Consider the following 56001-nt stretch of genomic DNA (forward strand, 5'->3'; position numbering starts at 1 on the left):
AGGTCGGCTTCGGCTTCGGCTTCGGCTTCGGCTTCGGCTTCGGCTTCGGCTTCGGCTTCGGCTTCGGCTTCGGCTTCGGCTTCGAGGGTATCCGACATCGCGGTATCGCCGGCGTCGATATCGAGCTGCAGATCGTCGTCGTGATCGCCCGTGCTCAGCTCCTCGCTCGCAGCATCCGCATCGGCCACCGACTCGCTGGCATGTTCCTGCGACATGACCGACACGCCGTCTGAATCGTCAGCGGCGACGCTGGGCAGGTCGCCCTGCCGATAGGCACGGATCGTCCGCACCAGCTCCTCGGCGGCGCTCATGGGCGTGCCTGATTGCAGCTGCTCGAGCTGCAGCGCCAGCTGATCGTGACTGCGTTGAAGCAATGCGGCCAGATCCGGCGCATAGGCATAGCGGCCGTCCGACAAGCCTTCGTAGAGCGATTCCAGTTCGTGCGCCAGATCACCGACCGGACGCACTCCGGCCATACGGGCGCCGCCCTTGAGCGTGTGCAGGTCACGCAGTAGCGCCGACAACGCCAACTGGTTGGCTGGCTCGCTCAGCCAGCGCTCCAGCGCCTCGCCGGCACTCTCCAGCAGGTCAACCGCCTCGTCGAGGAAGATGTCCACCATCTCCTGGTCGAAACTGTCTTCGGCGGCGACGGCCTCGTCACATTCGTTCGCGATCTCGGGGTATCCGTCAACTATCGGCTGTACGGCTGGGAGTAACGTCTCCTCGGGTGCGACTAGCGTATCGATGGCCTGCGCCGCCAGCGCTGCGAGCCGCTCGACCAGCTCCGGCTGTGCGGTCACCTGCAGCGCGGCAGCGACCTGGTCCATCATGCCGACCAGCGCCTCGTGTCCCTCCTCGACGGTATCGAAGAAATGCGCATCGACCGCCAGGCGGCCTTCCTGCACCACGCCGTACAGCTTGAGCAGCGCCTGGCAGAGCGCGTCGACCTGCGGCAGGTCGGCCATCCGCGCACTGTGGCCCAGGCTGCTCAACTCCTGCAGCAGTGCCGATAGCTCCTGGCGCTCGGTGGGATGCTCGCGCCAGCGCTGCAGCAGATCCGCGGCATCGAGCAGGATATTCATCCCCTCGGACAGGAACGCAGCGATCAGGCTCGGATCGCGCGCTTCCCCCTTGGCACTCTCGCGCCGTACGCCAGCCTCGGTGAGGCGGGCCTGATGCAGCGCCTGCACGCGCGCAAGAAACTCCGGCGCACCGTCGATCGCTGCAAGCGGCCGCTCCTGCAGATTGTCCAGGCCCTGGCGCAGCAGCTGCTCGGCATCGTGCAGCAGCTGAGCGTCGGCGAGCTCGATCTGGATCAGGTTGTTCTTAAACTCCTTGACCAACTTTTCCAGCGGTGTGGCGATCTCCGCCATCGGCAGGATACCCGCCATGTGCGCGCTGCCCTTGAGCGTGTGCAGTGCGCGCTGCAGCGCGTCGGTCACCGGTTGTGGAAGGCGCTGGGCGCAGTCGGCGAGATAGTCGACCAGCGTGGTCAGGTGAGCCTCGGCCTCGTTGCGAAAGATCTCGAGCAACTGCGGATCCAACCCGTCCGCGGCCGGCTCATGTTCGCCAGCCACGTCTACGCTCGGTTCCGACTGCTCTACCGCAGCGACGGGCGCCAGGTTAGGGAGCGGCTCGCCCTTGGCCAGGGCATGCGCGCGGGCAGCCAGCTGATCGACATCGCTGCGCTGGCGCTGCGCATGAGCGGCGAACTCTTCGACCAGCGCCGGCAACAAGTCAACGACATCAACAGCCACCTGCTTGACCGCTTCGGTCGTCTCGATGCTGCGATCCAGCACGCGATTGAGCAGGTTCTCGATGGACCAGGCCAGCTCGCCAACGACCAGCGCGCGCACCATGCGCCCGCTGCCTTTGAGCGTATGGAAGGCGCGTCGCACTTCACCGAGCGCAGTCTTGTCGTCGGGCTCGGCCAGCCACGCGGGCAGCTGCTCGCGGATCGTCTCCAGAACCTCTGCCGCCTCTTCGATGAAGACCTCGGCCAATTCGTCGTCGACCGGCTCCTCCCCGTCCGGCGGCGGGAGCAGGCTCGGCGGTACATCCTGGGCCGGCGGATTGATCGCCAGTACCGGGGCGGCCATGATCTGCTCCAGATCCGGTGCCGGTTCCGGGGTTTCGAGATTCTCGTTCAAAGGCGGCAGAGTGATCTCAGGCAGCCCGAGATCGGCGATCTCGACCTCGCTCCAACTGGTGGCCGGGGCACCCTCATCCAGAATCTCGAACTCCAGCGTCGGCAATTCCGACGCCGAGTCATCGAGCTCAGCATCGAGGGAAAGGTATTCCACCGCGACGACGCCGTCGTTCGCTGGCAAGGCCGCCGCTGGCGGTTCGTCCTCCCCGAGCGTTACGTCGCCAGCCCCTTGCTCCTCAAAATATTCTCGCTGGTGCGACGCCACCTCCGCCGGCTCAGGATCGGCCTCGGGCAACAGGAACTCGATTTCGTCCAGCGGATCGCCGGACAGGTCCGGTTCCGGTTGCGATTGCTCTTTTTCAGATACAGATGGGTTAGTAGAAGCCAGCGGATAGCCCAGATGCTGCAGACTTTCCTCTGCGACATCGAGAATCAGGTCGCCCTGACTACCGCAATCCTCACTGAGCCGCTCCAGGTAATATTCAACGCTGGTGATCGCATCGGCCAGCGTATCCAGACTCTGCCAATCCGGCACCGCGCGCAGCGCCAGCAGCTGCTCTTGGATATAGCGATTGCAGGCATCGAGCAGCGCGGCGGCGCGCTGCAGCGGGATCATCGCCAGCCCGCCGCGCGCCTGGGTCAACAACTCCGGAACGCGGGCCAGATGATCATGATTCCACTGCGATGCGATGAATTCGATGATCGCATCCTTGGCCTGTTCAAGCGCCGTGCGCGCCTCTTTGATCACCAGTTGGTGGATCTGCGCAACATCGGTCGTGGGCAGATGACGTGCCTCGTCCTGCTCCTCGGTGGTTGTTCCCACCATGCCGGCCAGGGTCGCCTCAACGTAAAGCAACGCGCCAGCGATATCCATCAGCGTGGCATCGTCAGGCTGGCGCAGACCCGAGGTCAGCGCCTGGATCAGCCCGGTCTGGTCGACGATGATCTTGCGCGGCTGGGCAAAGCCCAGCACCGCGAGGGTGTCGGCAATCTGCTTCAACGGGGCATGCAGACTGGCCAGATCGTCCAGTGCGCGGCGGTCGCTACGCACGAATAGATCGAGACTGTCCTTAACCCGCACCAGCTCCTCGCACAATGCCGCAACCACCGAGCGCATGGCGCCCCGATCGGGACCGGAGAGCTGTGCGCGCTCCTGATCGACGATCGTCATGTCGGGCAGCGCATCGTCGAGCCGATAGAGCTCTCTCAGGGCGCGCAGGCGCGGCGTATCGGCCGGAGCCTTGGCTACGTAGAACAACAAATTCTTAATCAGCTCATCGGGAGCCGGCTGGTTCAGCCCGTCGACACCCTGCTCGACCAGCCGCTTGAACTCCTTGTCCACCTGGCGCAACAGCGTGCGCACCGACGCTCCGTTGCTGACCGCACCGCTGGCTAGCCCTTCGATCATGCCCGAAGTGATCTGCCAGAGGGCGCCGAGCGGCGCGTCCTTGCACAGCGACTCCAATCGCGCGAAGACCCGGGCCATGTAGCCGAGGTTGGTGGGCAGGTCCTGATTGCGAATCACCCCAACCAGGGCGACCTGCAGCATCTGCCGCATCTTGCGCAGCAGCACCGGCAGCTCCTCGGTCCGCAGGCGCTCAACGGATTCGCTCGGCAGTATCGGCGTACGCTCAGACAGATCGGGTGCGAACAGGCTGGTTTCCGACAGCAGCTTTTCACCCCGCGCAGCCCGTAGGTCGTTGAGCAGCGGCAACACCACCATCGGCAGATCGCGACGGGCGCTCTGGATGCGATCGAGGTAAACCGGCATCTGCAGAATGGCCTGCATCAGGACCTCGAGCGCCTCGGCGCGATTGGCGACCCGCTCCTCCAGCAGCGCGCGCGCGAGCTGTTCCATTTCCTCGGCCAGCAAGGCCGCGCCGAAGAACTCGACCATCTGCAAGGTGCCATGCACCTGATGCACATAGGTCATGCAGAAGCGCATCCGCGTCGAATCTTGCGGAGCCTCTACGTAGGCTTCCAAGGCTTGACGTGCCTGCTTGAGGGTTTCGGCGATCTCGCCTTTCACCCATTCCAGGGCGACATAATCGTGCCGATCACCCATAGCGACTCCGCTCATAAACTCTTCCGGGTAAAGGCCAGAACCTGATCATCGGCCACCGGCACCAGGTCCGGATGCTGCCAACCCACCACCTCGCCGACACCGACCACCAGCAATCCTCCCGGCGCGAGTCGCTCGGCCAGACGGTTCAGGATTTCGCGGCGGCGCCAGCGACGAAAATAGATCAGCAGGTTCTGACAGAAAATGACGTCCAGTCCTGCAAGCGGCGCGCTGGCCAGCTCCAGAACATTTAGCTTGGCGAAGCAGACCCGCGCCACCAACTCAGGCGCGACCTGGGCACGGTTGTGCGGCATGCTGACGAAATAACGCTCACGCAAGGGCGCTGCTACCTGTTCCAGACGACGCTCGTCGTAAATAGCATTGCGCCCCTTCTCCAGAGCACTGAGGCTGATATCGGTGCCGGTTACACCGAAACGATCGACAGCGGCGCAATCGCGCAGGACTTCGGAGGCGCTGATGGCCAACGAGTAAGTCTCCTCGCCGCTGGCACAACCGACGCTCCAGAGGCTCCAGGGCCGCTCGATGCCTTCGTGGCGCAAACGCTGCGCCAGATAGCGTTCAAGCAGCGTGAACGACTCGGGATGCCGAAAGAACCGAGTTTCCTGCACCGTCAGCCGGTCCATGAGCAGCGACCATTCCACCGCACCACGCGGGCCGGCCGTGACCTGGCGGTAGTAACTCGAATAGTCGGCGGCGCCGATTTCGCGCATGCGCGCACTGAGATTGGTCTGCAGAAAGACGCGACGCCCCTCGGAAACCACCATGCCCGAACGCTCTTCGAGCAGGGCCTGCCAGACATGGAATTCCGCTGCCGACATCTCGGCAATCGGCTCCAAAGCCCAGTCCAGTCTTGACTGCATGCTGCCCTGCCCCTCGCTCATGATCATGAGCGGCGGCCGCCAGCGGCCGCCGCTGCGGTCGAATCACGCCCGATCCTGAGCGTCCGGCAGAGTGAAGCCGGAAACCGACTGGCGCATCTCGTTGGCCATCTTGGCAAGGTTACCAATGCTTCTGGCAGTGGCGCTGGTACCGGACGAGGTCTGCGAGGTGATCTCCTGAATCACGTTCATGGTGTTGGAGATGTGACCGGCAGAGGAGGCCTGCTGGCGCGCTGCGTTGGAAATGTTCTGGATAAGCGCCGCAAGGGTCTTGGACACTTTCTCGATCTCCTCCAGCGCCACACCGGCATCCTGCGCAAGGCGTGCACCGCGTACCACTTCCGACGTGGTCTGCTCCATCGAGATTACGGCCTCGTTGGTATCGGTCTGAATGGTCTTGACCAGCGCCTCGATCTGCTTGGTCGCAGCGGACGAGCGTTCCGCCAGGCGTTGAACCTCATCCGCAACCACCGCGAAGCCGCGACCCGCGTCGCCGGCCATCGATGCCTGGATCGCGGCGTTCAACGCAAGGATGTTGGTCTGGTCGGCGATGTCGTTGATCAGGCTGACGATGTCACCGATCTCCTGCGAGGACTCGCCCAAGCGCTTGATCCGCTTGGAAGTGTCCTGGATCTGCTCGCGGATGTTATCCATGCCGGTGATGGTGTTGTGCACCACTTCGTTACCCTTGTTGGCAATCGCAACCGAGCGCTCTGCTACCGCGGACGATTCAGCGGCGTTGGCGGATACCTGGTCAATGGAAACGGCCATCTCGTTGATTGCCGCCGAAGCCCCGGCGATCTCCTGTGCCTGATGTTCGGACGCCTCGGCCAGGTGCATGGCGGTCGCCTGGGTTTCCTGGGCCGCGCCGGAAACCTGTACCGCAGTCTGGTTGATGGTTTCCACCAGTTCGCGCAGCTGGTCGATGGAGTAGTTGATGGAGTCAGCAATCGCGCCGGTGAAGTCCTCGGTTACAGTCGCCGCCACGGTGAGGTCACCGTCGGCGAGGTCGCCGATTTCATCGAGCAGGCGCAGAATCGCGGCCTGGTTGCGCTCGTTTTTCTCGGCCGTTTCGCTCAAGCGACGACGCGCTTCCTGCACCATCACGAGACCGATCAGGATGATCGACGCCAGCGCCAAGGCGCCCAGCACGTAGCCGGCGATGGTATTGAGATAGCGGGCATCGGCACGATTCTGCAGGCCCTCGCCAAGCGCGGACGTCTTATCGAGCAGCGTCTGCGACACCTCGAAAATGCTGGTGGCCGACTCGCGTACCTGGAACAGTTCGGGCGAGGTTTCCAGAATCTCGTCCACCGAACCCGAGACAAACTGGAACAGTTCGGCGATCTCGGCCAGGCGATCAAGCGCCTCGGCATCCGTCGCGCGACTGATCCCCATTGCCACGTTGCCTTCGATCATCGCATTTAGAACGCGGCCGAAGAGGCTGGCATCACGGCCGAACATGTCTGCAGCCTGCACCGAATCCTGGTCGCCGGAAAGCACCTTGTTCACCGAGCCGAGAATACGTTCCGCCAGCAGAGACTGGCGCTGCGCGACCGAAACCTGGGCGGCGGGTGCCCCGCTTTCCAACAGGATGTCCACGACCTCTTCGTATTCAACCTGCAGCTGTGGGATGGTTTCAGCCAGAGTGGTCGCCACCTGATGCAGCGACAGCACCGTCTGCTCGCTGGCCAGAATGGCGTCAGTGTTGCGACGCAGCGTGTTCCAATCCTGCTGCACCGCATCGATCTCGACCTGCAGGCTCTGCGGTACGGCGGGCAGGCCGATGCTTTCGTCACCCTTGGACAAATAACCCCAGCGCCGGTCGAAGTCGTTGCGGGCCGCCTTCAACGAGGCGAAGGCTTCCTTCGTACCGGCCGCTGCTTCCACCGCGTTCTTTGCGATGTGCTGTGACAGTACGCGCAGTTCGCCAGCGTGCGCGATGTACTCGTTATCATGGTCGGCCTGCCGATTGACGTACGCGAAATTCGCGAACAACAGTACGATCGAAACGATCAGAACAACGAACAGCCCAGTGATGAGCGTATTGCTACGCAGGCCGCTCAACAAAGCAATCGCTTTCATTTTTTTCATTATCCGGCCCCCGCCTGGACCCCCGTGCGCTTCCATCAAAAACCAAAAGGCCGGCACCTTGCCGGCCCACCAACATCAGAAAGCAACATCCATGAAAGTCGGATGCGCCGCCAGCGCATGCGGGCTGAAGACCAGCCAAGGCTGTTCCCGCTGAAATACGCCGTGAATAAAAGGCTGAATTGCCGCCTCTACCGGTGGTACTTGCTCCGAGAACGCCTCCACGGGAAAGTGCTGCATGCCGAAGACCTCGTCGACCGTCAGCCCTGCGAAGACGTCCTGATGATCAACGACGAGTAGCCGACGCTGTTTGCGTAAAGGCGATAGCTCGTAGCCCAAGTAGCCGCACAGATCCATTACCGGCAACAATCGGCCGCGCACGTTGGCAACCCCTTTAACCCAGCTTTTGACGCCAGGCAGCAAGGTATAGCGCGGTTCATGCAGGATCTCGCCGACCTCCCCCATCGGCGCGACGAACAACCGCCCCCCCATACGAAAACCGATCCCGCCCCAGGTCTGCACTACCTCTTGCTGAGAGGGCAGCCCTGCTGCCAGCTGACGGCAACGACCATCGATCTCCAGCAATCGCTGAAATGGTGTCTGCTTATCCGACATTACCGACCACTCCCCTGCTCTGTCAGGTCGTTGAAACCACCTGCAATCGGGATGATCCGGTGTCAGCCAGCCAGCACGGCGTTCAAGGTCTGCAACAGCGTCGCCTCGTCCACTGGCTTGGTCAGGTAATCCTTGGCCCCCTGGCGCTTGCCCCAGACCTTATCGGTTTCCTGATCCTTGGTGGTGACGATGATCACCGGAATGTGACTGGTTTCCGAATCTTTGGTCAGCTGCCGCGTCGCCTGGAAACCGTTAAGTCCCGGCATGACGATATCCATCAGTACCGCGTCCGGCTTTTCCTGCCGAGCCAGCGCCACGCCGTCAGCACCATTCTCGGCCTTGAGCACGACATGTCCGTGCTTCTCCAGCATGGCAGCCAGCTTGTACATTTCGGTCGGCGAGTCATCAACAATCAGAACGCGAGCCATGTTTTCTCCATTAGAAGGCTTCAACAGCACACAACACGGAATCAGGATGCCTGCTCGACGGGTACGAAATCAGGAACGTGAGCCTTGATGGCGCCGAGCAGCTCTTCCTTGCTGAAAGGTTTGGTGAGGTATTGATCGGAGCCGACGATGCGCCCTTTCGCCTTGTCGAACAAGCCATCCTTGGAGGACAGCATGATCACCGGCGTCGATTTGAACGAGCTGTTGTTCTTGATCAAGGCGCAGGTCTGATAACCATCGAGTCGAGGCATCATGATATCGACAAAGATGATACGCGGATGGGTATCGGCGATCTTGGCGAGCGCATCGAAGCCATCCACCGCCGTGATGACGTCACAACCTACTTTCTTCAGCAGGGTTTCAGCGGTGCGACGAATCGTTTTCGAATCATCGATCACCATGACCTTCAAGCCCTCGGAGTGCTGTTCCATTTCGCCCTACCATCGCCTCGATGAGTCGTAATTTTTCGTTAAGCCAGAGTGCCGCAAGGCCCTGAAACCGATAGGCCCCGCCCATCGCGCGACCTTTGTAGCACACTCATTCTGCACAGGCTATCGACGGGAAAATCACTCGGATTTTCCTTGACCCAGCGCACAACCGTCGCCAATCTGCGTCGGCACTTCACGCCTCGGCGGCCACGCCCACCACCTGCGGAGAACCGATATGACCGTTCGCGTCGGGATCATCATGGACCCTATCGCGCAGATCTCCTTCAAGAAGGACAGCTCGCTGGCCATGCTGTTGGCCGCCCAGGCTCGCGGCTGGGAGTTGCACTACATGGAGCAGCGCGACCTCTACCAACAGGGCAGCCAGGCCCGCGCGCGAATGCGCCCGCTAACGGTCTTCAATGACCCGACGCACTGGTTCGAAACCGGAGAGGAGCGCGACACCGCACTGGCCGAACTGAATGTGATCCTCATGCGCAAGGATCCGCCATTCAACAGCGAATACGTCTACGCCACCTACCTGCTGGAACTGGCCGAACAGGCTGGCACCCTGGTAGTCAATCGCCCCCAGAGCCTGCGCGACTGCAACGAGAAATTCTTCGCCACGCAGTTTCCGCAATGCACTCCGCCAACGCTGGTCAGTCGCCGGTCGGACATTCTGCGCGAGTTCGCCCGCGAGCAGCGTGACATCATTCTCAAACCCCTAGATGAAATGGGCGGCGCCTCGATATTCCGCCACCGCGAAGGCGACCCGAACCTCTCGGTGATCCTAGAGGTGCTAACCGAGCACGGCAGTCGCCAGATCATGGCGCAGCGCTATATTCCAGCCATCAAGGATGGCGACAAGCGCATTCTGATGATCGACGGGGAGCCGGTGCCGTATTGTCTGGCACGCATCCCGGCCGCTGGCGAGACGCGCGGCAACCTCGCCGCTGGCGGCCGCGGCGTCGCCCAACCGCTATCGGAGCGCGACCGCGAGATCGCCGCCATCGTCGGCCCGGAGCTGCGCAAGCGCGGCCTGCTGTTCGTCGGACTGGATGTCATCGGCGACTACCTCACGGAAATCAACATCACCAGCCCGACCTGCATCCGCGAGATCGACAGCGCCTTCGACACGCGTATCGCCGAGCGCCTGATGGAGGCCATCGCCGCCAAGCTGCAAGCTTGAACCAGCTAACACCTTTGAGCTTGAAGCTTGCGGCTTGAAGCTCAAAGCCGGCAGACTGCGCGGCACTTTCGAGCCGACCGAAACGCGATGAACGCAGCAATCCGCCAGCCATCCTCAGTATCACCCCGCGTCCGCCCGGCCGATCGACTAGGTTTCACCCTGTTTCTCGCCGCCGTATTGCACGTCGCCTTGATCCTCGGCCTGGGCTTTTCGATTGCCGAGCCCCAGCAGATCAGCAAGACCCTGGAAATCACGCTGTCCACCTTCAAGAGCAAGGAAAAGCCCAAGGAGGCGGACTTCCTGGCCCAGGATAACCAGCAGGGCAGCGGTACGCTCGAGCACAAGGCATCGCCCAAGACCAACGTGCAGGCACCGTTTCAGGACACCGAGGTACGCAAGGTTTCCCCACCACCCAGCCGCCCGCAGGCAACCCGCCAGGAAGCGCCGAAGGCAGCGATTGCCACACGCAGCCCGCAACCCGACAAGACTCCGACCAAGCAACAGCGTCAACCGCAGCCCAAACCGCAAGCGGCGCCCGCATTCGACAGCTCCCAGCTGAGCGCCGAGATTGCCAGCCTAGAAGCCGAGCTGGCACAGGACGTCGAGCGCTACGCCAAGCGACCGCGCGTCAATCGGCAGAACAGCGCGGCAACGATGCGTGACATCAGCGCTTGGTATCGCGACGAATGGCGCAAGAAGGTCGAGCGCATCGGCAACCTCAACTATCCGGACGAGGCCCGCCGCCAGCGCATCTACGGCAGCCTGCGGATGCTGGTAACCATCAACCGAGACGGCACGGTGCAGGAATTGCGCGTGCTTGAATCATCCGGCCAGCCCGTACTGGACGAGGCCGCACTCCGCATCGTTCGCCTGGCAGCCCCCTTCGCGCCGTTCACCGGCGAGCTGGGGCAGAAGTTCGACCAGGTCGAGATCATCCGCACCTGGCGCTTCGAGCGTGGCGACCGACTGTCCAGTCGCTGAGCCGGCACGACGGACGGTCTCAACGCGAGCATGCCAGTAGCCTGCCGCCCCGGCAGGCCTTAAGCTAGCCGGCATGAAAAGCACCGCGCCCAGCTACCTCAAGCATCATTTCTTGATTGCCATGCCACACATGGCCGACCCGAATTTCGCCCAGGCGCTGATCTACCTGATCGAGCATGGCCCTCAGGGCGCGATGGGACTGGTAATCAACCGCCCCAGCGGCCTCAATCTGGCCGATGTGCTCGAGCAGCTGCGTCCCGAAGAACCTATCGCGCCAGCTTGCCATGAGCTCACCGTTTACAGCGGCGGCCCGGTCCAGAGCGACCGTGGCTTCGTCCTGCATCCGTCAGAGGAGCAGTTCCAGGCGACCCTGGCGCTCGGCGAGCTGGGCATGTCCACCTCGCAGGACGTGCTGTTCGCCATCGCCGATGGCCACGGGCCGCAGCAACATTTCATCGCCCTCGGCTACGCCGGTTGGGACGCCGGCCAGCTGGAGGCCGAACTGGCCGACAACGCCTGGTTGAGCTGTCCGGCGGATCCCCGAATCCTGTTCGAATTGCCAGCCGAACAGCGACTGCAGGCCGCCGCCGCCAGTCTTGGCATCGACCTGCGACTGTTGAGTAGCCAGGTGGGCCACGCATGAGCGCACCGCGTCTGCTGCTCGGCTTCGACTTCGGCACCAAGCAGATCGGCGTGGCAGTAGGCCAGGCCATCACCGGACAGGCACGTGAGCTCTGCGTGCTGAAGGCGCAGAACGGCACACCTGACTGGAGCCGGATCGAGGCACTGCTGCGCGAATGGCAACCCGACGCACTGGTGGTGGGCCTGCCGTTGAACATGGACGGCAGCCCGAGCGAGATGAGCGCCCGCGCGGAAAAATTCGCCCGGCGCCTGGCGGGGCGTTTCAACCTGCCGGTGCACACCCACGACGAACGCCTGACCACCTTCGAGGCCAAGGGCGAACGCCTGCGCCAGGGCCAGCACGGCGGCTATCGCGAACGCCCGGTCGATGCGCTGGCGGCCGCACTTTTACTGGAGGGCTGGCTGAGCGAACACGCCACGGCCTGACCCGCACGAGCGAGGAGAATCCATGACCCTGCCCAATCCCGAGCAGCTGCTACCCGAGATGGCGGCTGCCCTGCGCCAGCACTTGCACAGCCGCGCCATCGTCGCACCGCGCTTCATCGGTATACGCACCGGCGGTATCTGGGTCGCCCAGGCGCTGCTCGATGAAGGCAGCTGGGACGAGCCGCTGGGCATCCTCGACGTATCCTTCTACCGTGACGACTTCACCCAGAGCGGCTTGCACCCGCAGGTGCGGCCGTCGGAGCTGCCGTTCGAGATCGAAGGACAGCACCTGGTGCTGATCGATGACGTGCTGATGACCGGTCGCACCATACGCGCGGCGCTCAACGAGCTGTTCGACTATGGCCGCCCGGCCAGCGTGACGCTGGTCTGCCTGCTCGATCTGAACGCTCGCGAGCTGCCGATCTGCCCGGACGTGGTCGGCGCCACGTTGTCGCTGACACCCCAGCAGCGCATAAAATTGCTCGGCCCCGCACCGCTCGCCCTCGAGCTGCAGACCCTCGATTCCGCCAACTGAGACCTCGCGATGACGCAACCCGACGTTAAGCGCCCGCTGCAGCTGAACGACAACGGCCAGCTGCGCCACTTCCTCTCGCTGGACGGCCTGTCCTGCGAGCTGCTCACCGAAATCCTCGACACCGCCGACTCCTTCCTCGAGGTAGGCGCGCGGGCAGTGAAGAAGGTCCCGCTGCTGCGCGGACGGACGGTGTGCAATGTGTTCTTCGAGAACTCCACACGCACCCGCACCACCTTCGAGCTGGCCGCCCAGCGGCTGTCGGCAGACGTCATCACGCTCAACGTATCGACCTCGTCAACCAGCAAGGGCGAGACGCTGACTGACACCCTGCGCAATCTCGAGGCAATGGCCGCCGATATGTTCGTGGTACGCCATGCCGATTCCGGCGCGGCGCATTTTATTGCCGAGCACGTCTGCCCCAACGTGGCGGTGATCAACGGCGGTGACGGCCGCCATGCGCACCCGACCCAGGGCATGCTCGACATGCTGACCATTCGCCGGCACAAGGGCGGCTTCGAAAACCTCTCAGTGGCGATCGTCGGCGACATCCTGCACTCGCGGGTAGCGCGCTCGAACATGCTGGCGCTGAAGACCCTGGGCTGCCCGGACATCCGCGTGATCGGTCCGAAGACCTTGCTGCCCAGCGGGCTCGAGCAGTACGGCGTGCGCGTGTTCCATGACATGGACGAAGGCATCCGCGATGTCGACGTGGTGATCATGCTGCGCCTGCAGCGCGAACGCATGCAGGGTGGCCTGCTGCCCAGCGAGGGCGAGTTCTACAAGCTCTATGGTCTGACCGCGCAGCGCCTGCGCCTCACCAAGCCGGACGCCATCGTCATGCATCCGGGGCCGATCAACCGCGGGGTGGAAATCGAATCGGCGGTGGCCGACGGTCCGCAATCGGTGATTCTCAACCAGGTCACCTACGGCATCGCCATTCGCATGGCGGTGCTGTCGATGGCCATGAGCGGGCAGGCGACACAGCGTCAGCTCGAGTCCGAATCCGTCTCCGAGGAGCAGAACTGATGCTTACCCACATCCTCGGCGCGCGCGTGATCGACCCAGTCAGCAGGCGGGACGAAGTCGCCGACATCTATATCGAAGCCGGCAAAATCATCGCAATCGGCGCCCAGCCCGCCGGCTTCGTCGCGCAGCAGAGCATCGACGCCAACGGCCTGATCGCAGCTCCAGGGCTGGTCGATCTGTCCGTGGCCCTGCGCGAACCCGGCTACAGCCGCAAGGGCAGCATTGCCAGCGAAACCCTCGCCGCGGCGGCGGGTGGCACCACCACGCTGTGCTGCCCACCGCTGACCAAGCCGGTGCTGGATACCGCGGCGGTCACCGAGCTGATCCTCGATCGCGCCCGCGAATCCGGCCACACCAAGGTCTATCCGATCGGCGCGCTGACCCGCAATCTCGCCGGCGAGCAGTTGTCCGAGCTGGTCGCTCTGCGCGAAGCCGGCTGCGTCGCGTTCGGCAACGGCCTCGCCGATTTCGCCAGCAACCGCAACCTGCGGCGCGCGCTGGAATACGCCGCGACCTTCGACCTGACCATCGTTCTGCACTCGCAGGACCGCGACCTGGCCGAGGGCGGTCTCGCCCACGAGGGCCCGGCGGCCAGCTTTCTCGGCCTGTCGGGGATTCCGGAGAGCGCCGAGACCGTGGCCCTGGCGCGCAACCTGCTGCTGGTGGAGCAGGCCGGCGTCCGCGCGCATTTCAGCCAGCTGACCAGTGCGCGCGGCGCGCAGATGATCGCTGACGCCCAGGCACGCGGCCTGCGGGTGACCGCTGACGTGGCGTTGTATCAGCTGATTCTCACCGACGAGGCGCTGCACGGTTTCTCCAGCCTGTATCACGTGCAGCCGCCGCTGCGCAGCCGTGCCGATCGCGACGGTCTGCGCGAGGCGCTGAAGGCGGGTGTCATCTCGGCGATTGCCAGCCATCACCAGCCGCATGAAGTCGATGCCAAGCTGGCACCGTTCGGCGAGACCGAGCCGGGCATCAGCAGCGCAGAAATTCTCCTGCCGCTGGCCATGACCCTGGTGGAAGACGGTCTGCTCGATCTGCCGACGCTGCTGGCGCGCCTGTCCAGCGGCCCGGCGGCCGCCCTGCGCCTGCCGGCGGGCCGTCTCGCCGTCGGCCAGGCAGCGGATCTGGTGCTGTTCGACCCACGCAGCTCGACGCTGGTCGGCGAAACCTGGCTTTCCAAGGGGCGCAATTGCCCGTTCATGGGCCACTGCCTGCCGAGCGCTGTGCGCTACACCATCGTCGACGGACACATCAGTTTCCAGGGCTGAAAGCACAGCGCGACCGGTGCGGAAACCCGCACCGGTCGCGCGCTCACCGCAGACCGACGTCAGCAGCCACCGCTGCGTTCACCTCAGCGTTGCTGCGCGTTGCGCAGGGAAATCTGGTCGTTCAGCGTCCAGAAGTCATAGAGCACGCCGAGGAAGAACAGCCCGCCGGTGCACAGGTAGATGATCCCGCTGATCCATTTGCCCTGATACATGCGATGTACGCCGAACACGCCGAGGAAAGTCAGCAGGATCCAGGCGACGTTGTAGTCGATGGAACCGGACTGGAAGCGCAGGTCGGCTTCGCGGTCCATCGACGGGATCAGGAACAGGTCGATGATCCAGCCGATGAAGAACAGGCCGAGCGTGAAGAACCAGATGGTCCCGGTGACTGGCCGACCGTAGTAGAAACGGTGCGACCCTAGAAAACCGAATATCCATAGAAGATATCCGATCACCTTGCTGTGTGTGTCCTGCTGCACGTTTGCCCCCTTGGCTGCGATGGATCAGCGTCTCGACTGTATCGCCGCGCGCGCATCCGGCACAACCGGACCTGCTGCTCCGTTCGCGGCGCGGCGCGGGACGGCAGCGCTAGCGGAAGCTACGCCCCGGATCGTCGTCGCTGACTTCCAGGCTCAGGCCCTGCGACACACTGGTCAGATGCTCGCCGTCGGTTTCCGAACCCAGCTTGATCAGCAGACGCAGGTCGTTGGCCGAGTCGGCATGAGCCAGCGCGTCTTCGTAGGTGATCTCGCCCTGGACGTAGAGGTTGTACAGCGCCTGGTCGAAGGTCTGCATGCCCAGTTCGGTGGAGCGCTTCATCAGATTCTTCAGCTCGTGCACCTCACCCTTGCGGATCAGGTCGGCGGCCAGCGGAGTATTGATCAGCACCTCGATGACCGCACGGCGACCCTTGCCATCCGGCGTCGGCACCAGCTGCTGGGCGACGATGGCCTTGAGGTTCAGCGACAGATCCATCCACACCTGCTGCTGCCGGTCGGCGGGGAAGAAGTTGATGATGCGGTCCAGCGCCTGGTTGGCGTTGTTGGCGTGCAGGGTGGCCAGGCACAGGTGGCCGGTCTCGGCGAAGGCCACGGCGTAGTCCATCGTCTCGCGGGTCCGCACCTCGCCGATGAGGATCACGTCCGGCGCCTGGCGCAGGGTGTTCTTCAGCGCCACATCGAACGATTCGGTGTCGATGCCGACCTCGCGCTGAGTGACGATGCAGCTCTGATGCTGGTGGATGAACTCGATCGGGTCCTCGATGGAAATGATGTGACCGCTCGAGTTCTTGTTGCGGTAGCCGATCATCGCCGCCAGCGAGGTGGACTTGCCGGTACCCGTGGCGCCGACGAACAGCACCAGACCGCGCTTGGTCATCGCCAGCTTCTTCAGCACATCGGGCAGCTTTAGGTCTTCGATGGTCGGGATGTTGGTTTCGATGCGACGCAGCACCATGCCGGCCAGGTTGCGCTGGTAGAAGGCACTGACGCGGAAACGCCCGATACCGCGGGCGCTGATGGCGAAGTTGCACTCGTGGTTTTCGGTGAACTCGCGACGCTGCTGTTCGTTCATCACGCCGTGCACCGTTTCGCGGGTCATCTCCGGCGACATCGGCGTTTTGCTCACCGGCATGATCTTGCCGTTGATCTTCATCGACGGCGGTACACCGGCCGTGATGAACAGATCGGAGCCGCCTTTTTCCACCATCAGGCGCAACAGTTTCTCGAATTCCATCGTCGTACTCGCAAGCGTGGCGCCGCTGTATCCAGGCGGGCGCGACGGGTGATTGTCAGAAGTTTTCCGGCTGCTTGGCCTTTTCCTTGGCGCTGTCGCGGCTGATCAGCCCCTTGGCGAGCAGGCCCTTGAGGCACGCATCGAGGGTCTGCATGCCCAGCGCGCCACCGGTCTGGATCGACGAGTACATCTGCGCGACCTTGTCCTCGCGGATCAGGTTACGGATCGCCGGGGTGCCGATCATGATCTCGTGCGCCGCCACCCGTCCGCCGCCGACCTTCTTCAGCAGGGTCTGGGAAACCACCGCCTGCAGCGACTCGGACAGCATGGAGCGCACCATCGACTTTTCCTCGGCTGGGAACACGTCGACCACGCGGTCGATGGTCTTGGCGGCCGAGGTGGTGTGCAGCGTGCCGAATACCAGGTGACCGGTTTCCGCGGCGGTCAGCGCCAGGCGGATGGTTTCCAGGTCGCGCATCTCGCCGACCAGGATGATGTCCGGGTCTTCACGCAGCGCCGAACGCAGCGCTTCGGCGAAGCCCAGCGTGTCGCGGTGCACTTCGCGCTGGTTGACCAGGCACTTCTTCGATTCGTGAACGAATTCGATCGGGTCCTCGATGGTGAGGATGTGGTGGTACTTGGTGTTGTTCAGGTAATCAAGCATCGCCGCCAGGGTGGTCGACTTGCCCGAGCCGGTCGGACCGGTGACCAGCACCAGACCGCGCGGTACGTCGGTGATCTTGCGGAAGACCTCGCCCATGCCCAGGTCTTCCATCGTCAGCACCTTGGAGGGAATGGTCCGGAACACCGCACCGGCGCCGCGGTTCTGGTTGAACGCGTTGACCCGGAAGCGCGCGACGCCGGGCACCTCGAAGGAGAAGTCGGTCTCGAGGAATTCTTCGTAATCCTTGCGCTGCTTGTCGTTCATGATGTCGTAGATAAGCGCGTGCACCTGCTTGTGGTCCATCGCCGGCAGGTTGATCCGCCGCACGTCGCCGTCGACGCGGATCATCGGCGGCAGGCCGGAGGAAAGGTGCAGGTCGGACGCGCCCTGCTTGGCGCTGAAGGCCAGCAGTTCTGTGATATCCATGGGACTCCCCAATTACAGGCAAGCGGGTAGAATGCCGCGCAGACCCTCAGGCGGCGGGCGCAGGTAATGTCCACGATAGCGAACAATATTGCAAAGGTCGCAGCGCGCATCCGTGAGGCGGCGCAAGCTGCGGGGCGCGAGCCTTCCACGGTCGGTCTGCTGGCCGTCAGCAAGACCCAGCCGGCCGGCGCCGTGCGCGAAGCATTCGCCGCTGGCCTGGGCGATTTTGGCGAGAACTATCTGCAGGAAGCGCTGGAAAAGCAGGCGCTGCTCGCCGACCTTCCGCTGAATTGGCACTTCATCGGCCCCATCCAGTCGAACAAGACCAAGGCGATCGCCGAGCATTTCGACTGGGTGCATTCGGTGGATCGACTGAAGATCGCCCAGCGCCTGTCCGACCAGCGTCCCGCGCATCTACCGCCGCTGAACGTGTGCCTGCAGGTCAATGTCAGCGACGAGCAGAGCAAATCCGGCTGCAGCGAAAGCGAGGCGCGGGAACTGGTCGCCGCGATCTCCGCGCTGCCGCGCCTGCGCCTGCGCGGACTGATGTGCATTCCCGCGCCGAGCGACGATGCCGCCGTGCAGCGCGCCGCCTTCGCCCGCCTGCGCCATCTGCGCGACGAACTGGATCTCTGCATGGACACGCTGTCGATGGGCATGAGCCAGGATCTCGAAGCGGCCATCGCCGAAGGCGCCACCTGGGTGCGCATCGGTACTGCCCTGTTCGGCGCCCGTGACTACGGCCGCCCTCAATAAAGGAATTGCTATGACTTCTCCCCGCATCGCTTTCATCGGCGCCGGCAACATGGCGGCCAGCCTGATCGGCGGTCTGCGCGCCCAGGGTGTCGCCGCCGACGCCATCCGCGCCAGCGATCCTGGTGCCGAGCAGCGCGCGCGAATCAGCGCAGAGCACGGCATCCAGACCTTCGCCGACAACCGCGACGCGCTGACGAATGCCGATGTGGTGGTGCTGGCGGTCAAACCGCAGGTGATGCAGGCCGTCTGCCGCGACCTGTCAGCGCAGCTTGCACCGACCACGCTGATCGTTTCCATCGCTGCCGGCATCACCTGCGACAGCCTGCAGCGCTGGCTCGGCCCGCAGCCGCGGGCCATCGTGCGCTGCATGCCGAACACCCCGGCGCTGCTGCGCCAGGGCGTCAGCGGCCTGTTCGCCAATGCACAGGTCAGCACTATGCAGAAGCACCAGGCCGAACAGCTGCTTTCGGCGGTCGGCGTGGCCCTGTGGCTGGACGAAGAACAGCTGATCGACGCGGTCACTGCCGTGTCCGGCAGCGGCCCGGCCTACTTCTTCCTGCTCATCGAGGCGATGACCGCGGCCGGCGAACAACTCGGGCTGCCACGCGCAACCGCCGCGCAACTGACGCTGCAGACGGCCCTGGGCGCGGCGCGCATGGCCTGCGAAAGCGACGTCGACGCCGCCGAGCTGCGGCGCCGCGTCACCTCGCCGAACGGAACCACCGAAGCGGCGATCAAAGCCTTCCAGGCTGGCGGCTTCGAGCAACTGGTGCAGCAGGCGCTGAACGCCGCCGCGCACCGCTCGGCCGAGCTGGCCGAACAACTGGGCCAATAAGGAGCATTCATGTCCCAACTTTCGCAAGCCCTGATCCTGATCATCCAGACGCTCGGCAGCCTCTACCTGCTGATCGTCCTGCTGCGCTTCATCCTGCAGCTGGTGCGCGCTGACTTCTACAACCCGCTCAGCCAGTTCATCGTCAAGGCCACCCACCCGCTGCTGCGGCCGATGCGCCGGGTGATTCCGAGCATGGGCACGCTGGACCTGTCGTCGCTGCTGCTCGCGCTGATCGTGCAAATCGTGCTGATGGCGCTGATCCTGCTGGTCGCCTACGGCACCACCGGCAACCCGATTCTGCTGCTGATATGGGCACTGATCGGCATCACCGGGCTGTTTCTCAACATCTTCTTCTGGGCACTGATCATCAGCGTGATCCTCTCCTGGGTCGCGCCGGGCAGCCACAACCCGGGCGCGCAGCTGGTCAGCCAGCTGTGCGAGCCAGTGCTGGCTCCGTTCCGTCGCCTGCTGCCGAATCTCGGCGGGCTCGACATCTCGCCGATCTTCGCCTTCCTGGCGATCAAGCTGCTGGACATGCTGGTGGTCAACAACCTGGCGACCATGACGCACATGCCCAACATTCTGCGCATGCTGATCTGAGCCTGACGACCGTCCGGGGGCTTCACAGGCCCACCGGGCGGCCAACCGGCGGTCGCGGATTGACCGTCTGTCAGCGAATCGGATAAATCGCCGTACCACTTCCCCAGGGACCCGGGATGAGCATGGAACGACTCGATCGACAGGTGGACGCCTACGTCACCTGGAAACGCGACCTGATCCGCGAGATCACCCGCTATCGCAGCTGGCTGCTGCACAACCGCCTCGGCAGCGAGGCGGTCGATGCCCGTCTCGAGCGTGCGCTGCGCATCCTGCGCACCGATCAGATCACCCTGGCGTTCGTCGGCGAGTATTCACGCGGCAAGACCGAGCTGATCAACAGCTTGCTGTTTTCCAGCTACGGCCAACGCATCCTGCCGTCACGCGCGGGGCGCACCACCATGTGCCCGACCGAGCTGTTCTTCGACCCGCGGGCCGAGCGCTGCTACATCCGCCTGCTGCCCATCGAATCACGCCTGGAAGACACCAGCATCGCGCAGTTCAAGCGCACGCCGCGGCACTGGCTGAACATCCCGCTGTACCCGCACGATCCGCAAAGCATGGTCGAGGCCTTCACCCAGGTCGCCCGGACCAAGGCCGTGTCGGTCGAGCAGGCGATCGAACTGGGATTCCAGGCCGAGACGCTGGAGCGCGCCGACGGCACCGAGCAGGTGCTGGTGCCGGCCTGGCGCCATGCGCTGGTCAGCTTCGATCATCCGCTGCTGCGCCAGGGCCTGCGCATTCTCGATACCCCGGGCCTGAACGCGCTGGGCAGCGAACCGGAGCTGACCCTGTCGATGCTGCCCAACGCCCAAGCCGTCCTGTTCATGCTGTCCGCCGATGCCGGCGTCACTGCCAGCGACATGGACATCTGGCGACGGCACGTCTGCCAGCTCGACAGCGATACCCGCGGCAACCTGTTCGCCGTGCTGAACAAGATCGACGTGCTGTGGGACGACCCTGCCGGCGACGAGTTCGTCCGCGAAGCGATTGACCAGATGCGCGCCAGCACCGCCCAGCAACTGGGCATCGACAGTGACCAGGTGCTGCCGTTGTCGGCCAAGCAGGCCCTGCTGGGTAAGGTGCGCGGCGATCAGGCGCTGCTCGAGCGCAGCCAGCTCGAAGCGCTGGAGCAGCTGCTTGCCGCGCGCATCCTGGCGCAGAAGGAGCGACTGCTCGAAGAGCAGGTAGTGCGCCAGGTGCTCGCCCTGTTGCACAACAGCCAGCAGGTGCTGCAGCTACGCCGCGAGAAGGTCAACGAGCAGCGCGCGCTGCTGGAGAACCACCAGGAAGGCAACGGGCAGATGTTGCTGGAGCTGACCGCGCGCACCCGTCACGACCACAACCGCCATCACAAACGCCTGCTCGAACTGCGTACCAATCAGCACCTGCTGCAGCGTCAGGGCGAGCTGCTCGGCGCGGCCATTCGCGCCGAGCGCCTGGAGGAGCACCTGGCCCGTCTGCGTCGCGGCCTCACCGGCAGCCTGACGACGCTGGGTATCAACCTGGCCATCCTGCATTTCTTCCGCTGCGTCGAGCAGGACCTGCACGCGCTGGAACTCGAAGCCGCACGCGCCAACAAGGTGGTCGTTGCCATCTACCAGCGGCACAACGAGGAAAACCCGCTGCAGGGCCTCGATGCGCCGCTGTTCGAGCTCCAGCCGTTCCAGCACGAACTGCGCAGCCTGCAGGGCAAGGCCGACCAGTTCCGCCTGCAGCTCAAGACCCTGCTCACCGAACAGAGCGCGCTCACCCGGCGCTTCTTCGCCACGCTGGTGCAGGAGGTGATCGGCCTGCACCAGCGCCTGCGGCAGGAGGCCAAGAGCTGGGCTGGCGACGCGCTGACGCCCTTGCTGCAGCATGCGCTGGAGAACAAGCAACAGCTGGAGATCCACATGCTGCGCCTCAAGACACTGGCGCAGACCAGCCAGCAGGACAGCCAGCGCGGCCAGCTGCTGACCCGCTACAGCGGCGAGCTGGACCAGCAGCTGGCGCAGGCGGCAGAAATGCTGCGCGTGCTGCGCCTGCCCGCGCCGCGGCGGCGCCAGGCCAAGGTGGTCAACCTGACGGATGCGGCTCGGTGCTGATCGGCCGCAGCGATTGCAGATGAATTGCGGCGCGCTTCCCTTTAGACTTTGCCGCCTTCTTTTCGCAAGAGCCAGGGTCGATGCCCACTGCCATTCCAGCCGATTCCGTTGGCCTGGTGAGTCCGAAGGTCGCGCATTTCGCCGAACCGCTGGCACTCGCCTGTGGCCGCACGCTGGCTGACTACCAGCTGATCTACGAAACCTACGGCCAACTGAACGCCGCGCGCAGCAATGCCGTGCTGATCTGCCATGCGCTGTCCGGCCATCACCATGCCGCCGGCTACCACAGCCCGGACGATCGCAAGCCGGGCTGGTGGGATAGCTGCATCGGGCCAGGCAAGGCGATCGACACGGAGCGCTTCTTCGTCGTCAGCCTGAACAACCTCGGCGGCTGCAACGGCTCGACCGGCCCGAGCAGCCTCAATCCGGCGACCGGCAAGGTCTATGGTGCCGACTTCCCGGTGGTCACCGTGGAGGACTGGGTGCACAGCCAGGCACGTCTGGCCGACCAGCTCGGCATCGCACAATGGGCCGCCGTGGTGGGTGGCAGCCTGGGCGGCATGCAGGCGCTGCAATGGACCATCAGCTACCCCGAGCGCGTGCGCCACTGCCTGGCGATCGCCTCGGCGCCCAAGCTGTCGGCACAGAACATCGCCTTCAACGAAGTCGCGCGCCAGGCGATTCTCTCCGACCCGGAATTTCACGGCGGGCACTTCCAGGATCTGGGCGTGATTCCCAAGCGCGGCCTGATGCTGGCGCGCATGGTCGGCCACATCACCTACCTGTCCAACGATGCGATGGGCACCAAGTTCGGTCGCGGCCTGCGCAGCGAGAAGCTCAACTACGACTTCAACAGCGTGGAATTCCAGGTCGAGAGTTACCTGCGTTACCAGGGCGAGGAATTCTCCAGCCGCTTCGACGCCAACACCTACCTACTGATGACCAAGGCGCTGGACTACTTCGACCCGGCCGCCGCGCACGATGACGACCTGGCCAAGACCTTCGCCGATGCCAAGGCCGATTTCTGCGTGATGTCCTTTACCACCGACTGGCGCTTCTCGCCGGAGCGCTCGCGGGAAATCGTCGACGCGCTGCTCGCCGCACGCAAGAACGTCTGCTACCTGGAGATCGACGCGCCGCAAGGCCACGATGCTTTCCTGATCCCCAATCCCCGCTACCTGCAGGCCTTTCGCGGTTACATGAACCGCATCGCCGTATAAGGAACCTCCATGCGCGCCGACCTGGACATCATCCAAGACTGGATTCCGACCGGCAGCCGGGTGCTCGACCTCGGCTGCGGCAACGGCGAGCTGCTGGCCTGGCTGCGCGACCACAAGCAGGTCAGCGGCTACGGCCTGGAGATCGACCCCGACAACATCGCCGCCTGCATCGAAAAGGGCGTCAACGTCATCGAGCAGGACCTGGACAAGGGTCTGGGCAACTTCGCCAGCGACAGCTTCGACATGGTGGTGATGACCCAGGCGCTGCAGGCCGTGCACTACCCCGACCTGCTGATGAAGGAAATGCTGCGCGTCGGTCGCCAGTGCATCATCACCTTCCCCAACTTCGGCCACTGGCGCTGTCGCTGGTACCTGGCGAGCAAGGGCCGCATGCCGGTTTCCGAGTTCCTCCCCTACACTTGGTACAACACGCCGAACATTCACTTCTGCACCTTCGAGGACTTCGAACGGCTCTGCCATGAACGTGGCGCGCGGGTGCTGGAGCGACTGGCGGTGGATCGCGATCACCGACACGGCTGGGGCAGTCGCCTGTGGCCCAACCTGCTGGGCGAGATCGGCATCTACCGCGTTACCGGACCGGCCCGATGACCGGCTGCACTGCTGGAGGAGAGACCATGAAACGTGCCCTGATCTGCCTGCTGGTCGCGCTGTTCGCGCTGCCGGCGTTCGCCGAGCGCAAGCACAGCGCCGGCGAGTACGACATTCACTACATCGCCTTCAATTCCGGCTTCCTGCAGCCGGACGTCGCCGCCGCGGCCGGCCTGGTGCGCAGCAAAACGCAGGGCGTGGTCAACGTCTCCGTGCTCAAGCAGGGCAAGGCGGTGCCGGCGCAGGTCAGCGGCACGGTGAAGAACCTGCTCGGGCAGGACCGGCCGCTGACCTTCAAGCAGCTCAAGGAAGGCGATGCGGCGCTGTACTACCTGGCGCAGTTCCCCATCGACTCCCAGGAAACCCTGCGCTTCAGCCTGACGGTCAAGCCGCAGGATGGCGAGCCGGTGACCTTCGACTTCAACCAGGAAATCTTCCCCGACGAATGATGCCTTTCAAAGAACTGGTGCTTGCCAGCCACAACGCCGGCAAGCTCAAGGAACTCCAGGCCATGCTCGGCGATAGCGTGCGCGTCCGCTCGATCGCCGAGTTCAGCACCATCGAGCCGGAAGAGACCGGCCTGTCGTTCATCGAGAACGCCATTCTCAAGGCGCGTAACGCCGCGCGGCTATCCGGACTGCCGGCACTGGCCGACGACTCCGGTCTGGCGGTCGATGCGCTTGGCGGCGCGCCGGGCATCTATTCGGCGCGCTATGCCGACGGCCAGGGCGACGCGGCGAACAACGCCAAGCTGCTGCACGTTCTGCAGGGCGTGCCGGACGCCGAGCGCGACGCCCAGTTCGTCTGCGCACTGGCGCTGGTGCGGCACGCCGATGACCCGCTGCCGATCATCTGCGAAGGCCTGTGGCACGGGCGCATCCTGCACGCCCCGCGCGGTGAGCACGGTTTCGGCTACGACCCACTGTTCTGGGTGCCCGAATGCGACTGCTCCAGCGCCGAGCTGCCGGCAGCCGAGAAGAACCAGCTCAGCCACCGCGCGCGGGCCATGTCACTGCTCAAGCAGCGCCTGGGCATCGCGTGATCATTGCCTCGGACACGGCAGCCAGCGCGGTATCCGGGCAACACCAAACGGCGCCGCTCGACCCGCTGCCGCCACTGGCGGCGTATGTGCACATCCCCTGGTGCGTGCGCAAATGCCCGTACTGCGACTTCAACTCCCACGCCGCCGGCGCCGAGTTGCCAGAAGCCGCCTATGCCGACGCGCTGCTGGCCGACCTGGACGAGGATCTCGAACAGGTACAGCAGCGCCGGCTGACCTCGATCTTCTTCGGCGGCGGCACGCCGAGCCTGTTCAGCGCGTCGGCGCTGGGGCACATCCTCGACGGGCTGGAGCGGCAGGTGGGCTTCGCCGATGACATCGAGATCACCCTGGAAGCCAACCCGGGCACCTTCGAGCAGGCCAAGTTCCACGACTATCGCCAGCTCGGCATCAATCGCCTGTCGATCGGCGTGCAGAGTTTCCAGGCCGACAAGCTCAAGGCACTGGGCCGCATCCACGATGGCGACGAGGCCGTCCGCGCCGCCGACATGGCGCGCGCCGCCGGCTTCGACAACTTCAATCTGGACCTGATGCACGGCCTGCCGCAGCAGAGTCTGGACGACGCGCTGGCAGACCTGCGCACCGCCATCGCCCAGCAGCCGACGCACCTGTCCTGGTACCAGCTGACCGTCGAGCCGAACACCGAGTTCTGGAGCCGACCGCCGTTGCTGCCGGACGACGACATCCTCTGGGACATTCAGGAAGCCGGACAGGCACTGCTCGCCGAACACGGCTACCGCCAGTACGAGACCTCTGCCTATGCCCAGCCCGGTCGGCAGGCGCGACACAACCTGAACTACTGGACCTTCGGCGACTTTCTCGGCATCGGCGCCGGCGCCCACGCCAAGCTCACCCAGACCGACGGGCGCATCCTGCGCAGCTGGAAGACCCGCACACCAAAGGACTACCTCGACCCGGGTAAACCCTTTCGTGCCGGCGAAAAGCAGCTGCAGACGGACGAGCTGCCCTTCGAATTCCTGATGAATGTGCTGCGCCTCACCGACGGCGTGCCGGCACTGCTGTTCACTCAGCGCACCGGCCTGTCGCTCGACCTGCTCGCCGCCGGGCGTCGCGAGGCCGAGGCGCGCGGCCTGCTGGTCGCCGATCCGCAGCGGCTGGTGGCGACGCCCAAGGGCCAGCTGTTTCTCAACGACCTGCTCCAACTCTTCCTGCCCTAAGGAACCCGCATGGATTTGCTACTCGACCTGATCGCCAGCCTGTCGCGCTGGAGCCGCAGTCACCTGTCGGATATCTCGCTGGCGATCATGGCCACACTGTTCGTGCTGTTCGGCCCGGCGCTCAATGCCTGGGTACAGAAGAACATCGGCGGACTCAACTTCGTGCTGCGCACCCTGCTGTTCGTGATCTTCTGCGCCATCGTCTACGGCTTGGGGATCATCTACCTGAGCCCCTGGCTGGCGAAGGGGCTGGCGCAGTTCAACAACTACACGCTGGCACCGGTGCTGCTGGTGGTGCTGTTCATCGTCGGAGTGATCGCCGATCGCAACTGAGCACGCATCGCCACACATGAAAACGCCGCCCGAGGGCGGCGTTCTTGTGTGGCGTTCGACTCAGTTCGCGCCGCGGCGTAGCGCCTGTGGCGAGAAGTCGTGGGGGCTCAGGCGCACGCCGAAGTCGTACATCGGTTCGCCGTTGTCCAGCCCATCGACGAAGTAATTGCCGTCCTTGAGGTGATACAGCGTCTCCAGGGTGCTGTTGAACATCGGCACCTCGTAGTAACTGATCGGATGGCTTTCCTGCAGGCCGATCAGCTGGCCGCCGTCATCGAACAGATCCACGGCGAGAATCTGCCAGCTGTCCTCGTCGAGGTAGAAGCGCCGCTTGGCGTAAGGATGGGTGAAGCCGGTACGCAGGGTCGCCTCGACCACCCACACGCGATGCAGCTCGTAACGCAGCAGCTCGGGGTTGAGCGTGCGCGGCAGGACGATGTCGTCGTAAGGAATGCCCTGCTGGTGCACCGCATAGCTGTTGTAGGGCATCAGCATTTCGCGCTTGCCCAGCAGCTGCCAGTCGTAGCGATCCGGCGCGCCGTTGAACGAGTCGACCACGTCGGCGGTGGCCAGGCCGCTGGTGTCCGGTTGCACCGAATCGTAGGCCAGCGACGGCAGGCGCCGCACTCGGCGGTCACCCGGGCTGTAGCGCCAGGCCTTGCGCGTAGTCAGCACCTGATCCATCGGGTCCTGTACCACCAGCGAGGTGCCGGCCAGCTTGGCCGGTGCGGTCACCCGGTATTTGTAGTACAGCAGGGTGTTGTTCAGATCACCCTGCTCCATACCCTCGCGGTTGTAGACGTAATACACGTGACGATCGCGCTTGATGTAGTTGGCACGGCCGCCGATCACCACCGCCTGGTGGTTGATCATGTGGGTCTGATCGCCCTTGTAGTGCAGCACGTGGTTCCAGATCGCCTCCATGCCGTTCTGCGGCAGCGGGAAGGGAATGCCGGCCGCCGCGCCCTGGATGCCATTACCGTTGGCAATCAGCTCGGCGGATTGGGCATTGGCCCGGGTAGCCTCGTAGATACGCTGCGGCGCTGCAGCGCTGCGACGGGTCGGGAAGACGCGCAGATGGAAGTCGGGATAGCGCTCGAGCAGCGCCGCCAGACCCTCGGGTAGCCGCGCGGCATGCTCGGCGAGGTTGTTCTTGTCGACGCGATAGAGCGGCGCATCATCGGCGAACGGATCGGGATGGTGCATGCCCGGCTGGTAGCTCGCCGGCGGGGTGACACCGCCGGTCCACGCCGGGATGGTGCCGTCCGCGTTGCCGGCCCGCTCGGCGCCGAGCGGCGTGAGGTCCTGTCCCAGGCGCGCCGCCTGGCTCGCATCCACCGCGGCGAGTACCGGCCAACTGGCACAGGCCGTCAGCAGCACTGCAATCTTCACGTACATCGTCTACTTCCCCCTTGTGGCGGACGACGACGGCCGTGCATGTGCAGGCTCGCGGCCATCCGCTGGCATTGTTGTTCGGTTCGGGCAGGCGAGCCGTCCTGGCGTTGTGCATCCTGCGGCCGCTTGGCTGCGGCTCTTGTGCGGCGGTGCGTGCCGACTCAGTCGACGCGCTGGAACTTCAGGTCCCAGACGCCGTGACCGAGGCGCTCGCCGCGGCGCTCGAACTTGGTCACCGGACGCTCCGCGGGCCGCGGCACGTAAGCGCCGTCGGTTGCGAGATTGCGGTAGCCCGGCGCTGCGCTCAGCACCTCGAGCATGTGCTCGGCATACGGCTGCCAGTCGGTCGCCATGTGCAGCACGCCACCGACCTTGAGCTTCTGCCGGATCAGCTCGGCAAAAGCCGGTTGCACGATACGGCGTTTATGGTGACGGCTTTTGTGCCAAGGATCGGGGAAAAACAGCAGAACCCGATCGAGGCTGGCGTCGGCGACGCATTCACGCAGGACCTCGAGCGCGTCGCAACTGTAGACGCGAACATTCTGCAGGTTTTGTGACAGAAGTCCGCTGAGCAGCGCCCCCACCCCCGGCTTGTGCACTTCAACGCCGATGAAGTCCTGCTCGGGCGCGGCGGCGGCCATTTCCAGCGTCGAATGGCCCATGCCGAAGCCGATCTCGAAGGTACGCGGCGCCTGGCGGCCGAACACCTGGTCGAAGTCGCGCAGGCCGTCGCTCAGCTCCAGGCCGAACTTCGGCCAGCCCAGTTCGATGCCGCGCTGCTGGCCGAGGGTGGTGCGGCCGGCGCGCATCACGAAGCTCTTGATGGTGCGCCGATGTTCGAGCGGCTGCTCGGGCGTGGAGGTCGGTTCAGTCATGGGATACCTGCGAAAACAAAAAAGCCGGCCCCGACTCGACATCGGGACCGGCCACGAGAGGAATCAGCGGATCAGTCCTTCCAGAGGCGACGAAGCGCTGGCGTAAAGCTTCTTCGGCATGCGTCCGGCGAGATAGGCCAGACGCCCAGCCTCGATGGCGTATTTCATCGCCTCGGCCATCAGCACCGGGTGCTGCGCATGGGCGATGGCGCTGTTCATCAGCACCGCCTCGCAACCCAACTCCATGGCGATGGTGGCGTCGGACGCGGTACCCACGCCGGCATCCACCAGCACCGGTACGGTAGCCTCCTCGAGGATGATGCGCAGGTTGTACGGGTTGCAGATGCCCAGGCCGGTGCCGATCAGGCCGGCCAGCGGCATCACCGCGATGCAGCCCATCTCCGCCAGCTGGCGGGCGATGATCGGGTCGTCGCTGGTGTAGACCATCACGTCGAAGCCGTCCTTGACCAGGACTTCGGCGGCCTTGAGGGTTTCGATCACGTTGGGGAACAGGGTTTTCTGGTCGGCCAGCACTTCCAGCTTGACCAGTTTGTGGCCGTCGAGCAGCTCACGCGCCAGGCGACAGGTGCGCACCGCATCCTCGGCGGTGTAGCAGCCGGCTGTATTCGGCAGGATGGTGTAGCGCTCGGGGCTGATCACGTCGAGCAGGTTCGGCTCGCCGGGGTTCTGGCCGATGTTGGTACGGCGCACGGCGACGGTGACGATCTCCGCGCCGGAGGCCTCGATGGCGTCGCGCGTCTCGTCGAGGTCCTTGTATTTGCCGGTGCCTACCAGCAGCCGTGATTGATAGGTGCGGCCAGCCAGGATGAAGGGCTTGTCGTTCGGAACTGCGCGCATGGGTAATCCTCGTTCGGAGGTTGAACAGCACAACGGCCGCCGTCACGGCAGCGGACGCTTCGAATCTAGGTGGCTGGGAGCGCTAGCCGCCGCCGATGGCGTGCACCACCTCGACGTGATCGCCCTCGCTGAGCGCCGTCGCGGCATGCGCGCTGCGTGGCACGATGTCGCGATTGAGCTCGACTGCCAGGCGCCGCCCGCTCAGTTCCAGGCGCACGAGCAGATCGGCGACCGTCTGGCCGGCGGGCAGCTGGTAGGGTTCGCCATTCAACTGAATCAGCATGGGGTTCGCCGCCATTGCGAAAGGGGGTCGGCATTCTAGCCCGAACCACCCGGCACACCAAAGCGCCGGCGGCGGCCGTTCATCCCGCTCGACGAGGCAGGCGCCAGCCGGCCAGCCCCAGGCACAGCCAGCCGGCGAGGAAGGCGGTACCGCCCAGCGGCGTGACGATACCGAGCTTGCCGATGCCGGTCAGAGTCAGCAGGTAGAGGCTGCCGCTGAACAGCACGACACCGATGGCGAACAACGCCCCGGCCGCACGCAGCAGCCGGCCCGGCGCGTGCAGGCTCAGCAACGCGACACCGAACAATGCCAGGGCATGGATCAGCTGGTACAGCACGGCAGTCTGGAAGATGGCCAGGTACTCGGCGCTCAGGCTGGCTTTCAGGCCATGCGCGGCGAAGGCGCCGAGCGCAACGCCGGTGAGGCCGAAGCCGGCGGCGAGCGGCAGGTATGCACGAATCATCGGGTCGTCCGGGTGGTGGCTGCGTAACGGCCGCTATAATGCCGGCTCTTTTTGCCTGCGACCACGCCACATGCTCCGCTTCCTGCTGCGCCGCTTGATCAAGTTGCTGCTCTGGACCGCCGCCCTGTCGGCCGCGCTGGTCCTGCTGCTGCGCTGGGTGCCGCCGCCGTTCACCGCGCTGATGGTCGAGCGCAAGATCGAATCCTGGATCGACGGCAAGCCCATCGACCTGCAGCGAGAATGGCGACCGTGGCAGGAGCTGCCGGACGATCTGAAGATGGCGGTGATCGCCGCCGAGGACCAGAAGTTCGCCGAGCACTGGGGGTTCGATGTCGCCGCGATCCGCGCGGCCTTCAGCCACAACGCCAGCGGCGGTTCGCTGCGCGGCGCCTCCACGCTGAGCCAGCAGGTGGCCAAGAACCTGTTCCTGTGGTCCGGTCGCAGCTGGCTGCGCAAGGGCGTCGAAGCCTGGTTTACAGCACTGATCGAACTGCTGTGGCCGAAGCAGCGCATCCTTGAGGTCTACCTCAACAGCGTCGAATGGGGCACGGGCATCTTCGGAGCGCAAGCGGCCGCACGGCAGCACTTCGGTGTGGGTGCGCCGTACCTGTCGACCCGCCAGGCCTGCCTGCTCGCCGCGGTGCTGCCCAACCCGCGCGAGTGGAGCGCCGGCCGCCCCAGCGCCTACGTGAGCAATCGAGCGAACTGGATCCGCCGGCAGATGCGTCAGTTGGGCGGCAGCCATTATCTGCAGCGCCTGGAAGTCGAGCGCTGAGCGACCGCCGGCACTGCGATCGGCGTGACACCCGCGGCTCGACCGACGTCTAGCAGTACGGCGATCATCGTCGACCGCACCGCAACCCCTGGCACCACAGCGCACTGTGGCTTTCTTCGAGCAGTACCTCTACGGATCCGAAGCAGGACATGAATACGCCTCTCCTCCGGCTGTGCCTGGGTTACTTCCTGCTGGCCATGACTTGGGTGCTGATCAGCGATCCGCTGCTGCTGGCCCTCACCGATGGCCGCCAGGCCGGCTGGCATAGCCTCAAGGGCGGGCTGTTCGTACTGGTCACCAGCACGCTGCTGTATCTGCTCGGGCGCCAGCATATCCGTCGGGCCGCCGCGCAACAGCAGACCCAGCGCCAACAGGAAACCAGCCTGCGACAGGCCGCCGCGGTGTTCGACAGCACCCAGGAAGGCGTGTTGGTGACCGATCCCGAACAGCGCATCGTGCACGTCAATCCGGCGTTCAGCCGCATCACCGGCTACGCCATCGACGAAGTGCTCGGCCAGACCCCCAAGTTGTTCGCGTCCGGGCAGCATGACCGGCACTTCTATCGCGACATGTGGCGTTCCCTGCGCAGCACCGGCGCCTGGAGCGGCGAGATCTGGAATCGTCGCAAGAGCGGCGAGGTATACCCGCAGTGGCAGAACCTGCGCGCCATCCACGACGAGCACGGGCAACTCAGCCATTACGTCGCGGTATTTTCCGACCTCACCGCACTCAAACGCTCGCGCGAGGAGCTGGAGCAGCTGGCGCACTACGATCCGCTGGTGCAGCTGCCCAACCGCCTGCTGTTCAGCGAGCGCGCCAAACAGGACATCGAGCGCGCCCGTGCGCACAAGCGTGGCGGGGCGATGCTGCTGATCGACCTCGACCACTTCAAGGACATCAACGAGAGCCTCGGCCCCAGTCTCGGCGACGCGCTGTTGCAAGCCGTCGCGCGCCGGCTTGGGGAGCTGGTACGCGAGGGCATGACTCTCGCCCGCCTGGGCGGCGACGAGTTCGCCCTGCTCTGTGAGAACTGCGGTGCCGACCAGGCCGCGTCACTCGCGCTACGCATCCTCGGTGCGCTGAACCAACCCTTTCGCCTCGGCGAGGTCGAGCTGTTCAGCAGTGCCAGCATCGGCATCGTGCTGTATCCCTCGCCGACCAACGTGCAGAACGTCGAGCAGCTGATGCGCAACGCCGATTCCGCGCTGTTCAAGGCCAAGCACGACGGCCGCGGCAGTTATGCCTTTTACTCCGAGGAGCTGACCCGTCAGGCCCGCCAGCGCGTCGAACTGATCACCGCCTTGCGCCAGGCGCTGGAGCAGCATCAGCTGCAAGTGCACTATCAGGCGATCTACGACCTCACCGACGGCACGATCGTCGGCTTCGAGGCGCTGGTGCGCTGGACGCATCCGCAGCAGGGGCCGATCTCGCCAGCCGTTTTCATCCCCCTCGCCGAGGACAGCGGGCTGATCGGCGCCATCGATCACTGGGTGATGACCCAAGCCTGCGGGCAGATGCGGGACTGGCTGAACGCCGGCCGGGCGCTGCACTTCATGGCGGTCAACGTCTCCAGCCGCATGTTCAGTTACGGCGAACTCGATGCGCAGGTCGCCGGCATCCTCGGCGAAACCGGCCTGGCGGCCCAGTATCTGGAGTTGGAAATCACCGAAAGCGCGATGATGCAGGACCCGGACGCCGCCAGCGAGCAGCTGCGCCGACTGCGCGAACTCGGCGTGCGCCTGGCGATCGACGATTTCGGCACCGGCTATTCGTCGCTGCTGCGCCTCAAGCGCATGAACGTGCACAAGCTCAAGCTCGATCAGGGCTTCGTCCGCGGCCTGCCGCAAAGCCTGGAAGACGCGGCGATCACCCGCTCGGTCATCAGCCTGGCACACAACCTCGGGCTGCAGGTCGTCGCCGAAGGTATCGAACAGGCTTACCAGGCGGCCTTCCTGCTGGAGCACGGCTGCGATTATGGCCAGGGCTACGGCTTCGCCCGCCCGCGTGCCGCGCAGGAGATCGACTGGCAGATCACCCGTATGGAGTACGGCCAGTCGCAGGTCGTTGCCGGGCGCCATATGTCAGTCTGACATCATCCATGGGTAGGCTTTCTCGCGCCGGTGCACTACCCTGCGGCGAAGGCAGGGCTGCGCACGGCTGAGCCGAAACGCCCGGCAACCCATTGAATCCGTCTCCATTCGCGTCTGGTGGCGCCTTGCAGTCAATTATGGGCGATCCCGCAATCGACAATGATTCCTCGACCGGCTGGCGCCAACTGATCGGCTGGCGCAACGGCATTGCCTGGCTGGTCCTGCTGTTCACGCTGCTGGTGCAGCTGGTGGTGTTCCAACACCTGCGCAGCAACGAGGAGCAGGCGGCCAGCCAGCAGTTCGACCTGCTCAGCGAAAAGGTCATCGAGGCCATCCAGCGTCGCCTGCATAACCACGAGCAGATCCTGCTCGGCGGTGCCGGCCTGTTCGACGCCAGCGGCCTGGTCAGCCGCGAGCAGTGGCACACCTATACGCAGCGCCTGCGCCTCGACGAGCGTTACCCGGGCATCCAGGGCGTCGGCTTCGCCCAGGCGATCCGGCCCGCCGAGCGCGCGGCGCACGAGGCGGCGATACGTGCCGAAGGTTTTCCCGACTACGCCATTCGCCCCGAGGGCCAGCGCCCGCTGTATACCTCGATCGTCTATCTGGAGCCGTTCGATGCGCGCAACCGCGCAGCCTTCGGCTATGACATGTACGCCGAACCAGCGCGCCACCAGGCAATGCTGCGGGCGGCGCGGGAGGGCAAGACCAGCATCACCGGCAAGGTCACCCTGATGCAGGAGATCGATGGCAACGTGCAGGCCGGCGTGCTGCTCTACGTGCCGGTGTACCGCCCAGGGCTACCGCTGGACACCGCCGAGCAGCGCATGACGGCGCTGCGCGGCTTCGTCTACAGCCCTTACCGGCTGGGCGATCTGATGCAGGGCATTCTCGGCGATGTCGACCTGCCGCTGGATCTGAGCGTCTATGCCAGCGACCGCGAACAGTCCGAGCACCTGCTGTTCACCACCCATCAGGCGCCCGACAATGCCCACCAGCCCGTCTACAGCCGTCTGCAACAGCTGCAGCTGTACGGTCAGACCTGGACCCTGCGCCTGAACAGCCTGCCGGAATTCGAGGCGCGCTTTCACACCAACGACGCACTGGTGGTCGGCCTGGGGCTGGGCCTGAGCCTGCTGCTGTTCTTCCTCACCGCCTCGCTGGCGCTGCGCCACCAGCGCGCCCAGGCGCTCGCCGAACAAATGACCCGGCACATCCGCTGCAACAAGCAGGCCCTGCGGCTGAGCGAGGAGCGTCTGTCGCTCGCGCTCAAGGGCAGCAATGACGGCCTCTGGGACCTCGATCTGGAAGCCGGCACGCTCTACGCCTCGCCGCGCGCCTGGGAGATGCTCGGTTATCGCCCCGGCGAACTACCTTCCGATCTCAAGCTGTGGGAACGGGTCATGGTCGCCGAAGACCTCGCGCGCGAACGTGCCCGTCTGGCCCGGACGATGCTGTCGGACGTCGACCACTTCACCACCGAACTGCGCCTGCAGCACAAGCACGGCGAGGTGATGCCGGTCCTGCTGCGCGGTTACATCCAGCGCGACGCGAACGGCCAGGCGCAACGCATCAGCGGCACCCTGATGGACCTGACTGAACGCAAGCGCATCGAGCAGATGAAGAACGAGTTCGTCTCCACCGTCAGCCATGAACTGCGCACGCCGCTGACCTCGATCAGCGGCGCGCTCGGACTGATCACCGGCGGCGCTCTGGGCGAAGCTCCGGCGGCGATGCAGCAGATGCTCGAGATCGCCTACCGCAACAGCCAGCGCCTCGGTCACCTGATCAACGACCTGCTCGACATGGAGAAGATGGCCGCCGGCAAGATGACCTTCGAGCTGCGCGAACACGACCTGGCGCGCCTGCTGGAGGACGCCGTGGCGAGCAACCGGGGCTTCGCCGAGCAGCACGGCGTACGCTGCGTGCTCGAAGCGCCGCCGCGGGTCAACGTCTGGGTCGACGGCCTGCGCCTGCAACAGGTGCTGAACAACTTCCTCTCCAACGCCATCAAGTTCACCCCCGAACACGGCGAAGTGCGTGTACACGCCAACATGCGCGGCAATCAGGTGCGCGTCTGCGTCAGCGATCAGGGTCCGGGCATCCCGCAGGCGTTCCGTCAGCACGTGTTCGAGAAGTTCGCCCAGGCCGATGCCTCGGACAGCCGCAAGATCGCCGGGACCGGCCTGGGCCTGGCGATCAGCAAGGAACTGATCGAGCGCATGGGCGGCAGCGTCGGCTTCGAGTGCGTGGACGGCCAGGGCACGACGTTCTGGTGCCAACTGCCGGTGCAGACCTCGCTGTACGGCGACAGCAACGACGATGACGGACGTCCGCGCCTGCTGGTAGTCGAGGACGAACCGGACACCGGCCGTCTGCTGCACCTGATGCTGCGCGAGGGCGGTTATGCGGTGGATCGCGTGCAGAGCCTGTACCAAGCGCGGGAACGGCTGGCAGCCGGCGGCTATCAGGCGATGACCCTGGACCTGCACCTGCCCGATGGCAGCGGCCGCCAACTGATCGAGGAGATCCGCCGCGATCCGGCGCTGCGCAGCCTGCCGGTGATCGTCATTTCCGCCGCCAACCAGCTCGACCCCGGCATTGCCGACGAGCACACCATCTGGCTGCACAAGCCGATCACCAGCACTCAGCTACTGACCTCCGTGCAGCATGCACTCGCACCGTCGCGCTGAGCGGCGCTGACCGAGCGCCCATGAAAAACGCGGGAGGGTCGTCAGACCACTCCCGCGTTCAACAGAACCTTCGCCGCGTTATGCGTCAGGCCTGGATCGAGCCTTTGAGCTTGTTCATCGCATTCTTTTCCAGCTGGCGAATGCGCTCCGCGGAGACGTTGTACTTGGCGGCCAGGTCATGCAGCGTCGCCTTGTCCTCGCTCAGCCAGCGCTGCTGGAGAATGTCGCGGCTGCGCTCGTCGAGGCCTTCCAGCGCTTCGTGCAGGCTGGAGGTGGAACTGTCGCTCCAGTCGGCATCTTCCAGCTGGCGGGCCGGGTCGTAGCGATGGTCTTCCAGATAGTGCGCCGGCGACTGGAATGCGCTGTCGTCGTCGGCGTCGGCAGCCGGATCGAAGGCCATGTCGTGGCCGGTCAGACGGCTTTCCATCTCGCGGACCTCGTGCGGCTCGACGCCGAGGCTGTCCGCCACGCGGTTGACTTCCTCGTTGTTCAGCCAGGCCAGACGCTTCTTCTGGCTGCGCAGATTGAAGAACAGCTTGCGCTGCGCCTTGGTCGTGGCGACCTTGACGATGCGCCAGTTGCGCAGGATGAATTCGTGGATTTCCGCCTTGATCCAGTGCACAGCGAAGGACACCAGGCGCACACCCATTTCCGGGTTGAAGCGCTTGACCGCCTTCATCAGGCCGACGTTGCCTTCCTGGATCAGGTCGGCCTGGGCCAGCCCATAGCCGGAATAGCTGCGGGCGATGTGCACGACGAAGCGCAGATGCGCCAGAACCATCTGCCGCGCGGCCTCGAGGTCCTGCTGGTAGAACAGCCGCTCAGCCAGTTCGCGCTCCTGCTCGACGGTAAGCAGCGGCAGGCTGTTTACGGTGTGCACGTAGGCCTCGAGATTGGCTCCCGGGACCAGCGCGTGAACAGGTTGCAGAGTCGTGGTCATGCAGTTCCTCCGATAGTGAAGCTGCAGCAGTTTAGCACTGCCGCATGAGACTTCAAGCACACCGAAAAGTTCACTTACGTTACCGATAAGCTCTTATATATCAACGAGTTATCAGCGCGGCGCCAATTCGCTCAAATGCCTCGCCACGGCCAGCCAGGCACCGATATAACCCAGCAGTACGGCACCGATCACCAGCGACAGGGCATCGCCCGAAGGCACGCCGGCCAGGCCGAAATCACTGCCGTAGAGCCCCGCCAGCCGCGTGACCGCCTCGTTCAGCCAGCCCAGACCGTAGGCCAGCAACAGCCAGGCGATGAGGCCGGCGCCCAGACCGTAGAGCGCGCCCATGTAGAGGAACGGACGCCGCACGTAGCCGTCGGTGCCGCCGACCAGCTTGACCACCTCGATCTCGGTGCGTCGGTTCTCGATATGCAGGCGGATGGTGTTGCCGATCACCAGCAGCAGTGTGGCGATCAGCAGCAGGCTGAGGCCGAAGACGAAGCGGTCGCCGAGCTTGAGGATCGCCGTCAGCCGCTCCACCCACAGCAGGTCGAGCTGCGCCTGCTCGACGCCGGGCAGCGCCGCCAGCCGCGTACGCAGGGCTTCGAGCTTGTCCTTGTCGACTTCCTCGGGCGTAACCAGCACCACGCCGGGCAGCGGGTTTTCCGGTAGTTCCTTGAGTGCTTCGCCGAGCCCGGACAGTTGCTGGAATTCCTCCAGCGCCGCCTCGCGGCTGATCCACGTCGCCTCGGCGACATCGGGCAGCGCCGCCACTTGGTCGCGCAGCTTCTCGCCGCGTGCCGCATCGATGTCCAGCTTGAGGAACAGCGAGATCTGCGCCGCGCGCTGCCAGGAGCCGCCGAGGCGTTCGACGTTGTCCAGCAGCAGCGCCAGCCCCATTGGCAGGCTCAGCGCCACCGCCATCACCAGACAGGTGAAGAAACTGCCGATCGGCTGCTTGAACAACCGACTGACGCTGTCCACCAGACTGGCGCGATGGCTTTCCAGCCAGGCATGCAGCAGCGTCTGGAAATCCGGCTCGTCGCTCTTGTGCTCGGTTTTCTTCACCGAGCCGCCGACGCGCTCGGCCGCGCTGGTATTGGATTTGGCTTTGCGTTCGTCGCTCATCAGCTGGCCTCCCCGTCGCCGATCAGGCGACCACGCTGCAGCGTCAGCATGCGATGACGCATGCGCGCGATCAGCGCCAGATCGTGACTGGCGATCAATACCGTGGTGCCGAGGCGGTTGATGTCCTCGAACACGCCCATGATCTCGGCCGCGAGCCGCGGGTCGAGGTTGCCGGTGGGTTCGTCGGCCAGCAGCAGCGCCGGCCGATGCACCACCGCGCGGGCGATGCCGACGCGCTGCTGCTGACCGGTGGACAGGTCCGCCGGGTACTGCAGCGCCTTGTCCTTGAGGCTGACGCGCTCCAGCGCGGTCATCACCCGCTGGCCGATTTCACGCTTGTTCAGCCCGAGGATTTGCAGCGGCAGCGCGACGTTGTCGAACACTGTGCGATCGAACAGCAGCTGATGGTTCTGGAACACCACGCCGATCTGCCGGCGCAGGAACGGAATCTGCGCCGTGGTGATGCGCGACAGGTCCTGTCCGGCCAGCAGCAGCTTGCCGCTGGTCGGCCGCTCCATCGCCAGCAGCAGGCGCAGCAGCGTGCTCTTGCCGGCGCCGGAATGACCGGTGACGAAGAGAAACTCGCCGCGCTGCACGTGGAAGGATAGCTCGTGCAGCCCGACGTGGCCGTTGGGGTAGCGTTTGCCGACCTGCTCGAAACGGATCATTTGCCGTCCTGCTGGCCGAACAGCGCCCGCACGAAGGCATCCGCCTCGAAGGTGCGCAGGTCATCGATACCCTCGCCGACGCCGATGTAGCGGATCGGCGTGCCGAACTGCTTGGCCAGGGCGAAGATCACCCCGCCCTTGGCGGTGCCGTCGAGCTTGGTCAGCGCCAGCCCGGTGAGCTCGACCGCCTGATTGAACTGGCGGGTCTGATTGATCGCGTTCTGTCCGGTGCCGGCGTCGAGCACCAGTAGCACCTCGTGCGGCGCCGTCTCGTCGAGCTTGCCGATCACCCGACGGACCTTCTTGAGCTCCTCCATCAGGTTGTCCTTGGTGTGCAGACGGCCGGCGGTGTCGGCGATCAGCACGTCGACACCACGGGCCTTGGCGGCCTGCACCGCATCGAAGATCACCGAGGCCGAATCGGCGCCGGTGTGCTGGGCGATCACCGCGATGTTGTTGCGCTCGCCCCACACCTGCAGCTGCTCGACGGCGGCGGCGCGGAAGGTGTCGCCAGCAGCGAGCATGACCTTCTTGCCCTCCTGCTGCAGCTTGCGCGCCAGCTTGCCGATGGTGGTGGTCTTGCCGACGCCGTTCACGCCGACCACCAGAATCACGTAGGGCCGCGCCTGGCTGTCGATGATCAGCGGCTGCTCGACCGGTTGCAGCAGGCTCGCCAGCTCTTCCTGCAGCGCCTTGTACAGCGCACCGCTGTCGGCCAGTTCCTTGCGCGACACGCGGCGGGTGAGGTTCTGCATGATCACGCCGGTGGCTTCGACGCCGACGTCGGCGGTCAGCAGGCGGGTTTCCAGCTCTTCGAGCAGGTCGTCGTCGATGGCCTTCTTGCCGAGGAACAGGCTGGCCATCCCCTCGCCGATGCTGGCGCTGGTCTTCGACAGGCCCTGGCGCAGGCGGGCGAAGAAGCCCAGCTTGGCCGGGGCCTCGGACGCCGGCGCGGCAGCGGCCGGCTGCGGTTCGGGCTGCGCTTCGAGCGGAGGCTCGACTTCTGGCTCGATTTCTAGCTGGGGCTCTTCAGGAACGGGTTCTGCGAGAACGGGTGCTGGGGAGGCAATGGGCTGCTCCGGCTCGGCAGTGCGCTCGGACTGTGCGGCCAGCGCCTCGGCCGTCTCGGCAGCCTGGATATCCGCGTGTTCGGCCAGTGGCTGGCTGTCTTCCGGCGGCTCACTGGCGGGCGGTTCGGCGGCCGGCGCCTGCGGCTTCTTGCGCAGCCAGCCGAACAGGCCCTTCTTCTCGCCGGGCTCGGCCGGCGTCTTCTTGTCGTCGTTGGAACCAAACATGGAGAAGATATTCTCAAGGATGCGAAACGCCGGCAGCCACGCGGCCGGCTGGACGGGCGCTATCCTAGCACCTCCCCGCCGGGGTGCGCTAAGCACGGGCGCAGGCCCCACGGCACTGCACGCTTTGCCTGTTCCGCCCTCGCCAGTACCATGTTCGGCGCTTTGCCCGCCCTGCCAGCCGCTTCGGCGCCATTGACCCGGGAAACCTGCTATGCACCTGACGTTACGCCGCGCTGCGGCCCTGTTGCTCGGCGCGCTGTACCTGCCGCTGGTCGCCGCGACCGACAGCCAGCCGACCCACGAATTCTTCCTCGACAACGGCCTGAAGGTGATCGTGCGCGAGGACCACCGCGCGCCGGTGGTGGTCTCCCAGCTCTGGTACAAGGTCGGCTCCAGCTACGAGACGCCCGGCCAGACCGGCCTTTCGCACGCGCTCGAACACATGATGTTCAAGGGCAGCCGCAAGCTCGGTCCCGGCGAAGCCTCGCGCATCCTGCGCGAGCTGGGTGCCGAGGAAAACGCCTTCACCAGCGACGACTACACCGCCTATTACCAGGTGCTGGCGCGCGATCGCCTGGCGGTGGCCTTCGAGCTGGAAGCCGATCGCCTGGCCAGCCTCAAGCTGCCGGTCGAGGAATTCACCCGCGAGATCGAGGTGATCAAGGAAGAGCGCCGCCTGCGCACCGACGACAAGCCCAACGCGCTGGCCTTCGAGCGCTTCAAGACCGTCACCTACCCGGCCAGCGGCTACCGCAACCCAACCATCGGCTGGATGGCCGATCTCGAACGCATGCAGGCCGACGAGCTGCGCGCCTGGTACGAGCAGTGGTACGCGCCGAACAACGCCACCCTGGTGGTGGTCGGCGACGTTACCCAGGACGAGGTGCGCGGCCTGGCCGAGCGCTACTTCGGTCCAATCGCCAAGCGCCCGCTGCCGTCGGCCAAGGCGCCGCTGGAACTGGACGAACCCGGCGAGCGGCGCCTGCAGCTGCACGTCAACACACAGCTGCCGACTCTGCTGATGGCGTTCAACGTGCCGAGCCTGTCGACCAAGGCGGACGCCCGCCAGATCCACGCCCTGCGCCTGATCGCCGCGCTGCTCGACGGCGGCTACAGCGCGCGCCTGCCGGAACGCCTGGAACGCGGCGAGGAGCTGGTGACCAGCGCCTCCGCCTGGTACAACGCCTACGCCCGCGGCGACAGCCTGTTCATGCTCTCGGCGGTGCCCAACGTGCAGAAGGGCCGCAGCCTGGCCGATGTCGAAAGCCGCCTGTGGGCCGAGCTGGACCTGCTCAAGCAGCACGCGCCGAGCCGCGAGGAACTGGAGCGCGTGCGCGCCCAGGTGATCGCCGGACTGGTCTACGAGCGCGACTCGATCACCCAGCAGGCCACCACCATCGGCCAGCTGGAAACCGTCGGCCTTTCCTGGCGACTGATGGACGACGAACTGGCCGCGCTGGAGGCCGTCACCCCCGAGGACATCCAGCAGGCGGCGCGCACCTACTTCACCCCCACGCGCCTGAGTGTCGCCCACGTGCTGCCCGAGGAGAGCGCCGATGAATGATTCCCGCACCCTGCGCCGCAGCCTGCCTGGCGTGCTGCTGGCCGCCTGCCTGGCCCTGACCGGTTGCGATCAGGACGCCCCCGTCCCGCCACCCCAGGCGGCGCCGGCGGCCACCGAGACCCGCCCGGCGGCGACCGGCGGCGACGCACCGCGCCTGGAATCGCTGGCCAGCCTCGACGAGCAGCCACTGGCGCGACGCAAACTCGACATCCAGACCTGGCAGACCGCCGAAGGCGCCAAGGTGCTGTTCGTCGAGGCTCACGAGCTACCGATGTTCGACCTGCGCCTGACCTTCGCCGCCGGCAGCAGCCAGGACGCCGGTACGCCAGGGCTGGCCCTGCTGACCAACGCGATGCTCAACGAAGGCGTCGCCGGCAAGGATGTCACCGCCATTGCCCAGGGCTTCGAGGGGCTCGGCGCCGACTTCAGCAACGGCTCCTACCGCGACATGGCGGTGGCCAGCCTGCGCAGCCTGAGCGCCGCGGACAAGCGCGCGGCGGCGCTCGAGCTGTTCAGCGAAGTGGTCGGCCGTCCGACCTTCCCCGAGGATTCGCTGCAGCGGATCAAGAACCAGCTGCTGGCCGGCTTCGAATTCCAGAAGCAGAACCCCGGCAAGCTGGCCAGCCTCGAACTGTTCGAGCAGCTCTATGGTGCGCATCCCTACGCGCACTCCAGCGAAGGCACTGCCGAGTCGGTGCCGGGCATCGGCGTGCAGCAGCTGCGCGAGTTCCATGCGCGCGCCTATGCCGCCGGCAATCTGGTGATCGCGCTGGTCGGCGACCTCGACCGTACCCAGGCCGAGGCCGTCGCCGCGCAGGTATCCGCCGCGCTGCCGCAGGGCCCGGCTTTGCCGGCGACCCCGGTACCCGAAGCACCGCCGGCCGGCAAGCACCACATCGAATACCCGTCCAACCAGACCCACCTGCTGCTGGCCCAGCTCGGCATCCCGCGCGGCCATCCGGACTACGCGGCGCTGTACCTGGGCAACCAGATTCTCGGCGGCGGCGGTTTCGGCACCCGGTTGATGGAAGAAGTGCGCGAGAAGCGCGGCCTGACCTACGGCATCTACTCGGGCTTCAGCCCGATGCGCGCCGCCGGGCCGTTCATGATCAGCATGCAGACCCGCGCCGAGCTGACCGACGGCTCACTGCAGCTGGTGCAGCAGCTGGTACGCGACTACCTCGCCGAAGGCCCGACCGAGGCCGAGCTGGAGCGCAGCAAGCGCGAAATCGCCGGCAGCTTCCCGCTCTCGACCGCGAGCAACGCCGACATTGTCGGCCAGCTCGGCAGCATCGGCTTCTACGACCTGCCGCTGACCTATCTGGAAGATTTCATGGGCGAAATCCAGACGCTGACGGTCGAACAGGTCAAGGCGGCGATGAACAAGCACCTGCAACCGGACGGTTTCGTCATCGTCACCGCCGGCCCCAGCGTCGAGCAGCAACCGCTGCCGCCGCCCACCGAACGACCTGTCGAACAGCCCAGCGCGGTTCCGGAGCATTGATGGCCAACCCACCGATTCGACCCAGCGCCCATGGCGGCCAGGGCCAGCTACGCATCATCGGCGGCGACTGGCGCTCGCGCCGCTTCAGCTTCCCCGACGCCGAAGGGCTGCGGCCGACGCCCGACCGCGTGCGCGAAACGCTGTTCAACTGGCTGATGCCGTACCTCTCCGGCGCGCGGGTACTCGACCCGTTCGCCGGCAGCGGCGCGCTCTATCTCGAGGCGCTGTCGCGCGGCGCCGGCATAGCGCTGGCGCTGGACCTCAACGCCAACGCCATCGCCAGCCTGCGCAAGCATCTGGACACGCTGAGCTGCGGCAACGGCCAGCTGCTGCAGAGCGATGCCCTGCGCTACCTGGAAACCCAGACACCGTCTCCGTTCGATCTGGTGTTCCTCGATCCGCCGTTCAACAAGAACCTGCTGCAACCGGCGTGCGCGCTGCTCGAAGACAAGGGCTGGCTGGCCGAACGCGCCTGGATCTACACCGAAAGCGAAGCGGCGCCGTCGAGCCTGGGGCTGCCGGGCAACTGGCGTCTGCATCGCGAGAAGAAGGCCGGCAAGGTGTTTTACGCGCTGTGGGAGCGCACGGCCTGAGCGGATCAGGTGCCGCGGCTGACGCGCGGCACCCTGCGGTTCAGTAGAAGTCGACCGTCTGCCCGTCGCGGTCGAAAGCCAGGAAGCGACCGATATTGCCGGTCTCGATGGCAGCGACCATCATCTTCAGCGGCTCCTCGGCGTCGTCCGCGCCGGGCGTGATGCCGGCCAGCCCCGGCAGTGCGGCGGCGAAGAACAGGTCCCAAGCCACGCCGGTACGCTGCGATTCCTCGCGCAACGCGGCGAAGCTGCTCAGTTCCTCGGGTAGTTTGTCGACGCAGAGCACCGGCTTGAGCGAGCCGCCGGCATTCTCCTCGAAGCGCTGGCGCTCCTCCTCGGTGGCGTCGTCGGGCAGTTCCGCCGTGACGAAAACGAACAGCAGCCGCTGCGGCTCGCGTTCCTGCCGCGCGGCATTCAGGAGTTCATCGAACGGGGTGGTGGTCATGGCTTGGTTTCCAGGCTGCGAATTCACCGTGCACTGTTTACCCGCCGCGGCGCGCTGGCCATATCTCCAAAGGTGTACGTCCGCCGAAAGGCCTGCACCATTCAAGCCGCACATGGTGCTGTTCTTCGCCCATTGCAGGCACTAACGTCGAGCCAACCCAAGCGCTGCGAGCAACCGTGACCGACCTCTTCCAACCCGCCTGGTGGCTGCCGGGGCCGCATCTGCAGACCCTGTGGAACCCGTTCTTCCGCACCACGCCGACACTCGCGCGCCGGCGCGAACGGCTGTGGCTGGCCGATGGCGATTTCATCGACCTCGACTGGCACGGCCCGCACGACGCCACGGCGCCGCTGGTGCTGGTGCTGCACGGGCTCACCGGCTCGTCCAGCTCGCTTTACGTGCTGGGCCTGCAGCAACAGCTGGCCGCACGCGGCTGGACCAGCGTGGCGATCAACTGGCGCGGCTGTTCGGGCGAGCCCAACCTGCTGCCGCGCGCCTACCATTCCGGCGCCAGCGATGACCTCGGCGAAGTCATCACCCACCTGCAGGCCAGCCGCCCGCTGGCGCCGCTGCACGCGGTCGGCTATTCGCTGGGCGGCAACGTGCTGCTCAAGTACCTGGGCGAAACTGCCGGCAGCTGCCCGCTGCGCAAGGCGGTCGCGGTGTCGGTGCCGTTTCGCCTGGACCAGTGCGCCGACCGCATTGGCCTGGGCTTCTCACGCGTTTATCAGGCGCATTTCATGAAGGCGATGGTCGCCTACGTGAAGGACAAGCAGCGGCTGTTCCGCGAACGCGACCTGCAGCAGCACCTGGCCACTCTCAGCGGCCTGGGCACGCTCGACGGCATGCGCACCTTCTGGGACTTCGACGGCCGCATCACCGCCCCGCTGCATGGCTACCGGGACGCCGAGGACTACTACCGGCGCGCGTCGAGCCGCTATTTCCTGCCCGACATCGCGATCCCGACGCTGCTGATCCAGGCCGCCGACGACCCCTTCGTGTTCCGCCACAGCGTGCCGGAAACCAGCGAACTGTCAGCGACCACCACGCTAGAACTGCACGCCCACGGCGGGCACGTCGGCTTCATCGAGGGCACACCACGCCGTCCGCGCTACTACCTGGAGCGGCGCATTCCGCAGTGGCTGGCGGGTGCCTGAGCGATCTCAGCTGCCGAACGGCAGCCACGCGTGCGGGAATCGTGCCTTGAGGCCGAGCCGGTCGATGCGCCACTCGGGCGGCAGCCCATCCTGCACCCGTGCTATCACCCGCAGGCTGCGCGTCGGTGCGCTGAACGGCGGGCGCAGTTCGACCGGGACCGGCGCTGCGTCGTCCACCGCCTGGATCACCACCGCCAGGCGCTGGCTGTGGTCCGGGAAAACCAGCATCAGCGACTTGCCGGGCATGGCCTCGGCGGCATGCCGCGGGTCGAGATAGACCCACACCTGCGGCTCGCCGTCGCTTTCCACGCGCAGCAGCGGCGTACCCGGTCCGACGTTCTCGCCAGGCGCGACGAGGATTTCGCCGACACGGCCGTCATTCTCGGCGCGCAGCTCCAGCCCCTGCAAACGGCTATCCAGCCAGGCCAGCTCAAGGTCGCGCTGACGCTGCTCGGGGCCGACCTCCGGCTGGCGACGCTGCTCCAGCTGATACAGCTCGCGCAGCCGTACATCACGCAGATCGGTCGCCGCCAGCAACTCGCCACGGGTGGCCGCGCCGGCATCGAGCAGCCGCTGGACCTGCCGTACGCGCGCTTCGGCACCTGCCAGCGACTCCTGCAGCAGCGCCCGTTCGGCTTCCAGGCTGGCGGCATTCGGGCTTTCCATCGGCGTGCTCGCCGCCTCCAGCAGGAAGCGCCGTGCCCGCCACTCCGGGTTGTCCAGACGCACCAGCAGCTCGCCGGCCGTGACCCGCTGCCCCGGCTGTACCAGCAGCTGCTGGACCTGCGCGGCGTCACGCGCGCGCAGCTCGCTGCCCGGCAGATGCAGCTGAGCCGGCGCCTCGATCAGCCACAGGGTGAGCACCCAGCGGCCGATCAGCCAAAGCAGCGGACTGAGTACCGCCAGCAGAATGAGGTACCAGCGCACTCGGAAGGCCAGGCGCTTGCCCGGCGCATAGAGCACCTGCAGGCCCTGCTCCTGGGTGGGTTGTTGCTCCTTGGCGCTGGAGAATTTGATCTTCATGCGATGTGCTCAATGGGGATAGTGAGACCAGTCCTGCCAGTCGATGCCGGCAACGGCCTGTGGCTGCAACTGCTGGCGCCAGCGCTCGGTCTGCGCCTGCAATTGCGCGCGCGAGGCGGCGCTCCAGCTTTCATCCGCCGCCAGCTGCGGCTCCACGCTCTGCGCCAGGCGGAACGACAGTCCCGGCCAGCGGCGCGCAATATCCGCCGCCAGCTCGGCGCTGCGTGCGGCGTTGCGGGTGTAGATCATCAGGCTGACCTGGCGCACACCGCGCTGGTGCAGCTCGCAGGGCACGCAGTACGCGCCAGCGCGCGGTGTGGCGAACCAGCGGTGATGGCTGGACAGTTCGAGCGGCCAGGGACTGACACGCGCGACCGCCGCCAGCGTGTCGATCCAGTCGTGCAGCCGTATCTCGGGCACCGGCCAGCCGAGCTGCTCGACCTCCAGATCCAGATGCAGACCGGCGAACGGCAGCGCGCGCAGCTCGCCGAGCAGATCGAGCAGCCCCTTACGCCCGTCGGGCTGCAGCCAGTGCGGATCGCCGAGCAGCAGCAGCACCTCGAAGCCCTGTGCGCGCGCGGCCTCCAGCAACCCGCGCAACTGGCCGCGCAGGTGCTCCGGCTGCGCCACCTGGGTGGCGTCGAGGCCGAGATAGAGGCGCTGCATGCCGGCCACGCGCAGCTGCGCGAGTGCCTCGGCGCGGCGCTGTTCATCGAGCAGCGCGTGACTCTTCCAGACGTAGACACCCTGCTGCCAACGCGCGGCACGGGGCGCCGCCGAGGTACGCGCCTCGGCCTGCGGTGCCTGCCAGTCGAGCGTGCCCGGCCCCAGCAGCGACGCGTGCGCCACGCTGTCGTCGACGAACAGGCGCAGAGCCGCTTCCCGCAGCCACAACCCGTGCCAGGCGGCGATCAGGCGCAACCCGGCGTAGCCGTGCTCCAGCTCCGCCGCCAGGCTGCCCAGATAGGCCTGATCGACGTCGCCAGCGCGCCGCAGACGTTGCTCGCGCACGGCCAGCGCCGCCGTTTCCAGCTGCTGGCGCGCCTGCAGCAGGTCTTCGGCGGCCGCGCGCTGCGCACGCAGCGCCTGGCCGAGGCCCTGCACCAGGCGCTCACGCTCGGCATCGAGCTGCGCCAGCGCCATCTGGTGACGTGCCGCGCCCTCATCGCCGCGCGCCTGCCCGTAGGACAGCGGGTCGAAGGGCGCCGACAAGCTGATGCTGGCCACCAATCCATTGCCCGGCTCGTTGCCGCCGCTGCGGTCTTCGTAGCTCTGCGCGACGCTGAAGCTCGAGTCGACCGCCGCATACCACGGACTCTGACGATTGCGCTCGGCCTGACGCAGTTGCTCGCGGCGCTCCTGCAGCCGCGGATGCCGCTCGAGCTGCTGCAACCAGGCGCCCAGCGGCTGCGCGGCGTTCGCCAGCGCCTCGGCACGGGCCTGCTGGCGCACCTCGATCGACTGTCCACTCAGCGCCTGCAGGCTGTAGCGGGTTTCTTCCAGCAGCGGCCCGGCGGCGGCGCAACGGCGCTGCAGCGCTTGCCAGCGGCCGTCCTGCAGGCGCGCCTCGGAAGCCAGCAGCCAGCCTTCGCGCAGGCGCGCCGCCAGCTGCTCGCGCGCGCGTTGCGCAGGCTCGGCGATGCCGTCGCACCAGCGCAGCTCCTCCTGCGCCCGCCACCAGTCGGCATAGGCGCTGCGCAGCGCCAGGCGCTGCTCGAGGCGAGCCAGCTGCAGCCGCGCCTGCTGTTGCTGGCGCTGGTCTTCGACGCTGCGCAGCGCATCCTGCTGACGCTTCAGGCTGCCCAGCAGCGGATGGCGCAAGCCGAGCGCCAGATCGCGACCGTAGTAGTCGTCGCGCACCTCTTCGGTCACCAGCTCCCGATAGCGCCCGGTCCCTGCCGAGGCGAACCATTGCCAGCCGGCTTCGGCCTCGCGCTGGCGCTGCAATGCCTCGAGCGCCGCACCTTCGGCCTCGGCCGCGCGCAGCAGCGGCGTGCTGTCGGCGCCATCGAGCAGCGCCGGTAGCGGCAATACCTCGGCCAGACAGGATGAAGCCAGTCCCAGCAGACCCAGCAATAGGAATACTCGCCGCATCAGAACCTCTTCGCCTTGCGCAGCACCCACCAGGGCGCCATCGAGGTTTCCTCATGGCCACGCCGGATCATTTCGTTGAGGATCGCCACTGCGCTCCAGCAGCGCATGACGAACATGAACAGCGGAAACAGCGGCACCACCCAGCACAGCCACAGGTCCTGCCGCGGCCGCTCGGACACCATGCACACCGCTACCACGTAGGCCAGCAGGGTGTTGGCCAAGTACACCAGATAGACCAGCCAGGCGAGCACCAGGAAGGTCGACAGCGTCAGCGAGTACAGTCCGACGATGAAGTAGCCGAGGATGATGAACGGCAGCACCAGCTGGAAGAAGAACCCGCTGACCAGCACCACCAGAAAGTTCGGCCAGCCGAGCAGGCGCGGCGTGAAACTGTGGCGATGCTTGCGCACATAGAGGAAGAACAGATCGCCATCCCAGCGCAGGCGCTGCATGAGGAACTGGCGGAACGTCACCGGCGCGTCAGTGTGGCCGATGGCGCACGGCTCGAATGGAATGCGCAGCGGCCGGCGGCCGAAGTAGTTCTTGATGCGCAGGGTGATATCCAGATCCTCGGCGGTATGGGTATCCCAGCCACCGATTTTCTGCAGAAAGCTGCGACGAAAGGCGCCGAACGCGCCGGATACGTTATTCACCACGTTCCACTCGCTGAGCCCGATCTTGGCCAGCTGGATCGACAGCAGGTATTCCAGCGCCTGCATCGCCGTGGTCAGCGAGGCGCGAGCGTTGCGCACCCGCAGGCTGCCCGCCACCGCCGGCACGTCCGGGTCCTGGAAATGGCGCACCACGTTGACCACCATGTCGTTGTCGAACGAGGTATCGCCGTCCAGCGCCATGACGATCTCACCGGTGCTGTATTCCAGCCCGGCGTTCAGTGAGGACACCCGGCCGCCACGCTGCCATTTGGCGATCGGCCGCAGAAAGCGCCGCGGATACAGCTGCGCATCGAGGCGAAAATCCCGCACGGCCTGCATCGTCGCGTGATTGGCCGTCGCGCCGTCGACCACCGGAATCATCTCGATCTCGCCGCGATAGGTCTGCTCGCACAGGCTGAGCAGCGTGGTCTGCACATCCCGACCTTCGCTATAGCAGGTGATCACGCAGGACACGCGCGGCTGGTAACTGTTGCCTTCCGGCAGCTCGAAGGGTTTGCGCGCGAACCAGCGCAGCACGCCGAGCAGGATCACCAGGCTGAGCGGCACCTCCAGCAACAGAAACGCCGGAAACAGCATCACCAGCAGATAGCCCAGGCCGTCGGGCTTGTCGATTTCGCCGAGAATCCCCAGCCACTGCAGCCAGAAACCCTCCATCTCAGCCCAGCTCCCCGTTCAGGCGCGCCAGCAGCAACGCGGCATCTTCCTGTTCGAGCAGGTCGGCCGGTGCGGTGAAGCCGATCTGACGCAGCTGCAGCTGGCCGATTTGCTCGCTGGCCAGACGCTCGGCACCTTCCTGCAGGCGTTTACGCACCACTGCCAGGCCGGCCGCATCGGTGTGCGGCATCATGATCCAGAGGATCTCTTCGCTGACCCGGCTGCAGCGATCGGTGTCGCGCACGGCTTCCTGCAAGCGTTCGACCAGGCTGTCCACCAACGCATGGCCGCGCAGCTCGCCGAGTGCGCTGATGGTCGCCGCCAGGTTGACGAACCGCAGCCCCAGCAGGGAGAACGCCGGCTGCTTGTAGCGCCGCACCAGCTGCAGCTGCCAGTTGAGCAGCTCGTGAAAGGACTTCTGGTTGAGCAGGTTGAGCGCACCGAACTGGTCGGTCTCGGCGACACTGGCCGAGTAACCCTGCCGACAGCGCAGCCGGCCGGCCTCGGCGAGGCGGAAGTGACGCACCTCGCGCACGCGCAGCTTGTCCGGCGCATGGGCCTGGCCACAGTCCAGGCAGCGCGCCTCGACTTCGGCATCGACGAAGAACGCCTGGCAGCTGCGGCAGCGATAGTTCTCCAGCGGCCGGTCGTAATCGCTGCCGATGTGACGCAGGCGCGAGAAACAGTTCGGGCAGAGCAGCAGGCCATCCTTGAGGAAGTGCTCCTGGGCGCCGACGTGGCCGCAGGTGAAGCAGTGCAGCGACGGCTGACGGGCGATTTCCAGCGTCTGGCACTCCGGGCAGACGTCCACGTAGTTCAGCCGGCCGGAGCCACAACCGACGCACAGGCGCACCCGATCGACCAGCTCGCCCTCTTCCAGCCAGCCTTGCTGGGTCATCAGCTGCAGCCAGGCGAAGGCGTTCGGCGACTCGTCGTCTTCCAGCGCCTCCAGCAGCGGGTAGTGATAGTGCTGCGCCACACCGGCATCGCGCACCGCATGGATGGCACCGTGCGGCCGCAACCACAGCCAGGCAAGCACGCGCGACTCGAAACGCTCCGGCGCCACCCCACGATTGAATAGCGCGAAGCGCTCCTGCCACAGCCGCCAGAGCGGCACCAGCGCACTCAGATCAGCCGGCGGCGCACCGTCGCCCAGCGACTTGCAGGATGCGTCCTGCTCCTGGCAGCAGTAGATCAGGCTGAAGCGATAACGCTTGTCCATACGCAGGCTGCGCAAGGCTTCGCCGGCGCGCACCGCCGGCAGATCGAGCAGAACGATGTCATACGCCGGCAGCGCCGCGAGCGCGGACCACTCGGGGTGCCGCTCGTATTCGATACCGACAACAGGGGAAGAAGACGCACCAAGGACGGCGACGCGTGGCATGGGGGACATGGGAAGGAAAACCGGATAATGGCGATGTGATACTTGATCGCCATCATTCTAAGAGTTCTTCTAGGATTATTCGCCAGCTATTCGTCGCCTCGACGCATGAATATTGATCAGGCTCAGCGTGAGCGTCATAAATCCGACGAAATACCTCGACAACCATCCGACAGATACTTGTGCAGCAGCTCGGAAACCTCCGCTGAAGCGCCCGGAGACACGAAGCCCACCTCCAATGCCAGCAACTGATAGATACCGCGGCGCAACTGCTCCGGACCGAGCTGCGCGGACGGCTCGCCGACGGTGCCGAGAAAGCGCACCCAGGAGGTGAGGATGATCCAGGCATTGAGCGCCAGCGCTTCGACCTCGGCGGGGCCCATGCGCAGGATGCCGGCGTCGACGAATCCCTGATAGATAGCCCGCGCGTTGTCCAGGCAACGCGCCGCAAAGGCGCGGTAGCGCTGTGCCAGCGCTTCGTCGGCGGCGAGTAGCGCTTCCAGGTCGCGATGCAAGAAACGGAAGTCCCACATCGCTGCCAGCAGCGCCTCCAGATAGACGGCCTTGTCCGCCACCGTCAACGCCCGTTGCGGCGGGCGCAGGAACTCGTCGATGCGAGCCTCGTAACGCCTGAACAGCTCGGCGACGATCGCCTGCTTGTTGGCGAAGTGGTAGTACAGGTTGCCCGGCGATATGCCCAGATGCGCCGCGATGTGATTAGTGCTGACGCCGCGCTCGCCCTGGGCATTGAACAGCTCGAGGCTGGCATCGAGGATGCGGTCGCGGGTCTTTGCTCGGGGCGCCATGGGCGTCGGTCTCGTGGGGTCTGCGAGGGTGCAACGGTACAGCCCCGCACCGGCGCAGGCGAGTCGCGTTGACACTTTAGAGCAATTACTCTAGAAAACACTCTCTCGCCGCCCCCAGGAGCCGCCATGCCTGTCGAAACGCCCGCCGCGCACGTGCCGCTCGCCGCTGAGCACTTGCAGCAGATCCTCGCCGCGCAGCGCAGCGCCTGCGCCGCCGCACCGTTGCCCGACGCGCAGAGCCGTCGGCAATGGCTGGACGCGCTACGCGACGTGCTGACGGGCAACCAGCAGGCGCTGATCGAGGCCATCTCGGCGGACTTCGGCAACCGCTCGGCCGACGAGACGCTACTGGCCGAAATCATGCCGAGCCTGCATGGCATCCGTTACGCTCGCCGCCATCTGCGTGGCTGGATGAAACCGTCGCGGCGCCGCGTCGGGATGGCGTTCCAGCCGGCCAGCGCGCGGGTGATCTACCAGCCGCTGGGCGTGGTCGGGATCATCGTGCCGTGGAACTACCCGCTGTATCTGGCCATCGGCCCGCTGGTCGGCGCACTGGCCGCCGGCAACCGGGTAATGCTGAAGATGAGCGAATCGACCCCGGCCACCGGCGCGCTGCTCCAGCGGCTGCTGGCGCAGGTCTTCCCGGAGAATCAGGTGGCCGTGGTGCTCGGCGATGTCGAGGTCGGCAAGGCCTTCGCGCGGCTGCCGTTCGATCACCTGCTGTTCACCGGATCGACGCAGATCGGCCGCGACGTGATGCGCGCCGCTGCGGACAATCTGACGCCGGTGACGCTGGAGCTGGGCGGCAAATCGCCGGCCATCGTCTCGCCCACAGTGCCGCTGGCCGACGCCGCCGAGCGCATCGCCTTCGGCAAGACGCTCAACGCCGGGCAGACCTGCGTCGCACCCGACTACGTGCTGGTGCCGCGCGCACGTCTGGACGCCTTCGCCGAGGCCTACCGCGCGGCGGTGCGCCGCCTGCTGCCGAAGCTGGCGGACAATCCGGACTACACCACGATCATCAACGCCCGCCAGCTCGCCCGCCTGCAGGACTATCTGGACGATGCACGCAGCAAGGGCGCCCGCGTGCTGCCGCTGTTCGACGACAGCGCGCCGGGCCGCCTCGCGCACCACCTGCTGCTCGACGTCAACGAGCACATGCGCGTGATGCACGAGGAAATCTTCGGCCCGTTGCTGCCGCTGGTGCCGTACGACGATCTCGACGCGGCCATCGCCTACGTCAACGCACGGCCGCGACCGCTGGCGCTGTACTTCTTCGGCTACGACCGCGCCGAGCAGCAGCGCGTGCTGCAGGGCACGCTGTCCGGTGGCGTATGCCTGAACGACACCCTGCTGCACGTCGCTCAGGACGACCTGCCGTTCGGCGGCGTCGGCGCCTCGGGCATGGGCCATTACCACGGGCACGAGGGCTTCCTGACCTTCAGCAAGGCGCGCGGGGTGTTCAGCAAGCCGCGCCTGAACGCGGCACGCCTGATCTATCCGCCCTACGGCAAGTGGTGGCAGAAGCTGCTCTACCGCCTGCTGATACGCTGATGAGCGGCCTGCCGCTGAATCGCCGCGGGCTGCTGCGCATCGGCTTGCTCGGCGGCGCGCTGCTGGCCACCTCGGGCCTGGCCGCCAGCCTGAGCGGCTGCAGTCGCGAGCTGGCGGCGGCGAACTTCAGCCTGTTGCGGCCCAGTGACCTGCCGCTGCTGCGGCGGCTGATTCCCGTGCTGCTGACCGGTGCGGTGGCAGCGCCGGACGCGCCGGCGGTGGTCGAGGGCACGCTGAGCAGCCTCGACCGCAACCTGCAACAGCTGTCGCCGGCGCTGGCCGCACAGGTGCTGCAGCTATTCGACCTGCTCAGCCTGCCATTGACCCGCGGCCCGCTGACCGGCATCTGGGGCAGCTGGGACGCGTCGAGCGATCAGGCCATGCAGGATTTCCTGCAGCGCTGGCAGAACGCTCCGCTGGCGCTGCTGCGCCAGGGTCACGCCGTCCTGCTGCAGCTGGTGCTGATGGCCTGGTACGGCCGGCCCGAAGCCTGGGCGCATTGCGGCTACCCCGGCCCGCCCACGGTCTGACCCTCTGGAGCTAACGATGCCCGTCCCCGACATCTTCGCCGCCGGCCTCGCCCGTGGCTGGCAGACCCACGATGGCTCGCGCCTCGCCGGCGATCTCACGCTGGAGGCAGATACCGCCATCATCGGCAGCGGCGCCGGCGGCGCCACCAGCGCGGAAATCCTCAGCGCGGCCGGCTTCAAGGTGCTGCTGATCGAAGAAGGCCCGCTGCGCACCAGCAGCGACTTCGATCTGCAGGAACCGCGCGCCTATCGGTCGCTGTACCAGGAAGGCGTCGGACGAATGAGCAAGGACGGCGCCATCACCATCCTGCAGGGCCGCGCGGTGGGTGGCACCACGCTGGTGAACTGGACCTCGAGCTTCCGCACTCCGCCGCAGACACTCGAGCACTGGGCGCGCGAGCACGCCGTCAGCGGCCTCTCCACGGAGCAGCTGGCGCCCTGGTTCGCGCGCATGGAAGAGCGCCTGGGCATCGCGCCGTGGGCCATGCCGCCGAATGCCAACAACGCGGTGCTGCAACGCGGCTGCGAGCGCCTCGGCTATCGCTGGGCGGTGATTCCGCGCAACGTGCGCGGCTGCTGGAATCTCGGCTACTGCGGCATGGGCTGCCCGACCAACGCCAAGCAGTCGATGCTGGTCACCAGCATTCCGGCACTGCTCGATCACGGTGGCGAACTGCTCTACCTGGCGCGCGCGGAGCGCCTGCAGATCCGCGCCGGGCGCATCGAAGGGCTCGACTGCGTCGGCATGGATGCGCGCGGCGTGGCGCCCAGCGGCCGGCGGATTCACGTCAGGGCGCGGCACTACGTGCTGGCCGGCGGCGGCATCAACAGCCCGGCGCTGCTGCTGCGCTCCGCCGCGCCGGACCCGCACGGGCGCGTCGGCAAACGCACCTTCCTGCACCTCACCAACTTCTGCGCGGCGCAGTTCGACGAAGTCATCAACCCGTTCTACGGTGCGCCGCAGTCGATCTATTCGGATCACTTCCAGTGGCGCGACGGCGCGCGTGGTCGCATGTCCTACAAGCTCGAAGTGCCGCCGCTGCATCCGGCACTGGCCGCGACCCTGTTCGGTCGCTTCGGCGTCGACAACGCCCTGCGCATGGCGCAGCTGCCGCACACCCACGCGATGATCGCGCTGCAGCGCGACGGCTTTCACCCGGACAGCGCCGAAGGCCAAGTCGAACTGCGCAGCGATGGCACGCCGGTGCTCGACTACCACATGACCGCCTACAGCTGGGACGGCATCCGCCGCGCCTTCCACAGCATGGCCGAGATCCAGTTCGCCGCCGGCGCGCGCGCCGTGCTGCCGCTGCATGCCGATGCGGACTATGTGCACACGCCGCGCGCGGCGCGCGAACTGATCGATCGACTCGATCTCGCGCTCTACCGCACGCGGCTCGGCAGCGCGCACGTGATGGGCGGCTGCGCGATGGGTGACGATCCGCGCCAGGCGGTGGTCGACAGCCGCGGACGCCATCATCAGCTGGAGAACCTGTCGGTTCACGACGGCTCGCTGTTCCCCACCAGCATCGGTGCCAACCCGCAGCTGTCGATCTACGCGCTGTGCGCGAAATTCGCCAGCCAGCTCGGCGAAGACTTGCAGAACGCCTGAGATCGGCAGGTTATCCGCGCAGATCGCCACACGACCATTGAGACTTTACGCTGCCGACATGCAGCCGCTACCATCCACACCCCCACGCCTGCGTCAGGACGCCGCGATGAATCGAGTGTTGTATCCGGGAACCTTCGATCCCATCACCATGGGCCACGCCGATCTGGTGGAGCGCGCTTCCCGGCTGTTCGATCATGTGATCATCGCCGTGGCAGCCAACCCGAAGAAGAACCCCCTGTTCCCGCTGGAACAACGCGTCGAGCTGGCCCGCGAAGTCACCAAGCACCTGCCGAAAGTCGAGGTCATGGGCTTCTCCACGCTGCTGGCGCATTTCGTCCGCGAGCAGAACGCCAATGTGCTGCTGCGCGGCCTGCGCGCGGTGTCCGACTTCGAGTACGAGTTCCAGCTGGCCAACATGAACCGCCAGCTGGCGCCGGAGGTCGAGAGTCTGTTCCTCACGCCGTCGGAGAAGTACTCCTATATTTCCTCCACGCTGGTGCGCGAGATCGCCTCGCTCGAGGGCGACGTCTCCAAGTTCGTCCATCCGGCGGTGATGGACGCGCTCAAGGCGCGCTTCGGCCAGCGCTGAGGAATCCGCCGGTGGGCAGCAGGCCCACCGATGCGGCACAATTGCGCGTCGTTATCTGCTGTGCCGCGGCCTGAGCCGTGGCAGGAGTTCGCTGGATGTCCC

53 protein-coding genes (1 of these 53 only partly in view) are annotated in these 56001 nt (G+C 65.9%); 29 read left to right on the top strand and 24 right to left on the bottom strand.

The window, feature by feature from the left end:
* The 6 genes from NAV27_RS13475 to pilG all read right to left on the bottom strand — a co-directional run.
* On the bottom strand, nt 1-4214 hold a 4214-nt coding region (locus NAV27_RS13475), incomplete at its 3' end, for an Hpt domain-containing protein (RefSeq protein WP_256055306.1).
* A gap of 11 nt (nt 4215-4225) precedes the next feature.
* The gene (locus tag NAV27_RS13480; RefSeq protein WP_043299523.1) at nt 4226-5092 is read right to left on the bottom strand and encodes a CheR family methyltransferase; all 867 of its coding nucleotides are present in this window, start codon (nt 5090-5092) and stop codon (nt 4226-4228) included.
* A gap of 63 nt (nt 5093-5155) precedes the next feature.
* Nucleotides 5156-7204 carry a methyl-accepting chemotaxis protein gene (locus tag NAV27_RS13485; protein WP_102829092.1) on the bottom strand — a complete coding sequence of 683 codons (2049 nt, stop codon included), beginning with the start codon at nt 7202-7204 and terminating at the stop codon, nt 5156-5158.
* Between the two features lie 75 nt (nt 7205-7279).
* The gene (locus NAV27_RS13490; protein ID WP_008568494.1) at nt 7280-7816 is read right to left on the bottom strand and encodes a chemotaxis protein CheW; all 537 of its coding nucleotides are present in this window, start codon (nt 7814-7816) and stop codon (nt 7280-7282) included.
* 62 nt (nt 7817-7878) lie between these two features.
* On the bottom strand, nt 7879-8244 hold the full coding sequence (pilH, locus tag NAV27_RS13495; protein ID WP_008568495.1) for a twitching motility response regulator PilH: 366 nt from the start codon (nt 8242-8244) through the stop codon (nt 7879-7881).
* 41 nt (nt 8245-8285) lie between these two features.
* On the bottom strand, nt 8286-8693 hold the full coding sequence (pilG, locus tag NAV27_RS13500; protein WP_003286242.1) for a twitching motility response regulator PilG: 408 nt from the start codon (nt 8691-8693) through the stop codon (nt 8286-8288).
* A 232-nt stretch (nt 8694-8925) separates the two neighbouring features.
* On the opposite strand from pilG, the gene gshB reads away from it, so the two are divergent.
* The 7 genes from gshB to NAV27_RS13535 all read left to right on the top strand — a co-directional run bounded on the left by gshB (nt 8926) and on the right by NAV27_RS13535 (nt 14757).
* Nucleotides 8926-9876 (top strand): glutathione synthase, encoded by a 951-nt coding sequence (gshB, locus tag NAV27_RS13505; RefSeq protein WP_077682770.1) that lies wholly within the window; start codon nt 8926-8928, stop codon nt 9874-9876.
* Between the two features lie 87 nt (nt 9877-9963).
* Entirely contained in the window at nt 9964-10857 is an 894-nt protein-coding gene (locus tag NAV27_RS13510) for an energy transducer TonB (RefSeq protein ID WP_043299513.1), read from the top strand.
* A gap of 73 nt (nt 10858-10930) precedes the next feature.
* Complete coding sequence (locus NAV27_RS13515) at nt 10931-11500, top strand: YqgE/AlgH family protein (protein WP_043299512.1); 570 nt, start codon at nt 10931-10933, stop codon at nt 11498-11500.
* A complete protein-coding gene (gene ruvX, locus NAV27_RS13520; protein WP_043299511.1) occupies nt 11497-11925 on the top strand; it encodes a Holliday junction resolvase RuvX in 429 nt (142 codons plus the stop codon). The genes NAV27_RS13515 and ruvX overlap by 4 nt, the downstream gene beginning before the upstream one ends.
* Nucleotides 11926-11947: 22 nt before the next feature.
* Nucleotides 11948-12460 (top strand): bifunctional pyr operon transcriptional regulator/uracil phosphoribosyltransferase PyrR, encoded by a 513-nt coding sequence (gene pyrR / locus NAV27_RS13525; RefSeq protein ID WP_102829093.1) that lies wholly within the window; start codon nt 11948-11950, stop codon nt 12458-12460.
* Between the two features lie 9 nt (nt 12461-12469).
* Nucleotides 12470-13486, top strand: coding sequence for an aspartate carbamoyltransferase catalytic subunit (locus NAV27_RS13530; protein ID WP_102829094.1), 1017 nt, complete (start codon nt 12470-12472; stop codon nt 13484-13486).
* Nucleotides 13486-14757 carry a dihydroorotase gene (locus NAV27_RS13535; protein WP_102829095.1) on the top strand — a complete coding sequence of 424 codons (1272 nt, stop codon included), beginning with the start codon at nt 13486-13488 and terminating at the stop codon, nt 14755-14757. Before NAV27_RS13530 ends, NAV27_RS13535 begins: the two co-directional genes overlap by 1 nt.
* Nucleotides 14758-14840: 83 nt before the next feature.
* Here the strand turns inward: NAV27_RS13535 and NAV27_RS13540 are convergent, their stop codons facing one another.
* The 3 genes from NAV27_RS13540 to NAV27_RS13550 all read right to left on the bottom strand — a co-directional run bounded on the left by NAV27_RS13540 (nt 14841) and on the right by NAV27_RS13550 (nt 17581).
* Complete coding sequence (locus NAV27_RS13540; protein ID WP_008568505.1) at nt 14841-15236, bottom strand: NINE protein; 396 nt, start codon at nt 15234-15236, stop codon at nt 14841-14843.
* A 109-nt stretch (nt 15237-15345) separates the two neighbouring features.
* Nucleotides 15346-16491 (bottom strand): PilT/PilU family type 4a pilus ATPase, encoded by a 1146-nt coding sequence (locus NAV27_RS13545; protein ID WP_008568506.1) that lies wholly within the window; start codon nt 16489-16491, stop codon nt 15346-15348.
* Nucleotides 16492-16546: 55 nt separating this feature from the next.
* Entirely contained in the window at nt 16547-17581 is a 1035-nt protein-coding gene (locus NAV27_RS13550; RefSeq protein ID WP_008568507.1) for a type IV pilus twitching motility protein PilT, read from the bottom strand.
* Nucleotides 17582-17647: 66 nt separating this feature from the next.
* Here NAV27_RS13550 and NAV27_RS13555 point away from each other — a divergent pair, with 66 nt between their 5' ends.
* From NAV27_RS13555 to NAV27_RS13600, 10 genes are all read left to right on the top strand, one after another.
* Nucleotides 17648-18337: a YggS family pyridoxal phosphate-dependent enzyme gene (locus tag NAV27_RS13555; RefSeq protein ID WP_102829096.1), complete on the top strand. Its 690-nt coding sequence runs from the start codon at nt 17648-17650 to the stop codon at nt 18335-18337.
* 10 nt (nt 18338-18347) lie between these two features.
* Nucleotides 18348-19172 (top strand): pyrroline-5-carboxylate reductase, encoded by an 825-nt coding sequence (proC, locus tag NAV27_RS13560; RefSeq protein ID WP_102829097.1) that lies wholly within the window; start codon nt 18348-18350, stop codon nt 19170-19172.
* A gap of 9 nt (nt 19173-19181) precedes the next feature.
* On the top strand, nt 19182-19772 hold the full coding sequence (locus NAV27_RS13565) for a YggT family protein (protein WP_008568510.1): 591 nt from the start codon (nt 19182-19184) through the stop codon (nt 19770-19772).
* Between the two features lie 116 nt (nt 19773-19888).
* Complete coding sequence (locus NAV27_RS13570; RefSeq protein WP_102829098.1) at nt 19889-21856, top strand: dynamin family protein; 1968 nt, start codon at nt 19889-19891, stop codon at nt 21854-21856.
* 80 nt (nt 21857-21936) lie between these two features.
* Nucleotides 21937-23076: a homoserine O-succinyltransferase MetX gene (gene metX / locus NAV27_RS13575; protein ID WP_077682778.1), complete on the top strand. Its 1140-nt coding sequence runs from the start codon at nt 21937-21939 to the stop codon at nt 23074-23076.
* A 9-nt stretch (nt 23077-23085) separates the two neighbouring features.
* Nucleotides 23086-23685 (top strand): methionine biosynthesis protein MetW, encoded by a 600-nt coding sequence (gene metW / locus NAV27_RS13580; RefSeq protein WP_043299502.1) that lies wholly within the window; start codon nt 23086-23088, stop codon nt 23683-23685.
* Between the two features lie 26 nt (nt 23686-23711).
* Complete coding sequence (locus NAV27_RS13585) at nt 23712-24134, top strand: DUF4426 domain-containing protein (RefSeq protein ID WP_102829099.1); 423 nt, start codon at nt 23712-23714, stop codon at nt 24132-24134.
* Nucleotides 24131-24727 carry an RdgB/HAM1 family non-canonical purine NTP pyrophosphatase gene (gene rdgB / locus NAV27_RS13590; RefSeq protein ID WP_102829100.1) on the top strand — a complete coding sequence of 199 codons (597 nt, stop codon included), beginning with the start codon at nt 24131-24133 and terminating at the stop codon, nt 24725-24727. Before NAV27_RS13585 ends, rdgB begins: the two co-directional genes overlap by 4 nt.
* Before the next feature lie 65 nt (nt 24728-24792).
* Nucleotides 24793-25923 (top strand): radical SAM family heme chaperone HemW, encoded by a 1131-nt coding sequence (gene hemW, locus NAV27_RS13595; protein ID WP_102829191.1) that lies wholly within the window; start codon nt 24793-24795, stop codon nt 25921-25923.
* Between the two features lie 9 nt (nt 25924-25932).
* Entirely contained in the window at nt 25933-26256 is a 324-nt protein-coding gene (locus tag NAV27_RS13600; RefSeq protein WP_043299499.1) for a DUF3392 domain-containing protein, read from the top strand.
* Nucleotides 26257-26316: 60 nt separating this feature from the next.
* Here NAV27_RS13600 and NAV27_RS13605 read toward each other — a convergent pair whose 3' ends face one another.
* The 5 genes from NAV27_RS13605 to NAV27_RS13625 form a co-directional block, all read right to left on the bottom strand.
* Nucleotides 26317-27654 (bottom strand): DUF1329 domain-containing protein, encoded by a 1338-nt coding sequence (locus tag NAV27_RS13605; protein WP_043299498.1) that lies wholly within the window; start codon nt 27652-27654, stop codon nt 26317-26319.
* A gap of 158 nt (nt 27655-27812) precedes the next feature.
* Nucleotides 27813-28526 carry a tRNA (guanosine(46)-N7)-methyltransferase TrmB gene (gene trmB / locus NAV27_RS13610; RefSeq protein ID WP_043299497.1) on the bottom strand — a complete coding sequence of 238 codons (714 nt, stop codon included), beginning with the start codon at nt 28524-28526 and terminating at the stop codon, nt 27813-27815.
* 63 nt (nt 28527-28589) lie between these two features.
* Nucleotides 28590-29384 (bottom strand): thiazole synthase, encoded by a 795-nt coding sequence (locus NAV27_RS13615; RefSeq protein ID WP_043299496.1) that lies wholly within the window; start codon nt 29382-29384, stop codon nt 28590-28592.
* 82 nt (nt 29385-29466) lie between these two features.
* Nucleotides 29467-29682 (bottom strand): sulfur carrier protein ThiS, encoded by a 216-nt coding sequence (thiS, locus tag NAV27_RS13620; protein ID WP_256430462.1) that lies wholly within the window; start codon nt 29680-29682, stop codon nt 29467-29469.
* A gap of 64 nt (nt 29683-29746) precedes the next feature.
* Nucleotides 29747-30130, bottom strand: a complete 384-nt coding sequence (locus tag NAV27_RS13625; RefSeq protein ID WP_102829102.1) for a DUF423 domain-containing protein — start codon at nt 30128-30130, stop codon at nt 29747-29749.
* Between the two features lie 70 nt (nt 30131-30200).
* Between NAV27_RS13625 and mtgA the strand changes: the two genes are divergently transcribed.
* From mtgA to NAV27_RS13640, 3 genes are all read left to right on the top strand, one after another.
* A complete protein-coding gene (mtgA, locus tag NAV27_RS13630; protein WP_102829103.1) occupies nt 30201-30905 on the top strand; it encodes a monofunctional biosynthetic peptidoglycan transglycosylase in 705 nt (234 codons plus the stop codon).
* A gap of 149 nt (nt 30906-31054) precedes the next feature.
* Nucleotides 31055-32995, top strand: a complete 1941-nt coding sequence (gene dibA, locus NAV27_RS13635; RefSeq protein ID WP_102829104.1) for a phosphodiesterase DibA — start codon at nt 31055-31057, stop codon at nt 32993-32995.
* A gap of 137 nt (nt 32996-33132) precedes the next feature.
* Entirely contained in the window at nt 33133-35688 is a 2556-nt protein-coding gene (locus tag NAV27_RS13640; RefSeq protein ID WP_102829105.1) for a hybrid sensor histidine kinase/response regulator, read from the top strand.
* An 85-nt stretch (nt 35689-35773) separates the two neighbouring features.
* On the opposite strand, the gene rpoH is transcribed toward NAV27_RS13640, so the two are convergent.
* The 4 genes from rpoH to ftsY all read right to left on the bottom strand — a co-directional run bounded on the left by rpoH (nt 35774) and on the right by ftsY (nt 39719).
* Nucleotides 35774-36628 (bottom strand): RNA polymerase sigma factor RpoH, encoded by an 855-nt coding sequence (gene rpoH, locus NAV27_RS13645; protein WP_008568531.1) that lies wholly within the window; start codon nt 36626-36628, stop codon nt 35774-35776.
* Between the two features lie 111 nt (nt 36629-36739).
* On the bottom strand, nt 36740-37756 hold the full coding sequence (ftsX, locus tag NAV27_RS13650; RefSeq protein ID WP_008568532.1) for a permease-like cell division protein FtsX: 1017 nt from the start codon (nt 37754-37756) through the stop codon (nt 36740-36742).
* A complete protein-coding gene (gene ftsE / locus NAV27_RS13655; protein ID WP_008568533.1) occupies nt 37756-38424 on the bottom strand; it encodes a cell division ATP-binding protein FtsE in 669 nt (222 codons plus the stop codon). Before ftsE ends, ftsX begins: the two co-directional genes overlap by 1 nt.
* Nucleotides 38421-39719 (bottom strand): signal recognition particle-docking protein FtsY, encoded by a 1299-nt coding sequence (ftsY, locus tag NAV27_RS13660; protein ID WP_102829106.1) that lies wholly within the window; start codon nt 39717-39719, stop codon nt 38421-38423. The genes ftsE and ftsY overlap by 4 nt, the downstream gene beginning before the upstream one ends.
* A gap of 211 nt (nt 39720-39930) precedes the next feature.
* Here ftsY and NAV27_RS13665 point away from each other — a divergent pair, with 211 nt between their 5' ends.
* From NAV27_RS13665 to rsmD, 3 genes are read left to right on the top strand one after another with little or no spacing between them, the layout of a single operon-like run.
* Complete coding sequence (locus NAV27_RS13665; RefSeq protein WP_102829107.1) at nt 39931-41283, top strand: M16 family metallopeptidase; 1353 nt, start codon at nt 39931-39933, stop codon at nt 41281-41283.
* Nucleotides 41276-42787: a M16 family metallopeptidase gene (locus tag NAV27_RS13670; protein WP_102829108.1), complete on the top strand. Its 1512-nt coding sequence runs from the start codon at nt 41276-41278 to the stop codon at nt 42785-42787. The genes NAV27_RS13665 and NAV27_RS13670 overlap by 8 nt, the downstream gene beginning before the upstream one ends.
* Nucleotides 42787-43380: a 16S rRNA (guanine(966)-N(2))-methyltransferase RsmD gene (rsmD, locus tag NAV27_RS13675; protein WP_102829109.1), complete on the top strand. Its 594-nt coding sequence runs from the start codon at nt 42787-42789 to the stop codon at nt 43378-43380. Before NAV27_RS13670 ends, rsmD begins: the two co-directional genes overlap by 1 nt.
* Before the next feature lie 40 nt (nt 43381-43420).
* On the opposite strand, the gene NAV27_RS13680 is transcribed toward rsmD, so the two are convergent.
* Nucleotides 43421-43825: a ribonucleotide reductase subunit alpha gene (locus NAV27_RS13680; protein ID WP_102829110.1), complete on the bottom strand. Its 405-nt coding sequence runs from the start codon at nt 43823-43825 to the stop codon at nt 43421-43423.
* A 176-nt stretch (nt 43826-44001) separates the two neighbouring features.
* Here NAV27_RS13680 and NAV27_RS13685 point away from each other — a divergent pair, with 176 nt between their 5' ends.
* Complete coding sequence (locus NAV27_RS13685) at nt 44002-44982, top strand: hydrolase (RefSeq protein WP_102829111.1); 981 nt, start codon at nt 44002-44004, stop codon at nt 44980-44982.
* Nucleotides 44983-44988: 6 nt separating this feature from the next.
* Here NAV27_RS13685 and NAV27_RS13690 read toward each other — a convergent pair whose 3' ends face one another.
* From NAV27_RS13690 to NAV27_RS13710, 5 genes are all read right to left on the bottom strand, one after another.
* Nucleotides 44989-46005 carry an HlyD family secretion protein gene (locus tag NAV27_RS13690; protein ID WP_102829112.1) on the bottom strand — a complete coding sequence of 339 codons (1017 nt, stop codon included), beginning with the start codon at nt 46003-46005 and terminating at the stop codon, nt 44989-44991.
* 9 nt (nt 46006-46014) lie between these two features.
* A complete protein-coding gene (locus tag NAV27_RS13695) occupies nt 46015-48099 on the bottom strand; it encodes a TolC family protein (protein WP_102829113.1) in 2085 nt (694 codons plus the stop codon).
* Nucleotides 48099-49427, bottom strand: a complete 1329-nt coding sequence (locus tag NAV27_RS13700) for a glycosyltransferase family 2 protein (protein WP_102829114.1) — start codon at nt 49425-49427, stop codon at nt 48099-48101. Before NAV27_RS13700 ends, NAV27_RS13695 begins: the two co-directional genes overlap by 1 nt.
* A gap of 1 nt (nt 49428) precedes the next feature.
* Nucleotides 49429-50811: a TackOD1 domain-containing metal-binding protein gene (locus NAV27_RS13705; RefSeq protein WP_102829115.1), complete on the bottom strand. Its 1383-nt coding sequence runs from the start codon at nt 50809-50811 to the stop codon at nt 49429-49431.
* A 134-nt stretch (nt 50812-50945) separates the two neighbouring features.
* Nucleotides 50946-51614: a TetR/AcrR family transcriptional regulator gene (locus tag NAV27_RS13710; RefSeq protein WP_102829116.1), complete on the bottom strand. Its 669-nt coding sequence runs from the start codon at nt 51612-51614 to the stop codon at nt 50946-50948.
* Nucleotides 51615-51740: 126 nt separating this feature from the next.
* Between NAV27_RS13710 and NAV27_RS13715 the strand changes: the two genes are divergently transcribed.
* The 5 genes from NAV27_RS13715 to NAV27_RS13735 form a co-directional block, all read left to right on the top strand.
* Nucleotides 51741-53168, top strand: coding sequence for a coniferyl aldehyde dehydrogenase (locus NAV27_RS13715; RefSeq protein ID WP_102829117.1), 1428 nt, complete (start codon nt 51741-51743; stop codon nt 53166-53168).
* The gene (locus NAV27_RS13720) at nt 53168-53698 is read left to right on the top strand and encodes a twin-arginine translocation pathway signal protein (protein WP_102829118.1); all 531 of its coding nucleotides are present in this window, start codon (nt 53168-53170) and stop codon (nt 53696-53698) included. The genes NAV27_RS13715 and NAV27_RS13720 overlap by 1 nt, the downstream gene beginning before the upstream one ends.
* A 16-nt stretch (nt 53699-53714) precedes the next feature.
* Complete coding sequence (locus tag NAV27_RS13725) at nt 53715-55310, top strand: GMC family oxidoreductase (protein ID WP_102829119.1); 1596 nt, start codon at nt 53715-53717, stop codon at nt 55308-55310.
* A 106-nt stretch (nt 55311-55416) separates the two neighbouring features.
* Nucleotides 55417-55899: a pantetheine-phosphate adenylyltransferase gene (coaD, locus tag NAV27_RS13730; RefSeq protein WP_102829120.1), complete on the top strand. Its 483-nt coding sequence runs from the start codon at nt 55417-55419 to the stop codon at nt 55897-55899.
* Nucleotides 55900-55994: 95 nt separating this feature from the next.
* Nucleotides 55995-56001, top strand: the 5' end (the start) of a protein-coding gene (locus NAV27_RS13735; protein WP_008568547.1) for a YfhL family 4Fe-4S dicluster ferredoxin. It continues 245 nt past the right edge of the window; the window shows 7 of its 252 coding nt (coding positions 1-7); its start codon is at nt 55995-55997; its stop codon lies off the right edge, out of view.

The organism is Stutzerimonas degradans (assembly GCF_024448505.1).
Classification (GTDB): domain Bacteria; phylum Pseudomonadota; class Gammaproteobacteria; order Pseudomonadales; family Pseudomonadaceae; genus Stutzerimonas; species Stutzerimonas degradans.

Excerpts from the sequence above, each read along its gene's own strand:
- NAV27_RS13640 (WP_102829105.1), top strand. The coding sequence starts at position 33,133 with ATGGGCGATCCCGCAATCGACAATGATTCCTCGACCGGCTGGCGCCAA.
- gshB (WP_077682770.1), top strand. The coding sequence starts at position 8,926 with ATGACCGTTCGCGTCGGGATCATCATGGACCCTATCGCGCAGATCTCC.
- NAV27_RS13480 (WP_043299523.1), bottom strand. The coding sequence starts at position 5,092 with ATGCAGTCAAGACTGGACTGGGCTTTGGAGCCGATTGCCGAGATGTCG.
- dibA (WP_102829104.1), top strand. The coding sequence starts at position 31,055 with ATGAATACGCCTCTCCTCCGGCTGTGCCTGGGTTACTTCCTGCTGGCC.
- NAV27_RS13680 (WP_102829110.1), bottom strand. The coding sequence starts at position 43,825 with ATGACCACCACCCCGTTCGATGAACTCCTGAATGCCGCGCGGCAGGAA.
- NAV27_RS13550 (WP_008568507.1), bottom strand. The coding sequence starts at position 17,581 with ATGGATATCACAGAACTGCTGGCCTTCAGCGCCAAGCAGGGCGCGTCC.
- NAV27_RS13565 (WP_008568510.1), top strand. The coding sequence starts at position 19,182 with ATGTCCCAACTTTCGCAAGCCCTGATCCTGATCATCCAGACGCTCGGC.
- coaD (WP_102829120.1), top strand. The coding sequence starts at position 55,417 with ATGAATCGAGTGTTGTATCCGGGAACCTTCGATCCCATCACCATGGGC.
- NAV27_RS13690 (WP_102829112.1), bottom strand. The coding sequence starts at position 46,005 with ATGAAGATCAAATTCTCCAGCGCCAAGGAGCAACAACCCACCCAGGAG.
- NAV27_RS13700 (WP_102829114.1), bottom strand. The coding sequence starts at position 49,427 with ATGGAGGGTTTCTGGCTGCAGTGGCTGGGGATTCTCGGCGAAATCGAC.
- rsmD (WP_102829109.1), top strand. The coding sequence starts at position 42,787 with ATGGCCAACCCACCGATTCGACCCAGCGCCCATGGCGGCCAGGGCCAG.
- NAV27_RS13670 (WP_102829108.1), top strand. The coding sequence starts at position 41,276 with ATGAATGATTCCCGCACCCTGCGCCGCAGCCTGCCTGGCGTGCTGCTG.
- NAV27_RS13665 (WP_102829107.1), top strand. The coding sequence starts at position 39,931 with ATGCACCTGACGTTACGCCGCGCTGCGGCCCTGTTGCTCGGCGCGCTG.
- NAV27_RS13715 (WP_102829117.1), top strand. The coding sequence starts at position 51,741 with ATGCCTGTCGAAACGCCCGCCGCGCACGTGCCGCTCGCCGCTGAGCAC.
- NAV27_RS13490 (WP_008568494.1), bottom strand. The coding sequence starts at position 7,816 with ATGTCGGATAAGCAGACACCATTTCAGCGATTGCTGGAGATCGATGGT.
- NAV27_RS13720 (WP_102829118.1), top strand. The coding sequence starts at position 53,168 with ATGAGCGGCCTGCCGCTGAATCGCCGCGGGCTGCTGCGCATCGGCTTG.
- NAV27_RS13535 (WP_102829095.1), top strand. The coding sequence starts at position 13,486 with ATGCTTACCCACATCCTCGGCGCGCGCGTGATCGACCCAGTCAGCAGG.
- NAV27_RS13725 (WP_102829119.1), top strand. The coding sequence starts at position 53,715 with ATGCCCGTCCCCGACATCTTCGCCGCCGGCCTCGCCCGTGGCTGGCAG.
- NAV27_RS13710 (WP_102829116.1), bottom strand. The coding sequence starts at position 51,614 with ATGGCGCCCCGAGCAAAGACCCGCGACCGCATCCTCGATGCCAGCCTC.
- mtgA (WP_102829103.1), top strand. The coding sequence starts at position 30,201 with ATGCTCCGCTTCCTGCTGCGCCGCTTGATCAAGTTGCTGCTCTGGACC.
- ftsX (WP_008568532.1), bottom strand. The coding sequence starts at position 37,756 with ATGAGCGACGAACGCAAAGCCAAATCCAATACCAGCGCGGCCGAGCGC.
- NAV27_RS13530 (WP_102829094.1), top strand. The coding sequence starts at position 12,470 with ATGACGCAACCCGACGTTAAGCGCCCGCTGCAGCTGAACGACAACGGC.
- NAV27_RS13585 (WP_102829099.1), top strand. The coding sequence starts at position 23,712 with ATGAAACGTGCCCTGATCTGCCTGCTGGTCGCGCTGTTCGCGCTGCCG.
- thiS (WP_256430462.1), bottom strand. The coding sequence starts at position 29,682 with ATGGCGGCGAACCCCATGCTGATTCAGTTGAATGGCGAACCCTACCAG.
- metW (WP_043299502.1), top strand. The coding sequence starts at position 23,086 with ATGCGCGCCGACCTGGACATCATCCAAGACTGGATTCCGACCGGCAGC.
- NAV27_RS13705 (WP_102829115.1), bottom strand. The coding sequence starts at position 50,811 with ATGCCACGCGTCGCCGTCCTTGGTGCGTCTTCTTCCCCTGTTGTCGGT.
- NAV27_RS13545 (WP_008568506.1), bottom strand. The coding sequence starts at position 16,491 with ATGGAATTCGAGAAACTGTTGCGCCTGATGGTGGAAAAAGGCGGCTCC.
- NAV27_RS13515 (WP_043299512.1), top strand. The coding sequence starts at position 10,931 with ATGAAAAGCACCGCGCCCAGCTACCTCAAGCATCATTTCTTGATTGCC.
- ftsE (WP_008568533.1), bottom strand. The coding sequence starts at position 38,424 with ATGATCCGTTTCGAGCAGGTCGGCAAACGCTACCCCAACGGCCACGTC.
- NAV27_RS13570 (WP_102829098.1), top strand. The coding sequence starts at position 19,889 with ATGAGCATGGAACGACTCGATCGACAGGTGGACGCCTACGTCACCTGG.
- ftsY (WP_102829106.1), bottom strand. The coding sequence starts at position 39,719 with ATGTTTGGTTCCAACGACGACAAGAAGACGCCGGCCGAGCCCGGCGAG.
- rpoH (WP_008568531.1), bottom strand. The coding sequence starts at position 36,628 with ATGACCACGACTCTGCAACCTGTTCACGCGCTGGTCCCGGGAGCCAAT.
- pilG (WP_003286242.1), bottom strand. The coding sequence starts at position 8,693 with ATGGAACAGCACTCCGAGGGCTTGAAGGTCATGGTGATCGATGATTCG.
- NAV27_RS13695 (WP_102829113.1), bottom strand. The coding sequence starts at position 48,099 with ATGCGGCGAGTATTCCTATTGCTGGGTCTGCTGGGACTGGCTTCATCC.
- NAV27_RS13615 (WP_043299496.1), bottom strand. The coding sequence starts at position 29,384 with ATGCGCGCAGTTCCGAACGACAAGCCCTTCATCCTGGCTGGCCGCACC.
- NAV27_RS13625 (WP_102829102.1), bottom strand. The coding sequence starts at position 30,130 with ATGATTCGTGCATACCTGCCGCTCGCCGCCGGCTTCGGCCTCACCGGC.
- rdgB (WP_102829100.1), top strand. The coding sequence starts at position 24,131 with ATGATGCCTTTCAAAGAACTGGTGCTTGCCAGCCACAACGCCGGCAAG.
- NAV27_RS13600 (WP_043299499.1), top strand. The coding sequence starts at position 25,933 with ATGGATTTGCTACTCGACCTGATCGCCAGCCTGTCGCGCTGGAGCCGC.
- trmB (WP_043299497.1), bottom strand. The coding sequence starts at position 28,526 with ATGACTGAACCGACCTCCACGCCCGAGCAGCCGCTCGAACATCGGCGC.
- NAV27_RS13485 (WP_102829092.1), bottom strand. The coding sequence starts at position 7,204 with ATGAAAAAAATGAAAGCGATTGCTTTGTTGAGCGGCCTGCGTAGCAAT.
- ruvX (WP_043299511.1), top strand. The coding sequence starts at position 11,497 with ATGAGCGCACCGCGTCTGCTGCTCGGCTTCGACTTCGGCACCAAGCAG.
- metX (WP_077682778.1), top strand. The coding sequence starts at position 21,937 with ATGCCCACTGCCATTCCAGCCGATTCCGTTGGCCTGGTGAGTCCGAAG.
- NAV27_RS13555 (WP_102829096.1), top strand. The coding sequence starts at position 17,648 with ATGTCCACGATAGCGAACAATATTGCAAAGGTCGCAGCGCGCATCCGT.
- NAV27_RS13510 (WP_043299513.1), top strand. The coding sequence starts at position 9,964 with ATGAACGCAGCAATCCGCCAGCCATCCTCAGTATCACCCCGCGTCCGC.
- pyrR (WP_102829093.1), top strand. The coding sequence starts at position 11,948 with ATGACCCTGCCCAATCCCGAGCAGCTGCTACCCGAGATGGCGGCTGCC.
- pilH (WP_008568495.1), bottom strand. The coding sequence starts at position 8,244 with ATGGCTCGCGTTCTGATTGTTGATGACTCGCCGACCGAAATGTACAAG.
- NAV27_RS13605 (WP_043299498.1), bottom strand. The coding sequence starts at position 27,654 with ATGTACGTGAAGATTGCAGTGCTGCTGACGGCCTGTGCCAGTTGGCCG.
- proC (WP_102829097.1), top strand. The coding sequence starts at position 18,348 with ATGACTTCTCCCCGCATCGCTTTCATCGGCGCCGGCAACATGGCGGCC.